Below are 53,512 nucleotides of genomic sequence, written 5' to 3'. Positions count from 1 at the left end.
CACCTGACGGACGGCATCGGAGTGCACGCGCAGCGCCTGCGTGACCTGGGGCGCGCGTCGGAGTGGGGCAAGCGCCCGAGCCTGGGCCGCGGTGGGCGGGGCGTGCATGGCCTGTCGAACCAGATGCCCCTGGTGAGGGGCGACGGTGGCGCGTCGGGCATGGGCATCCACGCCACCGGGAAGCAGGGCGGGCTCCATACGTGGATGCAGGCCCTAGCGGACCGGCTGCGCTACGTGCGCGTCTGCTGTGGAGACTGGAGCCGCATCCTCTCGCCCAACGTCACGGAGCGCATCGGCGTGACGGGCGTGCTGCTGGACCCGCCGTACTCCGACGCCGCGGGGCGCGACCCCAGCATCTACGCCGAAGAGTACCTGCAGGTGGCCCACCGCGTGCGCGAGTGGGCAGTGGCGAACGGGGACAACCCGCGCCTGCGCATCGCCCTGTGTGGTTACGAGGGCGCGCACGAGATGCCCGCGTCCTGGCGCTGCGTCGCGTGGAAGGCGCCGGGCGGGTACGCGGCCGCGCGGGGGAACCACGAGAACGCCCTGCGCGAGCGCATCTGGCTCAGCCCTGGCTGCCTGGCCCCGGCGGAGGACCCGCTCCACGGGCTTCCGCTGGCTCGCGTTTCCGGAGGTCCTCGATGAGCACCTGCACCACGCGCAAGCCACTGCTCGCCGTCACCGTGCCCCAGCCCCTCGCGCGAAGCGTGGAGCTGGGCACGGCGCCCGTGGTGAACCTGTCCGTGGCCCCTCCGCCGGAGGCCCTGGGCGGCTACGTCGCGGTATGCGCGGGCGAGTACGACGAAGGCATCGCCCACTGGATGGACGTCCACGGGGGGATTCGGCCTTTCGCTCCAGAGGACATCCACACCGGCACGGTGCTCGCGGTGGCGCGGGTGGCGGCCGTGTCCCAGTGGCCGGACGTCCCCCGCGAGTCTCGCTGGTACGTGGGGCCGGTGGGGCTGTGGCTGGCCGATGTCATCCGCCTGCCTGAGCTGGTGCCCGTTGAGCCCGGCCCAGTGGCGCAGTGCTGGGAACTCCCCGAGGACGTCCGTGCTGCGGTGCGCGCCGGCTACAAGGCCGCCCGGGATGCGGCGAAGGCGCTCTGGGACGACTTCAGCGCCCGCTCGGCGAAGGCCCTGGAACGCGAGCCCGCGCCGACGCTGAAGGACAAGCTGCTGCGCCTGTGCAGCTGCCGCCGGGCCATGACGCCGTGCCCCTCGTGCAAGGCATTCCGCTGCCTCAACCCGGACTGCGGGCCCCACGCTTGCCACCAGGAGGCCCACCCTTGAGCTGCCTCCGCCTCCGCGCCACCACCTGCCACGTGTGCGGTGCCGTCCGGCTGGGCACCAGCCTCACCGAGGCCGGCCAGCTGGCGCCGCACGGGGCCACGGCCGCAGGCGCTGCCGTCCAGGCTGCTTACCCGGGCCCGTGGCCCACCTGCCGCCACGGCCACCCCTGGCGTGCCGGGTGCCGCAGCCAGCCCGTCCCGCCCACCTGCTGCATGCGCCCGCCCTGCGTGCTGGTGCCGCCGCCCCTTCTCTCCACCGTGCCCGTCTCCACCGAGGAATCGTAGCCATGCCCGCCTGCACCCAGCGCCCGGCCGATGAAGAGCTGTCGCAGGACGCGGAGCACCTGCCGCTTGTGGAGCCTGCCTCTGCAGAGGAACTCGCCCAGGTACTGCCCCCGCCAAGAGGGGACCGCGCGCGCCATGCCCGTGGCGAGGACCCGGGCATCCCCCCGGACTTCTTCACGGAGGCGTGCCCCTGCGCCCAGCAGCAGGTCGCCGAGCTGCGCGCGCAGGTTCTGGCGGAGCGCGACGCCCGGCTTCGCGCGGAGAGCTACGCGGCCGGTGTCGACCACGGTTGGCGCCAGGCCGTGTCTCTGCTGGCGCCCAGTGTGCTGGGCCTGCGCCCTGCAACCACCCCGGAGGTGATGCCCCCTCCGCCGTCCAGCTTCGGCCATGTCACGCAGCCGAAGGCGGCTGTCACGCAGTCCCAGCGTGACAATCAGCGTGACACCGCCCCCGTCAGCGTGACGTCGGCTGTGGAGGGGGGAGGGGGGGAGGAAAACCCCAAGAGAATTCCGAAGCCTGCGACGTTGAGACAGCAGCTCAAGCGCCAGCGTGACAGGCAGAAGGCCAGCGTGACAGGTAGCGTGACACCCCCTCTCCCCCCTCCCTCTGCCTCGAAAACGAGGGGGGCGCTGGTGGCTGTCACGCAGGATGCGCGCGCTGTGCGTGACGTCCGCGAGGCTGCACGCGAGTACCGCAAGCCGGACGCCCTGCCTCCCGACATCCGCGCGCTGCGCGAGGGGTGGAATGCCATGGCGCTGGCCCATGGCTTCCCGGCCTGGGGGGAACGCACTTCCCGGCGCATGGCGGAGGATGCCCTGGGGGCCCTGCGTCGCCGCCCGCTGGAGGAGTGGCTCCGCGTCTTCGCCCTCGTCCCGCGTTCTCCGGCCTGCCGCGGCGAGCTCTCCAACCGGCTGCGCGCCAACGTCGTGTGGGTGCTGACCTGGACCCGCGCTGGCCTTGAGGTGGCCGAGCAGTTGCTCAGCGGCGCTTGGAGTCTGGACCCGGAGCGCCCCGAGGCGCCGCCGCATGAGGAGCCCGGGGCGGCGGTGTGCCTTGAGGACGTCCCCATGGGCACCGAGGCTGCACGGGCCTGGGCGCGGGTGCTGGCCGCCCTGCGCGCAGACGGCAAGCACCGCGCCTGCGAAGGGTTGGAGTGCTTCCGCGCGGTGGCCCTGGACGACGCTGGCCTTGAGGTGGCCGCGCCGGACCAGTTCTCCCTGGACTGGATGCAGGACACCTGTCGGGGGCTGGTGAACGGCTACGCCCACCGCACGGGCCTGGCCGGGCTGCGCTTCGTCGTCCAGGAGCAGGAGGAAGAGTACTCGCCCCCCGTCGCGCCGGCGGAACCTGTCGAGACGCTTCCCTTCGAGCCGCCCCCCTCCATTGCGCCCGCCGCGGAGTCCCTCCCGGACGGCGTGGAGCGCGTCTTCTTCGCGGCGCGGGGGTGTTCGTACACGTGGCAGCCGTACCGGGATGACCCCGCTGCTCGCCGCCTGCTGGCCCTGGCGGGCACCGGGGGCGTGCCGGAGGTGTTGCGCCGCTGGGGGCACGGCGTGGAGGCGCGGTACAGGCAGCGCTGCGACACCCTTGCGGACCTGGTGCGCCGGTGGGAGGCCAACGCCACCCCGGAGTACCGCCCGGACACCAGTCCGCCCGCGGAGACTCGGCGCCGGGCGGACGTTGACGTGGGGCGCGGCGAGTACCCGCCTGCGCTGGAGGTGCCGGACACGCCTGCGGGCAGGGCGTGGGAGCAACTCCTCGAGGAGCTGCGCGCGGCCGGGCAGTCATACGTCGCTGGGCATGCCGCTGGGCGTGGGCTCCCGGTGGCTCTGGAGGGCCCCTGCCTCGTGGTGGAAGCCAAGGACCAGTACGCGCTGAATGGGCTGGAGCTCTTTGCCCAGCCCGCCCTCGACAACGCGGCCCGTGCCCTGGGCCTGGAGCTACGCGTCACCCTCGCTGGCCAGCCTGCTGACGCCGGAGGTCTCCAATGACGGCCTGTGCCCGGCTGGCCCTCCTCGCGTGCGGCAGCAGCGGACTCACGGTGGCGCACCTGCCAGCGCTCCGCGCCTACGTGCGCCGCTTCGCGGGAATCCGGGGCGCGCGTCTCATCCACGGTGCGGGTGACAGGCGCAGGGACGACCCAGTGGCGGCCATGGGGGCGGACCGTCTGTGGGAGGTGGCGTGCTCGGTGGAGTGGCCCGACTTCCAGGTGGATGAGGTGGACCGCTTCCCCGCGCATTGGAAGACGCAGGGGCCCATAGCAGGCCCACTGCGCAACGAGGTGATGCGCGAGGCCGCGCGCGGGTACGCCCGGTGCGGGTGGACGGTGCGCTGGGTGGCCGCGCACACGGACACGGGCCTGGGCAAGGGCACGGCCGGGATGGTGCGCATGTGTCGCGCCGAGGGGTGGAAGGGCCGCGTCCTGATTCTCTCTCATGATGGACAGGTGGTGTCCGAGGAGGCCGTTTCATGACGTGCCGCAAGCACCCCGAACTGGAGGAGTCGCTGCGCCTTGCGCGTGAGCGCGTCGCCGAGTTGGAGGCGAGGCTGCTCAAGGTGGCCACGGCTCTGGACAGGTACGGGCGCCACGAGCGTGGCTGCCGCTTCTCGCGCACCAACGGCCGGTGCGCCTGCACATGCCTGCTGCACGAGCGCATCCGGGACGGAGGGCTGAAGCCATGACGTCAGAGGTGGCTGGTCACGATGGCGATTCGGCACACGTTGCACCTGGACTGAGGGGATGGCGGATGCCCGCCCAGCGTCATGAGTCCGAAGTCGGGAACCACCAGCTTCTCCTTCCCGCACTCCGGGCACTTGAGCAGCACCTTCGTCCAGTCAGTCCCCTCGGCGCTGTCGCTGCTGTCGGCCATGGCGGTGTTCCCCCCTGCCCGTGGGCTGGAGCGCCCACGACCGCATTCTACAGGAGCCTCCAGTGACGTGCCCTGGGCTCTACACGCCGCAGGACCTCTGGGACGCGAACGACGGCTGGAAGGCGAATTGCGGTCCGTCAGCGCTCGCCGCGGTGCTGGGCGTGCCGCTCGCTGCGGTGCGCAGGGCCTTCACTGGCTTCCCGGCGAAGCCCTGGACGACGCCCACCTCGATGGCGGCAGCGCTCGCTGCCCAGGGCGTCCAGCACCGCGTCATCCAGGGCATGCCCCAGGGGGACGTGCACGGAGTGGCCTTCATCCAACTCCGGGGCAGATGGGACTCGGCGCCGGAGCGCGCCCAGTACCGGCACACGCACTGGGTGGGCCTGTACAGAGAAAGAGGAGAGCTGCACGTGTACGACTGCAATGCGGGGAGCGCGGGCGGGTGGCTGCCGTCCGAGGTGTGGAAGGCGCAGGTGCTGACGGAAATCATCGCTGGGCACCGGGGCGCGTCGGGGAAATGGGCGGTGCGCGTGGTGCTGGAGGTGCTCCGGTGACGTGCATACGCTTCGAGGTACCCATCAAAGCGCAGTCCACCAGCAACCTGCGGGAGCACTGGGCGGCCAAGCACAAGCGCACCGACGCACAGAAGGCTGCGACGCGGCGCCGGTGCCCGGAATGGAAGGCCGGCCCGCTGCTCTTCGTCCGCTTGACTCGAGTGGCCCCGCGCGCGCTGGACGACGACAACCTCCGCGGGGCACTGAAGTCGGTGCGCGACGCGGTCGCCACCTGGTTGCGCGTGGACGACAGGTCGCCTCTCGTGGGCTGGCTGTACGCCCAGGCCAAGGGGCCCGAGCCGCTCGTCACCGTGGAGGTGGGCTGGGGTGACGGTCCGCTGGCCAAGGCCGCCCGCGACGTCCACACCTTGGAGGCATTGGAGTTGATTCCGGAGTTCCCGACGCTTCAGCGCTCCGCCCAGGATCACCTGCCGCAAGCCCGTGCAACGCTCGCTGCCGTCGACGTTGAGCCGCGGCGCCCCGCCAAGGCGAAGGTGGTGAAGGAGCTCGCTGCGCTGGCCACCTCCGCGAGTTATCGAAGCACCAACACGAGGAAACCGTGATGCGCTATTACCTGGACGCCGAGTACACCTGCTTCGGCGGCGAGCTGATGTCCCTCGCCCTCGTGCCGGCCGACCCCGCCTTGGAGTCGTTCTACGTCGCGGTCGAGTGGGCGGGGCCGACCGACCCATGGGTGGAGACGCACGTCGTCCCCCACCTCGGCAGCGACTTCGTCTCGCGCGAGCTTGCGTCGCTGAAGCTGGCGACGTTCATGCGGGAGCGGGCGGTGGGCCACATGGTCATCGTGGCCGACTGGCCGACGGACTTCGAGCACCTCTTGGCGTTGCTCATCACCGGTCCGGGGCGCATGCAGCCTGTGCCAGACTTCGACATGAAGTTTCAGCGCCTGCCGGGCTTCAACACGGCGAGCACCAGCCGGATGCCGCACAACGCGCTGGCGGACGCCGAGGCGCTCCGCGACCACTGCGAGGCCAACCATGGGTAACATCGAGGCTCAAGCTGAAGGGGGTTCTCCAGTGAAAGACACGTACCAGGAGCAGGTGAGGGAGTTTCACCGCGTGACGGGCCAGCCGTGCCCCGACAGGCCCACCATGCCGGACGCGGTGACGCGGGTTCTCAGGGTTCGGCTCATGCTCGAGGAGGTGTTGGAGTACGCGGCGGCGAGCGGCGTCGAGGTGTCGGCAATGGGATGCGACATCGCCGATGTGAGCGACCTGGATGTGCGAGCGGTACCGTGGATGGAGCCCGACCTGACGCGCATGGCCCACGAGGCGACGGACGCACTCTACCTGACGCTCGGCACGCTCGTCACCATGGGTGCCCCGGCCCGGGAGTGCTTCGACGAGGTGGCCCAAGCCAACCTCCGCAAGGCTCCGGGAGGCAAGGCGGAGATCCGGGACGACGGGAAGGTGATGAAGCCGGCTGGATGGGTGCCGCCGAATGTGGGCCGCGTGCTGGAGACGCTGCCCCGTGACGCCACCCCTGGCGGGAGGGAAGGGGACGGCTCGTGACGTGCGCAGCAAAGCCCCTCACCGACGAGCAGCGGGCGCTGTGCCTCCAGTGGGAGGGGTATGCCCTCATGCTGGCCCACCGGCACCTCGCGCGGGCCAGACACCTCCGGCGGCAGGACGAGGACGTTTTGCAGGAGGCGAGGCTCGCCGTGGTGAGGGCGGCCCAGACGTGGAATCCGGAGTTGGGGAAGTTCTGCACCTACGTCCTCTGGTGGGTGCGGAGCTTCCTCGGCAAGTACGACAGGCGCGGCTCCCGTGTCGTGCCGCTCCCGGCGGGTGAGTGGGTGCCGCCGCGAGAGTGGAGCCTCGACCAGCCGTCATCAGCGGTGGAGGACGAGGAGGCGGACTCCACGCGGTTGGACCTGTTCACCCACACACTGGGGGAAGACGGCCTGGATGCATGGGACAGCGAACGTCTCATGGCCCGGGCTGCCGAGGCGCTGATGCGTCTCCGCCTCGCGGATCTGAGCGATAGGCCGACAAGCACCCAGCGGGCACGTGTCCGGAGGGACGTCGCCCTCTTCCTTCGTTACCGCTTCGAGGGTGTGACGCTGGAGATGCTCGCGTCCGAGTCCGGGCTCACCACACGCGAAGCTGTCCGGCAAATCGTGCTGCGAACCCAGCCTGCCTTTGACGCTTGGGCCGCCGAGGTATGCGCGGAATCGGAGGGGTAGCGATGGCGCGCTGTGCCCTAGCTCAGGTTGAGCGTCCCTGGTCGTCTACGTGGCGCAGCCCCGAGGCGACGAAGCGTCATTCACTTTGGCTGAATGACGCTTCTGGAGAACGGGATGCGGTTAGTGATTGCTTGATTTTTTCGTCTCGTCGCGGATTTGCTGGATTTCAGCTGCATAGGCCTCCGCCGAATCCATTCGTTCTTTGAGTTCTTCGAAAAGAAATATGAACGTCTTTAGAATCCGTTTTGCTGTTCCGATTGCGACCTCTTCTGGCTCCTGATGAACGGCTCCGCTGAGTGCCCCATACAGCACGGCGAGTGGATTGGCATTCCCGGGTCTAAGCGATATGGGGACCTTTTGGACTGCAATCTTGAGTCGCTCGGAAGCTACTTGGCTCTCTCTTGCTGTTTTGAGATTTTCGAGAGCGGCTTGGTCGCCGTCGAGATTGGCTGCCTTCTCCATTAGATCCAGAAGTGCTTTCACTTCCTCTTCAATTACTCTTCGAAAATAAGCGGAGGCTCCTATGCCGAGTCCTTCCTGGAGGCATGCTACGCCGCGGCGAAACAGTTGCGCACTCGGGCCGAGGTTTTTCAGGAGTCGATTTGGAATCTTCGGTGCCCAGTGAGGTCGTTGGCCAAGCTTTGATATTTCGAAGCTCTTGATGACTTCGACTGGTGACATATTGACCAGTCCTGTTGTCTGCTTTTCAATCAGCTTTACGTCAAACCAGTATTGTGCCTTGCTTTCTTTGCAGCTGGCGCAAATGTATGCGTGCAGGGAGCCCGATGCGTTTACTGCCTCCCAGGTGGTTGATGCTAGGTGGCTGCAATTTCCACTTGCGCAGTAGAGATGTATTGTTTCTGGCATCAATTGATGTATGCCTTTTATGTTTGATTTTATTGGATCTTTAATTTGAATCTTTATTGGGCTGAACAGTGGTTCGTCTTCGATGAATTGTCTGATTTTTAGCTTTGCCTCTGCGCTGGAGAGTTCGACGAGATTGGGTGTGTGCTGTGGCATGATTTGGTGCTCTTGAATGCGCTTTGTGTCCTGAACTGCGGGTGTCAGTGGTTTGGCTGCACGGAGCGGACCATTGCTGTCACTGTGGGTAGTCGCGCGCGGCAGGATAGGAGGTTTGGAGGCGGGCTTCACGAGGGTCGCGACTGACTGCATCCTGGCCCAGTATGCCTCTCGTGGAGAATACCTCGGGTGGGTGATACTGGAGTCGCGATGCCCTCCTGCTCCCAGCCTGCCCAGTGCTCCGAGGCCGACTGCCGCAACGCGGCCGCGCCCCGGCACAAGCGGTGCTGGGCGCACCTCAAGCGGGTGACGCGGGGCCAGTCGATGTCCACGCCCCTGGCGCCGGCATACGAGTCCCCCTGGGAGCGCCTCACGGCTGCGGCTCTGGCCTACGCCGACGCCAGCGACGATGAGGAGGAGTTCGCGAAGGCGCGAGACAGGTTGCGCAAGGCCGCCCTGGCCTATGCAGGCGCTGAGCCCGCGCAGCCGGTTCCGCATGTTCCGAAGCCGCATCCCCTGGGACGGAAGGTGCCTGCTGCTGCGCAGCTTGACCTCTGGGGATGCGACGACGGGCGACGCGGCAACTAGGAGTTGTGTTTCCACCACTCCTCGGGGATTTCGACATCGATGCACACGTTCGATGGAATCTCCGAGTGTGTGTCTCCGCCTGGTTGACCCAGCATCAGGCGGATGCCCGTCACGAATCCCGTGACGTTCGGTTCGGCCAGCTCGATTTTTGAACCGATTGGAGGGACGACAACCCCGTCGAGCCACGCGACCTGCTTATTCACCCGCTGGTCGAACACGAGCGTCTTGCGCTTGAGGCTCAACGTCGGGGCCGTGTGCGCACCAGTCTTGTCGACGAACATCCGTGTACTCCTTCTTCAAGAGGAACGCGGGAAGATACCTCCTTCAGGCAGGTGGGTGAGTTTCTGGCCAGCGGACGGTGTCCACGCTGCCCGGGAGACTCCTCCTCGTGGCAAGCAAGCGTCGCAGGCAGTCCAGATCCAGCCCTGGCCCGAAGGCCCCCGCTGAGTCCTCGCGGGCGCTGACGGCGAAGCAGCGCCGGTTCGCCGAGTTGTACGACGGCAACGGCACGGAGGCCGCGCGCCAAGCCGGGTACTCAGGCAGTGACAACGTCCTGGCGCAGACTGCCCGGGGGCTCCTCAGAAATCCTCACATTCGCAAACTCATCGACGCGCGCGAAGGGAAGCAGGTCGGCCCCCGAATCGCCACGCGGGAGCAGCGACAGGCATTCTGGACTGAGGTGATGGGGGACGAAGACGAGGCGACGTTGGCTCGCCTCAAGGCGTCGGAACTCCTGGGCAAGAGCCAGGGGGACTTCCTTGAGCGGGTGGAGATGGCCGGCAAGGGCGGCGGTCCCGTCCAGGCGGAGGTGAAGGCCGACGTGAAGGCCGAGGTGAAGCATGTCGAGCCCGACCCCGAGCGGATTGCAGCCATCGCAGGGATTCTCGCCCGAATGGGTGCGCTCCCTGCCCCCGGAAGCACAGAGCCAGCTCGCGCGGCTGATGGAGCCGCGCATGACTAAGTACGTGCCGCACCGGCCGCACGCCACCCAGGCGGCATTCCTCCTGCTGGGCGCGGTGCGCGAGGTGCTCTTCGGTGGGGCCGCAGGCGGCGGCAAGTCCGATGCGCTCCTCATGGCGGCGCTTCAGTACGTCGATGTGCCGGGGTACGCCGCCGTCCTCTTTCGGCGCACGTACCAGGACCTGAACCAGCCTGACGCGCTGATTCCCCGCAGCAAGGCGTGGTTGATGGGGACGGATGCCCACTGGGACAAGGAGCTTCACCAGTGGAGCTTCCCCGCGGGGAGCGTGCTGAAGTTCGCGTACCTTCAGCACGCGGACGACGTCTACAACTACCAGGGCGCGGCGTACCAGTTCATCGGCTTCGACGAGGCGACGCAGTTCACCCAGCCCATGTACGACTACCTTCATGGGCGCCTGCGCAAGCCGGAGTCCATGGATGTGCCGCTGCGCATGCGAGGGAGTGCCAACCCAGGCGGCATTGGCCATGAATGGGTGAAGGCGAAGTTCATCGACGTCCCGCCCAGCAGCGAGGTTGCCTTCGTGCCCTCGAAGCTGGAGGACAACCCCAGCCTCAACAAGGCGGAGTACGAGAAAAGCCTCGCCGCCATCGCAGACCCTGTCCTGCGGATGCAACTCCGCCATGGCGACTGGAACGTCCGCCCGGCAGGCAAGCTGTTCCGCCGCGAGTGGTTCCACTTCGTGGATGAAGTGCCGGCCGGACTGCGGTGGCTGCGCTACTGGGACCTGGCCGCCACCGAGGAGCGTGTGGGGGCGAGGGGCAAGCCCAAGAACGACCCGGACTGGACGGCAGGCGCCAAGGTGGCGGTGCGGAAGCTGGAGGGCGGCGCGCACGAGTTGTGGATACGCGACGTGCGCCGCATCCGCGGCACGCCCCGCGAGGTGGAAGCCTTCATCCGCGCAACGGCTGAGGAGGATGGGCGGGCCGTCCCGATTTGGCTTGAGGAGGAGGGCGGCAGCAGCGGGAAGAACACGACCTACAACTACACCGCGCGCGTCCTTTTCGGCTTCACCGTCCGTGGGCACCGGAAGACGGGAAGCAAGGTGGAGATGTGGGGGCCGGTCAGCTCCCAGGCCCAGGCGGGCAATGTCCACCTGCTGCGCGGTGCATGGAACAACTGGTGGGTGGAAGAAGCCGTCGCCGCTCCGAACCCAGGCGTCCACGACGACGGGCTGGACGCGGTCGCCGGCGGCATGGCGGTGGCGTCCGCCCCCTCCAGCACCATGCGGGTGGGGAGCTACTACTGATGCCGGCCGCGTGCGCGAAGCCCACGGGGAGTGCAGCCGCTCTGTACGTGGCGGACGGGTACCGGGCTTGGCTGTCCCAGTCCGCCCTGGCGAAGGCGGCCCGCCTGGCGCGCGCCGCCGCGCCGATGGAGACGGGCGGCATGCTGCTGGGGCACGTGGTGGACGGCGAGGCCCACGTCGTCGCGGTGACGGGCCCGGGGCGGAATGTGCGCCTTGCCCGCTACACCTTCGAGGCGGACAGGGCCCGCGACAACCGGCTGGTGCACCGCGTGTGGCCGCGCCTGCGCTACCTGGGCGACTGGCACACGCACCCGGGCGGCCGTCCCGTGCTGTCCGCCATGGACCTCGCCTCCATTCGCGAGACGCTGACGCCGGACATGCCCGCGGTGCTGGAGCTGCTGCTGGCGGGACCGCCGGGCATGGAGTCCGTTGAGGTGGCCCTCTTCACCATGGTTCGAGGCGAGGACGCCCCGCTGCGCATGACGGGAGGTGGCCAGTGAAGGCCGCCCGTCATCGCCCAGGGACTGGCCGGCGCCTGCGCGGCCGAGGCCTGCCTCGGGTGGCCCGGCGCGATTCCGTCTGGGTGGTGGTGCGCTTCTCCGCGCACCTGGAGGACCCGCACCGTCGCCGACTGACGCGCTTGGCCTCGGACACCTGGGCCTACGTCCACCTGCGGCGCCAGGGCAACGCGGAAGAGGGGAGGGCCTGACGTGGCGAAGAGCGACGTGAACGCGCAGAGCAGCGCGTACAAGGGGATGCTGCCGGACTGGCAGCTGGTGCTCGACTTGATGGGGGGCACTCGGGCCATGCGCGAGGCAGGGGAGCGGCACCTGCCCCGCCACCCCCGTGAGACGCTGAAAGCGTACCGGGCGCGACTCAACCGCACCTTCCTCTTCAACTACTTCACCAAGGTGCTGGGGAGCCTTGCCGCCAAGCCCTTCGCGAAGCCCGTGCGGCTGGGCGACGCTGCGCCAGAAGAACTGCAGGCCCTGGTGGATGACGTGGACCGGCAGGGCCATGACCTCACGGCGTGGGCCCGCCCCGTCTTCGCGGACGGCTTGGCGAAGGCCTTCACCCACTTCCTCGTCGACTTCCCCGTGGTGGACCCGGAGAAGGTGAAGACGCTGGAAGACGAGCAGCGCGTGGGCGCCCGTCCCTACTTCGTCCACATCCCCGCCGAAGCCCTCATTGCCGCGTACTCCGAAGTGGTGGACGGGGTGGAGCGCCTCACCCACGTGCGCTTCCGGGAGACTGAGGTGCGGATGGCGGGCTACGCCGAGGTGGTGGTGGAGCGCATCCGCGTTCTGGAGCCCACGCAGTGGGAGGTCCACGAGCGCGTCGGCAACGGTGGCTGGAAGAAGGTGGAGAGCGGGGAAAACCAGTTGGGCTTCATTCCCCTCGTCACCTGGTACGCCGGCGAGCGCAAGGCGCTCATGCAGGCCCGGCCGCCGCTGCTGGACCTGGCCTTCAAGAACGTGGAGCACTGGCAGTCTGCCAGCGACCAGCGAAACGTCCTCACCGTGGCGCGCTTCCCGATGCTCGCGGCGTCTGGCGTCCGCGAGGAGGCGGGCGGCGAAGGCCAGAGCGAGGACGGCGGCAAGCTCACCGTCAGCCCGCATGCGCTGCTCACCACGGAGAATCCGCAGGGGAAATTCTACTACGTCGAGCACGGCGGGGCCGCCATCTCCGCGGGCCGGCAGGACCTGGAGGACCTGAAGGACGAGATGGCGGCGCTCGGCATCGAGTTGCTCGTCAAGCGCTCCGGCACGGCCACGGCCACCGAGAAGTCCATCAACGAGGCGAAGAGCCAGAGCGAGCTTCAGGCCATGGCGGAGAGCTTCGGGGACGCCCTCGAGTTGGGCCTCCACTTCGCGGCGCGGTGGATGCAACTCCAGGTGGATGACGCCTCGCTGAAGGTGCAGGTGCACACCGACTTCGGGCTGACGGAGCAGGACAAGCAGGACCTGGACGTCCTCTTCAAGGCGCGAGCGAAGGGCGACATTTCGCGCGAGGCCTTCCTCGCCGAGCTCAAGCGCCGGGGCGTCCTTGCGCCGGACTTTGATGCGGCCCTGGACGCTGACCGGCTGATGTCCGAGGGCCCGGCCCTGGGCACCTTCCGGCCCGCCCCCTCGGCGCTGGGCGGTGGGCGCGCGCCAGCCGCCGCTCCCGCTTCAGGAGGTGCCGCGTGACGCCCGTCCGCCTCGACAGGAGCTGGGAGGTGCACCGCAACGCAGAGGGGCGCGTCGTCCTCGTCTTGGACGAGAACTTCCGCTACGGCGAAGAGCCGGATGGCGGACGCTTCGCGCGCACCTCCATCACCCTGGCCGAGCCCCTGGGCCGGGACATCTGGGCGGCCATCCGCGAGCAGCGGGACACCGTCATCGAGAAGGCCCTCTCGGACGGGGCGCGTGTGGCCAGCGTGGACGTGACGGGCCAGGCGGAGGAGCCGAAGCCCAAGTCCTGGCGAGTCCGGGGCGCCGAGCTGGCGCTGCGCGCGGTGCACCACCTGGTGGACGAAGTGCGCCGCCGCGAGCGGGGAGGGGCATAGGTGGCCACCACCCGCCGCACGGCCAACGAGGAAATCCTCGAACAAACCATCGCGCACTCCGTGCAGGTGGAGCGCTACAAGGCGGGCACCGTCCGCCGGGTGGTGGAACTGCTCAACGCCACGGAAGAGAAGCTCGAAGAGCAACTCGCCGTCCGCGTGGAGCGCATCGTTGCGGCGGGTGGCTTCGACGCCGGGCCGGAAACCACCGAACGCCTGCAGGAGCTGCTGAAGGTGGTGGGCGGCGTGCGCGCCGAGGCATACGCCGCGGCGGCCGGCTTCCTCCGGGAGGAGCTGTCCGTCTTCGCGGCCTATGAGGCGCAGTGGCAGGCAGCCGTCCTCCAGGAGACGCTCATCGTCGAGTTGGGCGTGGTGGCTCCGTCCGCGGAGGTGCTGCGCGCGGCCGTCTTCGAGCGCCCCTTCAGCGGCGCCGTCTTCGAGCACTGGGTGGAGGCGCTTCAGCCTGCCGACCTGGAGCGCATCTCCCGGGCCGTGCAGGTGGGCATCGTCGAGGGGCAGACGACGCAGGAGATTGTCCGGAGCGTGGTGGGCACCCGCGGTGCCTCGTACACGGACGGCGTGGTGGAGATGTCCCGGCGCAGCGCGGAGACGCTGGTGCGCACCTCCCTCAACCACGCCTCCACCCAGGCCCGGGAAGAGGTGTACCGGGCCAACGAGGACATCATCGAAGAGGTGCGGCTGGTGGCAACGCTCGACGGCCGCACCACGCTGGGTTGTATGGCCCTCGATGGGAAGGTGTTCCCGGTGAGGGAGGGGAAGCGCCCACCGTTCCACCCGGGGTGTCGCACCACGACCGTGCCCGTCATCAACGGGGTGAAGCTGGTGGGCGACAGGCCGGCCGTCACCGACGCGCGCACCCGGCGCCAGCGGGAAATCGACTTCCGCGCTGAGGCGAAGGCGAAGGCGGGCGCGGCCTGGTCGGACATGTCCGAGAAGGAGCGGCGCGCCGCCATCGCCCGCATCCGCGAGAAGTGGGCGCGGGAGAACATCGGCCAGGTGCCCAAGGGGCTGTCCTACGAGGACTGGCTGCGCCGTCAGTCGGCCAGCTTCCAGGACGAGGTGCTGGGCCCCACGCGCGGGCAGCTCTTCCGCAACGGCGGGCTGAGCGTGGACCGCTTCACCGACGCGAGCGGCAGGACGTTGACGCTGGAGGCGCTCCGCGAGGCGGAGTCCGAGGCTTTCAAGAAGGCGAAGTTGTAACCGGCCCACTGGGCCGAGAAGGGAAGCGACATGGAATTCGAGTGGCAGCCGGAACTGGATGAGCTGAACATCGTCCCCGAGAAGTACCGCGGGCTGTACGCGAAGGGGGAGAGCGGGAAGTTCGCCCTCGACTCCGACGTGGCGAAGCGCATGGACACCACGGGGCTGAACACCGCCCTGGAGAAGGAGCGGAAGAACAACAAGGTGCTCGCGGAGGCGCAGAAGGCCTGGACGAAGCTGGGCAAGGCCCCCGAGGAGGTGGAGAAGTCACTCGGAGAGCTGAAGGCTGCACTCGCCAAGGCGCAGGAGGGGAAGGACGGCGCGGCCAACTTCGAGAAGCTGAAGGCCGACCTCGAGGCGGGGCACGCGAACGCGCTCAAGGAGCGTGACACCGTCGTCGAGCGCATGCGGGGCAGCCTCCACAAGCACCTGGTGGAGGCGGAGGCGACGGCTGCTATCGCCGAGCTGAAAGGGAGTGCAGTGCTCCTCTTGCCTCACGTCCAGAAGCATGTGAAAGTGATTGAGGAAGGTGGCAACTTCTTGGCTCGGGTTGTTGACGCAGAGGGGGATCCTCGCGGCAACGGCAAGGGCGGCTTCATGACGATTCGGGAGTTCGTCACGGAGCTCAAGAAGGACACCAACTTCGCTCGGGCCTTCGAGGCTTCGGGTTCCTCCGGTGGCGGGACGCCTACGGGGGGCAAAACGGGCGGGAAGCCCGGCGGTACCGAGCAGCTCAGCGCTCCGCAGCGCATCGCGGCGGCCCTGGCAGCTCGGCGTAAGCAGGACTAGCCCTCGGTGCGCGGGACGCGGCCGGAGGCAATCCGAGCGGGATGCTCGGCCGCTGTCCTCTCTCGACTCCACACTACACGTGCGCTCCAGGGCCCGAGTCGCCTCCCGCCCTTGGCGCGTCTGCAATCCCTCTCAGTCTCCCTCTCACCGAGGAGGAGCGACACCCCATGGCTTCAATCACCCTGGCTGAATCCGCGAAGCTGTCCCGCGACGAGCTTGTCTCCGGCGTCATCGAAACCATCGTCACCACGGACCGCCTCTTCGAGCGGCTGCCCTTCGATGAGTTGGAGGGCAACTCCTTCACCTTCAACCGCGAGTCGGTGATGGGCGACGTTGAGGTGCTGGGCGTCGGCGGCACCATCACCGCGAAGAACCCGGCCACCGTCGAGCAGGACACCGCGACGCTGACGCGCATCATCGGCGACGCCGAGGTGGACGGACTCATCCAGGCCACGCGCTCCAACGTCAATGACCAGGAGGGCTACCAGATTGTCTCCAAGGCCAAGTCTGCCGGGCGCAAGTTCCGGAGCATGTTCATCAACGGCACGGGGCTCAGCAACGAGTTCCCCGGACTGCTGGCGCAGGTGGCCGCCGGGCAGACGCTGGTGGCTGGGACGAATGGTGCCCTCTACGACGTCGCTTTCCTGGACGAGCTCATCTCCAAGGTGAAGGCCAAGGACGGCGAGGTGGACTTCATCACCATGGCGGAGGTGATGCTGAACCGGCACTACGCGTACCTGCGCAAGCTGGGCGGCGCGAGCATCTCCGAGGTCATCACCCTGCCGAGCGGGAAGACGGTGCCTGCGTACCGCGGCATCCCCATCTTCGTGAATGACTACATCCCCACCAACCAGACGGAGGGGACGGCGACGGACTGCACCAGCATCATCGCGGGCTGCTTCGACGATGGAAGCCGCAGCGTGGGCATCGCCGGACTGACGGCGCCGGGCGCGTCGGCGGGCATCCACATCAAGGAGGTGGGCGAGCACCAGGAGAAGGATGAGCGAATCACCCGTGTCGTCTGGTACTGCGGGACGGCCGTCTTCAACGACTACGCGCTCGCCACGGTGAAGGGCATCCGCACCGCTCCGCTGGCCCCCTGAGCCGCGCCCCTCACGTTTCGCGGAGAGGCGCCATGCCTCTCCGCTCCCTCTTTCCACAGCAGGAGCAAGCATGGACGGCATTCGTATGGTTCTGGTGGGCCCCAACGAGGGCAAGGACATCACCCTCGGGGGTTTCACCTTCAAGGGCGGCGCGCTGGTGCTGCCGGCGCGCAGCAGCGGGCCCGCGCAGCGACTCCTCTCGCGGTACTACAGCGCGTACCCGGAGGGCAGCGTCGAGGGGCGGAAGGCGAAGGACGCCTATGAGTGGGCGCGGTGGGGCGGCGCCAGTGCCGCGCTCCCCGGGGTGGGCACCACGCAGCCGGAGGCGGACGGCCAGGTCCGCGAGCTGCGGCATGCCCTCGACGAGGGCATGTCGGAGCTGGAGCGGGTGAAGGCCGAGCTGCGCACCGCGCAGGCGCAGCTGCGCGACGCGACGGTTGTGACCCCGGCCCCCACGTCGCCTCCGGCGCCTGTGCCTGCCCCCGCTGAGGAGTCGCCCGTTCCGAAGGGCAGGGCCAAGGCGAAGGCGGAGTAGCCGGCAGTCCCTGGAGACAGCCCCATGCCCTTCGACGCTACCCCCAGCGGCCCGGCCGCGAACTCGTACTGCACGGTGGTGGAGGCGGACGCCTACCACTCCGCGCGCGGCCACAACGCCGCGTGGGAGTCCGCCACGCAGGAGGCGAAGGAGCGCCACCTCATGTGGGCCACCAGCCTGCTGGACACCCACTTCGGCTACGTGGGCAGCCGGGCCGAGGCGGAACAGTCCCTGGCCTGGCCCCGGCGCGGCGTGGTGCTGGACGGGGTGACGCTGCCAGCCACCGCGGTGCCGCTGCGCGTGCGCGGGGCGACGGCGGAGTTCGCCTTCCGCCTCATGGGGGAGGACTGGACGGCCGGCCTCGGACCCGTGGTGGACGAGGGGGTGAAGGTGGGGCCGCTGGAGACGTCTCCGGAGCGGCACGTGCCGATTCCGGAGCAGGTGGCCACGCTGGTGCGGCCCTTCCTGCGTGGCGCCCGCGTGGGCGGCATCGGCACCGTGGGGCTTCTCCGAGGATGAGCGCCCAGGCGGACAGACTGGCCCGAAAGGCTCTCGAGCTGCTGAAGCGCTTCGGGCAGGGCGCCACCCTCACGCGGCGGACGACGGGGGCGTACGACCCGGCCCTCTCCACGGCGCCGGCAACCGTCACCACGCACGCGGTGCAGGTGCTGGTGCAGGCCGACAACGGGTACCAGGAGTTGGTGCCCGCCGGCACGGTGAAGGTGGGCAGGCGCAAGCTGCTGGTGGCCGCGGCCGGGCTGCCGGTGACGCCGGGCCCTGGTGACGAAGTGGGTCCGCTGGAAGGGTGCACCTGGCGGGTGCTTCGGACGGACCCGCCGGTGCAGTTGCAGGGCACTCCCGTCCTCTACGTACTTCGGGTGGCCGCATGACGCTGAAGAAGACGGACGCGCGCGTACGGCGTGGTGCCAGCTTCACGCGGCAGGTGCAGTCCTTCGTGAAGGTGACGGAGGAGCGCGCCAACGAGGTGGTGCGGAAGACGGCGCTGGGCATCCTGGCCAACGTCGTCACCGCCTCGCCCGTGGACACCGGGCACTTCCGGGGCAACTGGCGCGCGGGCGTGGGCGCTCGGCCCGACGGCACTCTGGAAGCCACGGACAAGGACGGGGGCGCCACCATTACCGCGGCGAAGGAGGCGCTGGACGCCGCGAAGCTGGGCGACACGGTGTACGTCGCCAACAACCTGCCGTACGCGCGCCGGCTGGAATTCGGCCACAGCCAGCAGGCGCCCAGCGGAATGGTGCGCGTCACCCTGGCCAACCTGCCTGAGATTCTCGGGGAGGCCGTGGGCGAGGCGAAGCAAGAGGCAGGGAAGGGGGACGGCACGCTGTGAGTCCGCCCCTCCTCGACATCCCCCAGGCGCTGGAGCTGCGCGCGCGCGAGGTGCTGGCGCCGCTGCTGGGCGAGGCCAACCTCGCCTACTCCAACGTCGTCTTCACCCCCACGCCGGGCGTGCCCTGGGCCCGGCTGGACTGCCTCCCCGCGCGGACGTCACCCGCCGGCGTCGGGGTGGACTCGCACACGCGGCGCCCGGGAGTCTTCCAGGTGCTGCTCTTTCACCCCATTGGCGAGGGCACGGCGGCGAGCCTCACCGTGGCCCAGGCGCTGTGTGACGCCTTCAAGCGGGGGACGCGGTTGGGGCGCAACGACACGGTGGTGAGCATCCACTCCGCCTCTGTGGGCCCCGCGCTGCGTGACGAGCCGTGGTGGGCCACGCCCGTCAGCATTTCCTGGTTGGTGCACTCGTTGGACTGAGCTGCCCGTGTGTGGGCGGCAGGAGAAGAGACATGGCTTCAGCTTCTGGGCAGCGGACCGCGCTGCGCTTCGCACCGGAGACTGAGTACGGCGTGCCCAGCACGGCTTACTCGGTGCTCCGCTTCACCGACACCAGCCTCAACCTCGCGAAGGAGACGTACCAGTCCAACGAGGTTCGGGACGACAGGCAGACGGCGGACTTGCGCCACGGCATGCGCAGCGTGGGCGGCGACTTCTCCTTCGAGCTCTCCCGCGGCACCTTCGACGTCCTCCTGGCCGCCGCCCTCAGCGGCACATGGCGCGCGGTGACGACGGGCGCGGCCTCGCTGGAGGCGGAAGCGGACGCCTTCGTCCGTGACTCGGGCAGCTTCCTCGAGGATGGCTTCCTCCCGGGGGACATGGTGATGGCCTCCGGCTTCGCCGAGGCGGGGAACAACGGCCGGGCGAAGGTGGTGGCCGTGTCCGCGCTGCGCCTGGAGGTGGACAGGGCCCTCACCGTGGATGTGGCCGCGGCGGGGCGCACCGTGGCCCTGGTGGGCCAGCGCCTGGCCAACGGCACCGAGCTTGTCAGCTTCGGGCTGGAGCGGGCCTTCACCGACATCAGCCAGTTCATGCTGTACCGGGGCTGTGCGGTGGACAGCCTGTCTCTCTCCGTGACGCCCGGCGAAATCGTCACGTGCAGCATGTCCTTCCTCGGCAAGGACATGGTGCAGGCCACGGCCACCCACGCGGTGACGCTGACTCCGGCTGGCACCGGCAGCCCCTTCGACGCCTTCACCGGGGCGCTGTACGAGGGCGGGCAACGGGTGGCCAACGTGACGGCCGTGGAGCTGGAAATCGCCAACGGGCGCAGCGTCCAGGGCGTCGTCGGCCACAAGAGCCCCCAGGAGGTTCACGAGGGCGCCTTCGTCGTCACCGGCAGCATCTCCGCCTACTTCAAGGATGCCGTCCTCCTGAACCGCTTCATCAACGAGGAGGAGTCCAGCCTGGAGCTGCTCCTGGAGGACGTCAACGGGACGGACTTCCACCGCATTTACCTGCCACGCATCAAGTACACGGGCGGCGACGTCGACAACCCGAACTCGGGCCCCGTCACCGTCAGCATGCCCTTCACCGCGCTGCTGGATGCGACGTCCGGCGCCACCATCCTCTACCAGCGCAGCAACCCGTAACCGGCGCTCCCGCGCCTCCACCCGCTTCCCAGAAGGAGCAGCACCGCCATGAGCACGATGTCCCTTACTTCCCTCGCACTCGACCTCGGCAGCCTCCAGCGCAGCGACACCACCACCGTGGAGATTCTCCACCCCGTCTCCGGCGACGCGACGGGCATGAAGGTGGTGGTGCACGGCGTGGACTCGCCCACCTACCGCGAGGCGGACCGGGCGCTGCGCAACCGCCGCCTCCACAAGCTGCAGCACTCCGGCCGCAATACGAAAATCACCGCGGAGGGCACCGACGCGGACGGGCTGGAGCTGCTGGTGCGCTGCACGGCCTCGTGGGAGGGCTTCATGGAGAACGGCCAGCCGCTGCCCTTCACCAAGGACAACGCGCGCAGGGTGTACGAGGAGCACCGCTGGCTGCGCCGTCAGGTGGACGAGGCTGTCACGGACGCCGCCAGTTTTTTCGGGAAGTCGCCGAGCAGCTCCTCGGCTTCGCCCAGCACCAGTTCCGACTGAGCCAACAAGACGCGTCCGGGGTGTCGCTCCGGGCGCACCTGGAGCAGGTGGCCAAGTCCACCGGCGAGGTGCCGGCCGAGCTGGTGGGGGAGCACGAGCTACCTGAAGCACTCGCCCACGTCTGGGAGTGGTTCTGCGAGTTGAGTAACTCGCGGGCGCCCGGGGCCTTCTCTCTGGCGCCCATCAGCTACCAGGACATTGAGGCGTGGGCGCGCCTCACCGGGGCACAGCCCACGTCTGTCGAGGTGGGCCTTCTCCGGCAACTCGATGATGCGTTCCGCCTGGAGATGACCCCGAAGCCGAAGAAGTGAGGGAGGCCGAACGGGTGGTACGTCGAAGGCTACATGCAGGACCAGCTTTGCTGGCGCCAATCCTGTCTCGGCTTGTCCTGGCACAGCGTGTACGCACAGCTCTCTCCAAGGTAGGAGCAGCAAGTGATCCCTATTGCCGTGGAACATCCATTTAGAAACGCCTTCTTGTACTTGATAGGAGGCTCATCAGTGCTCTCCGGTTGGTTCTGGGCTGTCGCTGGCTTGGCTTTCACTTTACTGTCACTCACAGCCCTTCCTTCGCGTGAGGTGCGTTTCGGGTCGAATGTATCAGCCAATTTCCGAGCTTCGTGGAGGTCGGTGATAAATTTATGGACCCATAGACTGGTTGTTTCCCACGTTGCTTCGCCAGACCTCGCCGTTGGCACGCGAAACAACAGATGCTGCCGCCACGCCTCCATGCGAACTGTGGCGCCTGCGCTCTTGAGTGGGATGAGCCGGGTCAGCGAGAGATTAAGCGACACCACGGTGTCGTCGAGGGTGGGTTCAGCATTAACGACAACGTTGAGAACAGGTGGATCGTCAACTCCCTCACGGGGGTGCACGAGCGGGACGTCACGCGATTCGAGAAGCTTCTCGGTGCGCTCCTTCCACATCAACGACGCTTCACCCTTCTCGGCGAAGGCACTTGGAAGGCTGACGTAGACCGCAACTCCCTCTACTCCTGCAAGCGCCGCCAGGGGGCGGTAGTCAGCGCCGAGGGAGGTCGTACTTGCGACGGTGGCCATCATGGCGAGCAGCATACGCATGGCCCCGCAGGCCAGCACATCTAGGCCATGACCTGCCACTACTCGTTAGTTCAGGCTGTTACAGCGCCGTACTACGCCACCACGTGGTGGTGAAGAGGAACCCCTATGTCTGGTGGGACGGACCTCGCAACGCTTTCAGTCCGTATCGACACGTCCGACGCGAAGGCGGGATCCGTCGAGCTGACGAAATTTAGCGCGGCGGCCGAGAAGACGGAGACGGCCACCAAGAAAACCGAGACCGCGACCGAGCAGTACTCGAAGAGCTTGGCGCGGATGGTCAAGGAGGCGAACGAAACGAACCAGGCGCTGGCCCGAATGAGGACCTCCATCAAGGACATGGAGGCGATGGGGGCCGCAGCGACCGCGTTCCAGGGCGCGTTGAAGGACGCCTCTGGTCTGGACGGCTTCAAGACGCGGATCGGGGCACTGGATGCCGCCGCGGTCAAACTCCACGCGTCCTTCGCGGACACCTCTGCTGTAAGCCGCTTTATGGGGGAGTTGGGGAAGGCCAGCACCAATCTCTCACGGATGCAGGTCGAGTCCACCCAAGCCGCGACGTCTGTGCAGGACGTCAAACGCTCAGTTGAAGGAGTCGAGAAACCGGTCAATCGGCTCTCGCAGGAGCTCGGCGGCCTAGTGAAGTCGTTCCTCGGGCTTGCCGCTGTCATCGCCACGGTAATCGCCTCGCTCACGAGTGCCGCATCAGAGGCGCTTGCCTTCGATACGGCCATGGCCCAGGTGAGCACCCTGCTGGAGGGCGACCAGGTCAACATGATGGGGGCCCTCGCCGACCGCGCCCGCGAATTGGGGGTGGAGTTTGGACGAGCCCCTACGGAGCAGGTGAAGGCGCTCTACGAAGTCATGAGCGCCGGTGCGAGCGATGCTTCTCAGGCAACGGAGTTGCTTCGCGTCTCAAACAAGCTGGCCATTGGTGGCGTCACGGAGGTGGGGGTTGCTGCTGACGGACTCACATCCATCATGGCCAGCTACGGCTCTCAACTCCGGGACGCCACGGAGGCCTCCGATGCGATGTTCGTCTCCGCTGCGGATGGCAAGACGTCCATTGAGCAGATTGCGAGGCACATCGGCAAGCTGGCGCCCATCGCCTCGCAGACGGGCGTGTCGCTCCAGGAGTTGCTTGCCGCGACCGCTGCACTCACGAAGGCCGGCATCAAGACGGAGACGGCGATGGAAGGGATGCGAGCCATCCTTGCCCAGGTTGCCAAGCCGTCGAACGAGGCCCGGGACCTGGCGCGTGCCCTCGGCATCGAATTCAACACGGCAGGGCTGAAGGCGCGGGGGCTCGCAGGGTTCCTGGACCACCTCAAGGTCCAAACGGGTGGTAGCACGGAGTTGCTGGCCAAGCTTGTAGGTGGTGTGGAGGCGCTGCTTCCCGCAATGACGCTGACCGGGTCCAGCGCTGGCGACTTCGCCACGTCGTTGAAGAACATGGAGTCGGCAGCAGGACGCACCGAGGTCGCCTTCAGCAAGATGGCCCAGACGCCTCAGTTCGCCCTGGACCAACTGAAAGCGAAGTTCGACGACCTCGAAATCGCGGTGGGGCAGGGGCTCCTGGCGCAGTTGATGCCCGGCATCGAGATGCTCTCCAGCAACTTCACCACGCTGTCGAGTTCAGCTGGCGCGACGGCCCAGGCCGTGGGGATTCTCCTGGCAGCCAGAGGCGGCGCATGGGCGGCTGAATGGGTGAAGAGCGCCGCCGCGAAGGCATCGGCACTGGTCCAGAGCCGGCAGGCGACAACGAATGCGGCGCTCGCAGAAGCGGGCTACGTCAAGGCAGTCAACGAGAGCTCCCGGGCTGCATTGCGGAACGCGGCCGTCCAGCTTGAGGCTCGCCAGTCGTCCCTCCAGCAGACGGCGCCCTTCATGCGGGCCGCGCATGCCCAGGCCGCGATTGCCGCGAATGACAACGCGCTGGCGCAGGTGCGCGCCGCGCAAGCGATGTACGGAGCTGCGGGGGCCGGTCGCGTGCTCCAGGGGGCTATGGCCGCGCTCGGTGGGCCCATCGGCGTCGCCATCACCGCGATTGGCCTCCTGACGGCGGGAATCTCCGCCTACATCTCCAGGGCAGAGGATGCCGCTGTGAAGGCCCGAGAACTTGGAACAGCTGCTGCTACCAGCGTCGGGAAGAGCGCCTCGATTGTGTCCGACCTGCTCCAACAGACCCGCGCGACGACAGATGCAGCGAAGGCTGCTCAGGTGCTGTCCATCGCACGGAAGGAACTGGCGGCGCTTGGTGGCGACTACCAGACCATGATGACCGATGAGGTCAAGACGGCGGAGCAGGCGCTGGCCGTCTTCGAGAAGGTGGCCAAGCATGAAACGGAGCTCAACCAGGCTCGTGTGAAGAGCATCAAGGAGCGGCTCCAAGCCGAGGAGGCGGAATTCCGGACCCGCGTGCTGAATCGCGTCCTGGTTGATGACGAGGACCCTCGCGCCGACAAGATCGTGAAGGACTTCGAACCGCGATACCTGCCCAAAAGCGTCAAGGAACTTCGCAAGGACTTGCAGTCGGCTACTCAGGACTCGGCGGAGTTGGAGAAGGCACTCGCGCGCGTTAGGGAGGCTGTGGCCTATGACCCCGGCGCCCACCAGCGTGAGGCTGACGCGGCTGCCGCCACGGCGCGTGCCCGTGAACAGGAGGCGGAGCGCCTCCAGAACGAGGAAAAGGCCAGGGCGGAACTGGCGAAGTCCGCCGCGAGGTATCTGGCAAAGCTCGAGGAAGAGGCGGCTACGCTGGGGCTCGCGCGAGAGGGGGCCGAGAAGCTCACGGCTGAGTACAAATCTCTGAACTACGCGCAGCGGCTAGTAGCAGACGCTGCACTTGAGAAAATTGCAGCGTTTGAGGCGAAGAAGAAGGCCGACGAGGAAGCCAAGAAAAAGGCGGAGGAGCACGCGCGCGCCCTTGAGCAACTGAATCAGCAACTCGGGGACGCTGACGCGGACCGAATGGCCAAGGCCGTGGAGGCACTGAACGCCGGCTTGGCTGCGGGCACCATTAAGGCGGAGGAGTATGGAGCAAAGCTCGCGAAGGCCCGCTCCCTCTGGACGAAGGAGGGGAAGGAGGAGGCTCAACTGGTGAAGGACCTGGAGCTGCTCCAGAAGCAGCTCAACCCACTGGAGGAGGTGCGGAAGCGCGTCGAGATGCTGAACAAGCTGTTGCAGGACGAGCGCATCAGCATGGAGACGTACCAGAAGGAACTGGTGCGCCTGCACCGGCAGATGAGCGACGGTTTCTCCATTGCCCAGGACGCAGTGGGCTTCGCTGCCCAGCACATGGAAGACGCCATCACCACCTTCGCCACCTCCACGCAGTTCACCTGGCGCGGCATGATTGACGGAATGCTCAAGGACCTGTCGCGGCTCCTGGCCCACAAGGCATTCGTGGCCCTGGTGGACATCGGCACCACGGCCCTCCTGGGCGGCATAACGGGGGCGAGCTTCAGCGCGGGAGGAGCCACTGCAGGAGCAGGCGTCGCGGCGGGCAAGTCCGCGTTCGACATGTCCGCGCCCGCCGTGATGAAGAGCGGCGCGCCCTATGCGGACGGCGCGGCGAAGCTGGTGGTGCCGAGCGCGCCGGCGAGCACCGACACGTTCCCGGCCGGCGCCGTGCCGCCCATCAACGTGAACGTGCACGTGCATCAGGACGGCTCGGTGAGTGCGGACGTCCAAGCGCCTGGCACGACGGAGGAGTCGCGGCGCCTGGGCCAGCACCTGGGTGGGGCTGTCCGCCGGGTAATGCTGGAGGAAATGCGGCCCGGAGGCTTCGTCTACGACTTCGTCAACCGGCGGAGGTGAAGAGTGAGAGCCGCTCTAGCTTCTCATTAGCGGATGGGAGCATGCGCGGCGCTTAGAATGTCAAGCTGAAGATGCTCGGCAATTGGCGGTCATTTCGCAACGATTGCTCCGACATCGCATTGCCTTTGGTATCCCCAGGTAAGCTGTCTATGCTGGACGCCTCAACCCGATCACCAAGGAGAGACTCCATGAAGAGGCCAGTGGTTCTGATTTTGAGTGCAAGTGCGATGCTTGTTGCTGCTGGTTGCGGGCCGGACATGCCTGAGGAGATGGGTGAAGGCCATGTGGCGCAGGAGCAGTCGGTCGTTCCGGGGTGCTCAACGAGCGTTACCCCTCCGTATGTTATTTCCGGCCCCTCTGGTCCCATTAGCGTGGGGGCAACAGCTACCGTTGTGTGTGATTCGGTTCAGCCTGTTATTAATTTGCAAGCCAGGTTGGCTTTCCCAGCAGGCCCGCTGTGGTCGTCGAATGGCAAAACATGTTACGGTGTGTCGTCATGCACGGTCGAAGACCGCTCTGGTTATATCCCGGGCGTATGGGAATCGCGCGGCACGTCCCCTGATGGGGGAGATACGCTGCCTATTTCGGTTTCTTTGTGAGTGGTTTTGAGAGGCGCGAGACCGATTCAAGTTCTTGAGTCGGAGGCTGTTCTCGTGCGGCGGCCCGCCCGAGGTTCTGGGGCGGGCCGATTCCCTATGCGGCTGGCTTGGGGTGCGACTTCGTCAACCGGCCGAGGTGAGTGGGCTCAATGCGTCGCGGGGGCAAAGTGCATCAAGGCCGTCTGGCGGCGTTGGCGCTGCTGGTCGCGCTTGAGCTGTTCCTCTTTCGCCCATGCGGCATAGTCAGCCCTGGCTGAGTTGGTCCAGATGTTGTGGTCTCCCCTGATGCCGCTGAGCGGAACAGGGCATGGAGGGAGGTTCAGGCCGCTGAGCCGGGCGCCGAGCTCGTCTGCGAGCCACGGAGCGAGGGCGGGAAACTCCTCGACTGTGGCTGTGAGTTGAAGGCGTCGCTGTAGAGGGTCTCTAGAGACATAGGAGACCCGCGAGTCGAACCCCAGGCGCCGGAGCATCTGCCTTGATGGCGAGAAGCACGTCCCGTTTGCGTCGACCCGGTCGATTTCTTTTGGCCCACCGTAGTCGGTGAACTGCATGGTGCTGATGTACGAGTCACGGCGCCACACGAGGACCCCGCCTCGCACCACGAGTGAGTAGGGCAGTGCCAGCGCCTCGCGAACGCGCCAAAGGAAGTCCATTCTGTGCCGCTGCCTGGAATTGCTAGCCACGGTGGCTCCTTGTCGGGGGACTGGAGCCACCATGCCAGAATTTCTCAGGATGGAAAGACCGCGGGGGCGGGCGATTGGGGCTGCGGCAGCAGCAGTTCGTTCATGAGAGGAAGAAGGAGGCTGTTCCCCCAACGCGGGTGGATGCGGTCCATCTGAATCATGAAGTCATCCCATGTGGACGAACTACGCATGATGCAGATGACGGAGTACAGGTGCCGTTCCAAGCCCGGATGGCCGACGTCATCGCTCAGGTGTTGGTGGTGCTTCGAGGGACGCTTCTTGGTGTGGGCATCCACCGGATTGCGCTCGCGGAGCATCCGCAGAAGGTCTGGCGCCAGCCTCTCGTAGATGAGGTCGTTGGTGTAGTAGGCAATGACACCCGGGCGTGGAGTGCCTGGCCCCTGCCACGGCCAGCCTCGCAGTCGGAAAATCTCCTCGTAGAATGCGTCCGGGAAGCGCTTCATCCAGGGCGCCAGGCCGACGCGGAGGAAACGCTCCGCTACGGCTTGGCGGACCGTCGCCATGGAAGGGTTGTAGGCCCCCGTCTTCCGGATGGACGGGATGACCTCCTTCGTCACCCACTTCCGGAAGCGCTTCGCCTCGGGCTTTCGGCTCCGCATCGTGAGCGCCCAGACACCGGACTCGCTGATGATGTTGAACGTCTGTGCCCCGCGTCCAGGCTGACCGTCGGCATTACCGACGGTCGCCTTTTCATCGTCGTCAAGGCGGCCCACTGCGTCGCGCGGGTTGGAAAGACCAAGGATCGCGCAGACGTCGGTGGCCATCAGCCACGGCTCTCCGTCCGGCCCGATGACGGTCCGGACCGGGGTGTTGTCGAACATGAATGGCTGAAGTGCGTTGGGCCTGCAGTGCGGCATGCGTGTCCCCTCCAAGGAAAGGCTCCACTCCTGGCGAGTCCTGCGGCGACCGCCTGGGTTGTGGCGCCATCGGCCCTTCTGACATGCGGGCCTGACATTCCGGGTGTGCCTGAATGCACGTGCAGTAGGTGTAGTCGTGGCGAGCAGGGCGGACATGGACCGCACCCCGCGTCCGATGCCGCGGCCGGGCGCTGTAGGGACAGCGTCTGCCACTGGTCCCTACCCACCACGGCAGCCGTGGAGTCGGTGACTTATGCGTCTGCTTTGTCTGCGCTATCACGTTTTGCGTGAAGCCATGGCGCTGCCAGCACTTCGTGAGAGTGTCCCTGCTGCTCGCCCTTGGCGGCTGCGGCTCGGCCACCGTCAGCGCCGTGGGCGCGAAGCCCTCGGCGAAGTGGGTGGGCCCGAGCATCCCGAGCCCGGCAGGTGGGACGGTGCAGACGACCATCTACTACGGACCCTGGCTGTGCAGTGCCGCGCTCATGGCGCGCTGTGAGCGGCGGTGCGTGGCCGAGGGGCACGTCCCGCTGCTCGGCTGCATCTGGCTCGCGGACATCAAGGGCGACTGGCAGGGGCGCTTCATGGCGCTTCCGGCCGCTGCGGGCGGGCGCTTGGCCGTCACCCACTGCTGCTGCGACTACCCCAAGGTGTCGGACCTCAAGCATCGACGCGAGACGTGGGAGGACGCGCGGAAGACGTTCCGCAGGCAGTGGAGCTCGGAGTTCGGGGACTGGCCGAAGACGGAGACGGCGCATTGGCCTGGCCACCACATCTTCGACTTGGCGCATGGGGGCGCTCCCTTGGCTCCCGACAATGTGATTCCTGTGCCGCCCGGCGTGCATCACGTCATCAACAGCGCCTACCCGGCTTGTTACGACGCTGCTGGCAAGTGGCGAGCCGTGGGGCCGGAGCGGCCCTACGTGGACTGAGGCGGCCATGCCCATCGACTCCCTGCTCGCCGAAGTCTCGCGACACCACTTCCCCAACGCTCCCGCGACGCCTGCCCAAATCGCGGCATTCGAGGCTCGCGTGGGCTGGAAGCTTGATGCTGACTTGCGAGCCTTCTACCTCCACTGCGATGGAGCGGCGCTCTTCGAGCCTGTCCCTGACGCGGACTATCGGATTCTCCCGCTGGCGGAGATTCGACGTGCGCGCGTCGCAATCTTCGGCCGCGACGAAGACGCCTACGGCTCACCGTCGCTGTATGCCCTGGTCGACATGCAGGACACCAACTACGTCGTCGTCGACGTGGAGCCGAAGTCCCCAAGGTACCCTCTGTTCGACGCCTTCCATGAGACATTCCCGAAGGTGGACCCGATTGCACCGTCATTCGAGGAGTTCCTCGCTCGAGCGCTGAAGAGCGGCGGTCGCTCTTTCTGGTTGGGGGAGTAGGGGACGCTGGCTCCGTGCCGCCCCTCAACGTGCACCAGGACGGCTCGGTGAGCGCGGACGTCCAGACGCTTGGCACGACGGAGGAGTCGCGGCGCCTGGGCAGCACCTGGGTGGAGCTGTCCGCCGGGTCATGCTGGAGGAGATGCGGCCCGGAGGATTCGTCAACCGGAAGCGGTGAGGGGGATCACCTGAAGCATCCCCTCATTCTCGATTTCCCCTCTGAGCTTGCTCGCTCGGCTGCCCATGCGTTCTCCAAGGGGAATCTTCAAATGAGGGGATGGCTCAGGGGGCTCACCGCAGCGAGTACGGAGGGGCGTTTCAGTTATCACCTTGCATCGGTTCCTTCCGCGAAGGAGGAAGGATAGTGAGAGGTGTAGCAGAACTACTCTGCTCCTTAGGAGCAAGTGTCGAAATGTCGCGAGGGCTGAGGATCGTGAAGAAGACGTCAATAACGCGGTAGCAAGCGAGTCCTGCTGTAACGACCAAGAAAATCCATATGAGCACGACAAGTTGCCATTTTAGCGTCGAATGATCGAAAGCCTTCTCAAGGAAAATAGCTACGAGGCTATACGCCGCCAGAGTGAAGGTTGCTTGAATAGCTCTCAGAATGAATCTGAGTAGTCCTTCATACAGGCCGGTTCCTCGCATCTTCGTAACGGCAGGGCTCCCTTGGATCGAGAGCAAGACAGCCTTGGCGGTCGCCAAGAATCCGATAGCGATGGCTCCAAGGTCCAGGGTGGACGAGAAAAGTTGCCCCAGGTCGCTGGGAAGCTTCCACTCGGGAAACTTCCAGCGAGCGCCCGCAGCCGCAGCAGTCACAATCACTCCAACAGTGCTGGGGTACACCCGTTCCCAGATGATGGCGACCTTCTTCTTCCTGGATAGTGTTGAAGTTGAAGGACTCTGAGTCGTCATAAATTTGCCCTGGGGCCATATGCGGTTCGGAGTTCGTTCTCCCTAGCCTCGTACGCCCACTTAACTAGGGGGCGCCGCATAGTATAAGGGACGTATCTGTCATCCCATTCATACCGTTGGTAGTGGACCAGCCGATGGGAAAGCAGGTCGATAATCGGCACCTCAAGGTCTTCTCCAGTAGGGCCGCCTACCTTGAGCTTCTTGATGGCGTTCTTCCCATGTTCTTCCTCGGCAAAGACCCGCAGGAGATTACTGAGAAGGCCGTCCACAAAATTGCGTTCGATGGCGCCTCCACGCGTTCTCCCCATCCCCAGTGACAGGGTAACGCGGGTAGCGCCTGACTCAGCCTGCGTTCTCGCGAGGGCCTTCATCGTGTCCATCCCGTGAAACACGTCCGTTGGCACAGCTGCGACTTCTACCTCGAACGTTTTCACTTCGCGCAACTGTGTCATCTGGCGAACCGGGTCCGCACTCAGCACGACCTCCAGTCCAAATGCGTCTGCTGCGGTCGGGATGAACCGGCGGAAGTAGCCAGCAAAGGCACCGGCCGCAACGCCGCCATGAACCTTTTGAAGTCCCAAAATGTTCAGGCTGGTGTCATAGATGAAAGCCGTTTCTTCACCAATGAGCTCATCTTCCGCCAATCCAAGGTCGGTCGCCCCTTGTGCATCCATGCGGTACTTGCCGGGGTGGTAGTCTTCGCGCAGTCGAACCATTTCTCCTTCGCAGTATCTGCTGTCCATCGTGAGGGACTCCAAACGATAGGGGACCCCACCGACTTCGATAGATCTCTCGGCGGCTGAGAATCCGAACACGGTGTTAAGGAGGGTCTGGAACTCGTGCCCTTGGGGCATGTTCACGCGATAGAAATGAACCGTCATCCGACGAGACTTCGCCATCCTTGGCTTCCTCTGATGTGGGCCTGAAATTGCGGCGGAGAGTGCGATCTACTGGAGCGCAAAAGCAAGCAGCTAGAGGTGAGTCACTAACTACCCCGGACTCCATCGAGTGTGCTTCCTGGGATGAGGAGGCGCGATGCCGCCGTCATCGGGAGTAGAAGCCTAGCGGCATGCGGCAGAGAAGAATGTACCTCTGCAGGGGGATGACGCACTTTGGTAGACACGTTTAGACTGCTGGACTGCCGCGACGACATACGCCTCGGGTTTGGCGCGGGACGCGGTCCACCCATGCCGCGAACATGGCGCCATGGAACGCTTCCCCTTCACGCCGAGTTGGGGCGCCCAGCTTGAGAGCCAGCCGCGCGTGCGCAAGGCCCAGTTCGGCGACGGCTACTCCCAGCGCTCGGAGGACGGTGCCCGGGGCCTCCTCCAGCGCTGGTCCCTCCAGTTCACTGCCCGCCGAAAGGAAGAGGCAGACGCGGTGGACGCCTTCCTCCGCGCGCACCGCGGAGTGGCCGCCTTCGAGTTCGTGGCACCGGACAGCGCCTGGGGCGTCACTGGCCAGGCGTTCGGCATCGGGGACGGGGCCAGGACGCAGTTCCTCTTGCAGCGCCCCTTGGCTCCGGACGCGACGGTGGACGAGCTGGTGCCCGCCGTGGGCTGGGAGGCTGCGCCGCTCGTGTACCGCGCCGGGGTGCTGCTGGCGGAGGGGTCCGACTACTCCCTCGCCCCTTCCGGGCTCGTCACCTTCTCGGCAGCGCCGCCCGCAGGCGCCCAGCTCACCTTCACCGCGGCCGGCGCCCAAGTGCTGCGCGTCGTCTGCGAGCGGTGGACGAGCACGCTGAAGGGCTTCAACGCCTACGACGTCTCCGCCGAGTTCCAGGAGGAAGCAGGGTGAGCATCGCCGAGGACATTCAGAAGCTGGAGCCGGGCGCCCTCGTGGAGCTCTTCGTCCTGGACGCCACGTCACTGGCTGGCGGAGGCATCAGCTACTTCCACGCGGGCACCAACGGGCTGGGTGGGCCGGTGGTGTGGCAGGGCGCGGAGTACCAGCCTTGGCCCGTGGAGGCGCGGGGCTTCGAGAAGTCGGGCACGGGGCGACTACCGCGGCCCACGCTCACCATGGCCAACGTGGCGGGCACCATTGGCGCGCTGGCCCGGGACTTCAACGACTTGCTGGGCGCGCGCGTCCTCCGCAAGCGCACCTTCGTGCGCTACCTCGACGCGGTGAACTTCCCTGGCGGCGTCAACCCCACCGCCAGCCCGGTGGAGGCATTCCCCGATGACGAGTTCGTGGTGGACCAGAAGACGTCCGAGTCGAAGCACTTCATCGAGTTCGCGCTCGCGGCGCGGTGCGACCTGGACGGCATCCGCATCCCGCTGCGCGTCATCACGCAGATGTGCGGGTGGGAGTACCGGAAGGAGGGCTGCGGCTACGTGGGCCCGCCCGTGGCGAAGGTGGACGACAGCCCGACGACGTCACCAGAGGAGGACCGGTGCGGGAAGCGCCTGGGGAGCTGCAAGCTGCGCTACGGGGAAACCTCCGTGCTTCCCTTCGGAGGCTTTCCCGGCGTCGGCCTTCTCCGATGAGATAGTGTCGGCTCGGCTGGCTAGTTGACTCGACAAGGGGGTTGTCTAATGGGGTGGTCAAACTTCTCGTTCCAAGCGGTGCGACAGACAGACCAAGGGCTGTTGTCGGCGATTCTTGGAGTATTTTCGGAAGCTGATGTGGTGAAGTCTGGATTCAGAATCATCAGTGTCGACGCGACGCTGGATATAGGGCCCGCTTTGTCAGCGCGTGATGAGTCTGTGAAGACATGTCGTCTGATTCTGGATTCGCTCCCGAGCGAGTCGATGGCAATTACGAGTCTTGCTGTCGGCATGGCGTACGGGAACCGCCAGTTTTCGGTGCAAATCCAACGAGCAGCCGGCACTGCATTGGATAACGTGACCGTTAGTCTGAGCGAGTTTAATCACATTGGGGAGTCCCCGGCTGTGGTTGCCGCAGTGGTTTCGTTTGTTGCTGCATTTAAGAGGGCAGTGCGCGCCCTTGATGCCCGAGATGGCATTGTTGGCCAACTTGGGCGCTTGGGGGAGACTAAGCAATTCTTGGAGCGCCGTGAAGTTGAGTTGCTTAAGGTGGAAGAGCTTGGGCGCTCGATGGCGGCGAAGCTTGCAGATGGAATTGCTGCGACGCGCGCACGGCTTGAAGAAGAGTATGTTGCTCGTCGGCATGAACTTGATGTTGCAAATGTGGTTGAACGAAATCGAATTGCGTCGATGCTTCAGGAGCGCGAGGCCAGCCTGGAAGCGCGAGAAAAGGAAATCACGCGAAGGATGGCAGAGATTGATGACCGCGACACTCGCCACGTTCGCCGTGAGATTCGGAAGGACCAGAAAAGGGAGCTGCAGGCCAGTGCTGAGAAATTCAGTCTGACCGAGGGGACGAAAGAGCTTAGGAATCCAGTCAAGAATGCGAGCTTGTGGCTTGCGGGTAGTCTCCTGGTTTTGACCGTCGTGTCATCGGTTGTGAATGTGTACTTGATTGTTACTGGTGTTCCAATATCTGTTGCTGCATGGGTGTTTTGGGGTGTGAAGCAGGCTGCGCTGACGGCGGGGTTTGTGAGCGCTCTTGTGTTTTATATTAAGTGGAATAATCGCTGGCTTGAGCAGCATGCCTCTGAGGAGTTCCGTCTGAAGCGGCTCGGCTTGGATCTCGACCGCGCGAGTTGGCTAGTGGAAACAGCGCTGGAGTGGAAGACCGAGAAGGGGACAGAACCGCCGACGATTCTGATTGATCGGCTCAGTTCAGGGCTCTTTGGCTCAGATACGGCATCAGAGGAGCCGCTTGATGCTTCGGAGCGCTTGGCCTCCGCCATTCTTGGGGCGTCTGCAGAAGTGTCGCTCCCTCTGCCGACTGGTGGGTCTATTCGTTTTGACCGGAAAGGAATCGAGTCGTTGCAGAAAACAAGGAGTAGCTGAGTGGTTTCTGCGCTCCGACGCGGAAGGCGTCCTCCGCCGGAAAACAGCATGGGAGGATGAGCGCTCTAGCCGTGCTTTCCCTCTCAGGCGCTGTCGTCGAAGCAGCGCTGCGCCATGCGCGAACCGAGTTCCCCCGCGAGTCCTGCGGCCTCGTGGTGTCCGTCGCCGGGGAGCAGCGGTACGTGCCCTGCCGTAACCAGGCCGAGGGGCAAGCCCACTTCATCCTCCACCCGGAGGACTACGCACGAGCGGAGGAGGAAGGGGAGGTGGTGGCGGTGGTGCACTCTCACCCCAACGCCGCCCCGGAGCCGAGCGAGGCGGACCGCGTCAGCATGGAGCGCTGGGGCCTGCCCTGGCTCATCGTCAACGTGCCCGTGGGCCACTGGCGGGTGTGGCACCCCACCGGGTACCGGCCGCCGCTGGTGGGCCGCCCCTTCAGCCACGGCGTCCTGGACTGTTTCTCCCTCATCCGCGACTACTTCCAGGAGCGGCTGGGCCTTGAGCTGCCCGACTTCCACCGGCCGAACGGCTGGTGGGACAAGGGCGGCAACCTCTACCTGGAGGGGTACGCCCAGGCGGGCTTCGTGGACGTCACCGGCCAGGCGCTGCGCGAGCATGACGTCCTCCTCATGCAATTGCGCGCCCCGGTGCCCAACCACGCGGGCGTCTACTTGGGGGCGGACGTCGTCCTCCACCACCTCCAGAATCGCCTCTCTGGAAGGGAGACGTACTCGGGCTTCTGGGAGCGAATCACCCGGAAAGTAGTCCGACACCGCGCCCTATGCTGACGACGGTGGTACTCGGAGGTCCGCTGGGCCGGCGCTTCGGCCGCGTCTGGCGGTTGGACTTGAGCGTGCCCTCGCCCGCGGAGGCCGTGCGCGCTCTCTCTGCGGTGTGCGAGGGCTTCGCGCGCTACCTGGTGACGCACAGCGAGCCGGGCTTCCACGTCTTTGTCGGCAAGCGCGACGTGGGCCAGGACGAGCTGACGCGCCCCGCCGACGCGCCCGTCATTACCGTCATGCCGGCGCTGGCCGGGGCGAAGCAGGGCGTCTTCCAGGTGGTGCTGGGCGCCGTCCTCATCGCGGGCGGCGCGGCCCTCTCGGCCTACGGCTTCGGCGCCGGCACGCCCCTCATCACCATGGGCGCCTCCCTGGTGGTGGGCGGCGTCTCGCAGATGCTCTTCGCCCCGCCTGTGCCCGCGGCGCCAGACGAGGAGCCGAAGAACAAGCCCAACTACGCCTTCAACGGGCCCGTCAACACGCTGGCCCAGGGCCACCCGGTGCCCATCTGCTACGGCGAGCTGGAGGTGGGCTCCTGCGTCATCTCCGCAGGCATCGTCACCGAGTGGAGCGAGGGCGGCGGCTTCGGCGGGAAGTACGGCAGCGGGCAGACGGGGCCGGGCGGGCAGGGGCCCTCGGGCGGCGGGTGCCCGGCGCCGTGGGTGCCCATTCTCCTGGCCGACGGGCGGGAGGTGCCCGCCGGCGAGGTGGAGGTGGGCATGCGCGTCCTCACCCAGCAGGAGACGACGCTGCGGTGGGGCGCGTACCCCGTCACGGACGTGGCCCTCTTGGAGGCGGAGTGCTGGCGGTTGGAGCTGGAGGACGGGCGCGCCTTCGTGGGCACGTACAACCACCGCGTGCGCACCGAGGCGGACTGGGTGGAGTTGCGGCACCTGGTGCCCGGCGCGCTGCTGCTGGGTGCCCAGCCCGGCGTGGTGCGGGAGGTGGCGGCGTGCGGACGCGGGCCCGTGGTGCGCATCACCGTGGACGGCGCGCACACGTACCAGACGCTGAGCTTCCTCTCGCACAACGCCAAGCGCGCAGACCCGGAGGCACCGCATGAAGTCGAAATCTGAGCTGGCCCCCCTCATCGGCTACGGCGGGGCGAATGGGGGCAAGGGCGGTGGCGGCGCGCAGCGCACGCCCGTGGAGCTCCCGGACACGCTGAAGTCCACCAACTACGCCCGCGTGCTGGACTTGCTTTGCGAGGGGGAAATCGTCGGGCTCGTGGACAAGCTGAAGTCCGTCTACCTGGACGGCGTCGTCGTCCAGAATCCCAACGACACCTACAACTTCCGTGACGTCACCCTCTACGACGTGCAGGGGACGCAGGGGCAGGAGTACATCCCCGGCTTTCCGTCGGCGGAGGCGGAGTTCTCCGTCAACACCGAGGTGAAGCGCAACGCGCCCGTCGTCCGCACCGTCAGCGACGCCAACGTGGACGCGGTGCGCATCACCGTGCAGGTGCCGCAGCTCACCTTCCAGAGTGCGCTCACCGGCGACCTGATGCCGTCCTTGGTGCACATCGCCATCGACGTGCAGAGCAACGGCGGCGGCTACGTTGAGCAGGACCTCGAGGGGGCGGGAGTCATCGCCGGCAAGTGCACCAGCCCCTACGAGCGGACGTACCGCGTGGAGCTCACCGGCAGCGCGCCGTGGGACATCCGCGTGCGGCGCCTCACCGCGGACAGCACGCAGGCCAACCTGCAGGACAAGACGCTGTGGAAGTCCTACGCCACCCTCATCGACGAGAAGCTCAGCTACCCCAACAGCGCGCTGGTCGCCCTCCAGGTGTCCGCGCACCAGTTTCAGACGGTGCCCACGCGCTCGTACCGGATTCGGGGGCTGAAGGTGCGGGTGCCCAGCAACTACAACCCGCTGACGCGGGAGTACTCGGGCACCTGGGACGGCACCTTCAAGGTGGAGTGGACGGACAACCCTGCGTGGTGCTTCTACGACTTGCTGACGACGAAGCGCTACGGCTTGGGGCGCTTCCTCAACGAGTCCCACGTCGACAAGTGGGGGCTGTACACCATCGGCCGCTACTGCGACGAGTTGGTGCCGGACGGGAAGGGCGGCCAGGAGCCGCGCTTCCGCTGCAACCTCTACCTCCAGTCGCAGGCGGACGCGTACCAGGTGGTGAACAACCTCGCCTCCGTCTTCCGCAGCCTGACGTACTGGGCCAGCGGGGCGGTGTACGTGGCCCAGGACGCACCCCGGGACGCCGAGTACCTCTTCACCCCGGCCAACGTGGTGGACGGACTCTTCACGTACTCCAGCAGCGGCCGGCGCGCGCGGCACACCGTCGCGTTGGTGACGTGGAACGACCCGGCCAACCACTACAAGTCGGCGAAGGAGTACGTGACGGACGAGGAAGGCCTGCTCGAGTACGGCTACAACCCCACCGAGGTGGTGGCGCTGGGGTGCACCTCGCGCGGCCAGGCGCAGCGGGTGGGCCGGTGGCTCCTCTTCACCGAAAGGCTGGAGACGGAGACGGTGGTGTTCCGGACGGGACTCGAGGGCGCCCTGCGCAACCCCGGCGCGGTGGTGAAGCTTCAGGACCCGTACCGGGCCGGGCGCCGCTGGGGCGGCCGCGTGGTGGCCGCCACTGCCACCCAGGTAGAGCTGGACGCGGACGTCACCCTGGAGGCGGGGAAGACGTACTCCCTCTCTGTGGTGATGCCGGACGGGACGGCGGTGGAGCGCGAGCTGGCGCCCGCGGCGCCGGCGCCGTACCGGGCCCTCACCGTCGCCACGCCGTTCCCCGTGGCGCCCGCCCGGAATGCCGTCTGGGTGCTCGCGGCGTCCGACTTGGCGCCCACGACGTGGCGGATTCTCAGCGTGGCCGAAGTCGAGCCGCACCTCTACGAAGTCACGGCGCTGCGCCACCACCCGGGGAAGTACGACGAGGTGGAGCTCGGCGTGAAGTTGCAGCCGGTGCCCACCTCCGTGCTGCCTTCCTCGGCGCCACCCGCGGACCTCGTGCTGGGGGAGAGCCTCTACAAGACGACGAATGGCGGGGTGAAGGTGTCCCTCAACGCCCGCTGGGCGCAGCGCCCCAGCGCCACCGAGTACGTGGTGCGCTGGCGCGTGGACGGGGGTAATTGGACGACGGTGACGGGGGTGCAGACGCACTTCTGGGAGCTACGCGACATCAACCCGGGCGCGTACTCCGTACAGGTGGCGGCTGTCCTCAACGGCTTCGTTACCGCCTACGCCGAGGCCTCGCTCAACGTGCAAGGCAAGCTGGCGCCGCCCTCGGACGTGCAGGGACTCGGCTACACCCTCAACGGCAACACGGCCACGCTGCGGTGGAGCGAGATTCCGGACCTGGACCGCGACACCTACGAGTTGCGCTACGGCGGGGCGGATTGGGCCTCGGCCACCTTCATCTCCAAGGTACGCGCCACCGCGCACGAGTGGCCCGTGCCTGGGCCTGCAGACCACGTGGTGCGGGTAAAGGCCATCGACACCACGGGCAACTACTCCACCAACGACACCACCGTCACCGTGCGCGCGGCGCCCACCACCCCCGCGTCCGTCACCATGACGGTTTCCTCCACCCCTCCACCGTAGAGACAAAGCATGCGCTCACGCGAAAAAGAGTTGCAGGGCGGCATCGACGTGGACGTCACGCCGGGCGAGCCGAACCCGCGCGTGCTTCGGCCGCGGCACTTTGACATTCGCTGGGAGCACGTGGAGACGCTGCCCGCGCACCTCCTGCTGGGCTTCAGCGTGGCCGTCTACGAGGGGGACGACCCCAACAATACGGACACCTACCTCCTGGAGCCGGTGCGCGTGGGCCCCTCTGAGCGCCGCGCGGTGGTGTCGCTGCGCCTGGCCTCCACGGTGGAGGTGAAGTGCGCCGTCCAGGCCCTGTACTCCAACGGCACGCAGAGCGACTGGCGCGTCCTCGGGGGCGCGGTGGTGGCGGACCCCGACATGGTGAAGTTGGCCACCGCGAACTTGAAGAATGTCCCCGCTGCGGCCGCACAGGAGGCCTCCCGGAATGCCGTGGGCGCATTCACCGAGTCCTTCGAGCGCTCGCCCTTCGACTTGGGCAACTGGGAGCGCAACCCCCTCCTGCCGCCGCCGGCAGCGTCCCTCGTTTCCGGCCAGGGCTATTCCGGTGGCAACGCCCTGCGGTGCACCAACGCGGTGTGGATTTACTCCACGGTGAAGCTGCCGTACGACCCGTCGAAGCTGTACCGCCTGCGCTGCCGCGTGCGGCAGTTTCAGGAGCCCACGTCCGGCGGGAAGGCGGTGTACTGCGGCCTCGTCGGGTGGGCGGCGGACGGCGTCACCATGGTGAACGCGGCCGGCCTCAATGACTTGGGCAGCCAGCACTACTACTGCATCTCCGGGGCGGTGCTGCCGGCGTCCACCGGGTACAGCGAATTCGCGGGCTGGGTGAAGGGGCTGTCCGCCAACGTCACGGAGAACTGGCCCTCGCAGGACCCGCGCAACCCCCGGCCCATGCACCAGGCCACGCGGTACGTGTCCCTGGTGCTCATCGCCAACCTGGACGCGGGCAACGGCGTGACGGATTTCGACTCCGCAGTGGTGGACGTCTTCGATGAGTCCGCAACCCCGCGCGTGTACACGGCTCTCAACCCGGACGGGAGCATCAGCTACAACGTGGGCATCTCCGATGGGAGTGGGGCGCCGCGTACCATCGCCAAGGGGCGCCAAGCGCAGCTCGCCGCGCACGGGGCCTATGTGGCCTTCAACCCCCCGTTTCAAAACACGCCCATGGTGTTGTTGCGCGGCGGCCTGACGCACGAGCCGCGGGCGAAGTGGGGGGCGACGGGCAGCGGCAGCGAGACGGGGACCTACAACGCGGCGCTGCCGACGTACGATGACACCCAGGCAATCATGAATGGGGGCAGTGGCTTCACGCTGCGCGCTCGGCTGCGCCAGCGCGGCGGCATCGTCACGGCCCGGACGAACAACCCCGCCAGCTCGGCCAACCTCGCCACCGGCATCGGCTCCACGGTGGAGGTGGTGCTCAGCAACGCCCCGGCGACGAACGACCAGTACGCGCTCCGTTTCACTGCCACCATCTACCTGCTGACGCCCCCGCGCACAGGCGAGATGGGGGCGGGCGGGAGCTGGGAGCCGGGCTCCGCCCAGGGAAGCATCGTCGTGGCGCTGGACAGCCTGGACGTGGGGCAGTCCTGGGTGGAACGCGCGACAACCACCCTGTGGGCCAACTCCAACAACAACACCGTCAACTGGGTGCAGTCCGTGAACACGCACATCGGCGAGGTACTGACGGCGGCGGCTCCGGGCCTGGGCGCAGCGGACCGGCTGCGCCTGCGCATCAAGTCCGTGTCCGTGCCGCCGGGAAGTAACCATCCCACCGCGCACGTCTGGCACTCCAGCGTGGATGCTGGGGCGGGCGTCACCTACAGCACCTCGACGGACCAATACGCCTCGAAGACGCCGGACGTGGGCGACATGCTCTATTGGGAGGCCCTGGACGCATGACACTGTGGAAGCTGAAGACGCTGAAGGACCACCTCGACGCTCGGCGTACCCGCTCGGCGCCCGCGTCTATCCGCGCCATGACGGGCGAGCCAGCGCGCGGGCCAGCCGGTGAGATTCTGCGGCCCACGGAGGTGGAGGAGCCGGAGAACCCATTGCGGCCATGCCCATGCGGGCGGCGGCAGCAGGCGGACATGATGGCGGACGTGTCCATGGTGCCGCCGGCGACACGCGCGGCGTGGGGGCTCGCCACGGACGCTGACTTCATCTGCGACGGGTGCCTCAACGGCATCCACCTGCGCGGCTTCGCCACTCGGGAGGAAATCCTCGAGGTGCTGGGGGCGCCGACTCCTCTCTTGCAGTTCCTCCGCGCGGTGAGGCAGCGCGAGAGCATCGGCGCCGGTACGTGAGCTGCGGTGTCCTGTAGGAAAGTGCGCGTTCGCCTGCGCTCGCGTGCCATTCAATAGTCGGCGCGCTGGGTGTGTGCTTCCGGGCATGCCCGCCATCTCTCGTTGCGTACCTCTTCGGCCGTTCGGTTCCGAGCCCAAGGAATGGCCGCAGCATTTGGACTTGCCACCTTGCGAGTACTGCGGGGGGCCGTGGCACACGCTCGCAAGGCGATGGGGCGACCACCTGGGGAACCCCACCGAGTTACGTGGGAACATCCTCGCGGGCCGCAAATCGAAGGAGCACCCCTGGTATACAGGGCGCTGGTCCATCGCGGCTCACCACCTCATCTGCTCGGAGGCCATGGCGGATGACGAACAGTGGGCACGCTTCTGCCGTGACTTCGGCTACGACATCAACCGGCGCGAGAATGGCGTCATGCTGCCCATGGTCATGACTGTGGCGTGCGAGCTCCATGTCCCCATCCACATCGGTCCCCACTCGGGTGGGTGGGCCTTCGACATGGACTTGGCCTATCCGGAAGCGGTCAAGCGGTTGCTTGCGCACGTTGCGCAGGTGGCTGCTGGTGGCGCCTTCTGCCCCAACCCCGCCGGGCTGACGGCTGAGTTGGACGATGTGAGCCAATTGATTCTTCGGAAGGTGGCTGCTGGCCAATGGACGCTCACGACCGATGGGCTGGACTACCAACCTGGGGGGAGCGGCTGTGCTGGAGTTGAGAGCATCCAGGACAAGCCGCGACGCGCGTGTCCGCGCGGCCGAAAGCATGGAACACGTCATGGTGACACCGGTGCCGCGCTGGCGCGGCGTCCTCTCCAGGTGGGGGAGTAGGCCATGCAAGACGACTACTGCGTCCTCATGCGCGCTCGGTCCCAGCAGCACCCGCTGCTGACGTGGGACCAGGAGTACCTCCCCTTTCTCAAGCCCGCGCCCGTTGTGGTCCACGAGCCGGTGAGGCTCAAGCTAGGGGAGCCCATTCCGCCCAGGCCGGTCATGGTGGACCACCACAGTCTGCCAGCGCCAGTCGTCTCCACCAGGGTGAAGGAGGCGTTGGAGGCTGTCGACCTCCACGGCGTCCAGCTCGTCCCCGCAGACGTTCAGGTCGGGGACTTTGTGCTGCGCTACTGGCTGGTTCACATGTGGCGGTCGATTCGCTGCATGGACCGGAATCGCTCCATTTTTGAGACCTCCCGGAGCGGATTGACTCTGCTGAGCCTCGACAAGCTCTTCCTGGATGAAGCGGTGCTTGGCGAGACTCCTCTCGAAGAGCGCCTGGTCTTTCGCCTCGCCGAGTCCGTGGTCCACGTATTTCACCGGACGGTGGTCGAGCGGGTACTCGCCCTGTCGCCGCTGCCGGAAGGGCTGCGCTTCGTCCCTGTGACGGAGTGGGGAGACTCGTCGGCGTTCCGCTGACGAATGCCACCGCAGCGCAGTTCGCGACGCCGAGACCGGATAGAGCGGCGTTCCGCCGATTCTCCGGGCTCACCGGACGGCGTCCTCGCATCCCGTGACGATGCGGCTTCATGGAGCTTACCCCCGAGGCCGCATTCGCCATGTTCGCGGCCAGCAACATCGCTGCGCCGTTGCTCAATGCGCTGCTTTCCCGCCGGCATGCCAAGCACGAGGCGGCCGTCGAGCAGGTGCCCGTACATGAGCAGCGGCTCAAGGCGTTGGAGCAGGAGCGGCTGGACGCCGGTCAGGTGCCCATCCTCGTCCAGCAAATGGGGGCCGTTGCCGCAGACGTGAAGGACATCAAGGCGGATCTGCGCCGGGTGGGCGAGCACGAGTCCGCACTGCGGCTGGTGGACCTGCGCCTCAAGGCACTGGAGACGTGGCAGGCCGAGGCCCGTCCGCAACTCGCCCGCGCAGCCCACGATTCGCACACGCTGATGGGCGAGCGCAACAACGCGCTCCGTATCCAGCACGCGGCCAACCTCGTGGATCCGCAGAAGGCGGCGAGGTCCAAGCCGTGAGCCTTCGACCTCCGCGCGCGCTCGCCGCGACGTTCGCGGTGGTGGCGCACCGCGCTTCCCTTTCACTCGCAGCCCCCCAGGAGCACCGCATGTCCCAGCCCGCAGACGAGCATGATGTTGACGACTACGTGCCCGACACGACGCCGGTGACCGTTGAGCAGTTCCGGGCCGAGGCGGAAGAGATGCTCGAGAAGAACGGAGGCAACCCCGAGTCGCTCGGGATTCTCCTCCGCCACTCCATCCATCCGTTCGGTTACGAGCGCGCCTTCGATTACATGCGCACGTGCGCCGACCTCACCGGCGAGCCGCTGACGGCGGATGGCGTCTGGGAGCGCGGTGCGCAGGGAGAGCTGTGGCTCGCGAAGGCTCGCGCCGTCCGCGCGGCGCAGCAATCGTCGTCCGCGCAGGACTCTGCATCCTGACCCACTGAGCCCCTGACGTCCTCTTCCCCCTGGAGTCCCCATGCCCCAGCTTCCCTCTCGCCTCTCGCGTTGGCTCCCCACCGTGGAGCCCATCGCCGCGCTGTACGACCTGGACCCGCTGCTGGTGTTCGCCGTCATGGACAGGGAGTCCCTGGGCGGCGACGCGCTCACGCCCAAGGGGCCCAGCGGCACTGGGGACCACGGCCACGGGCGCGGGCTGATGCAGATTGACGACCGCGCCCACAAGAGCTTCGCCGGCGCCGTGGACGACCTGGGCCGGCCGCTGTGGCAGGACCCGGCCGTCAACGTGATGTACGGCTGCCGCCTCCTGCGCCGCCTCATCGACTCCATGGATGGATGGGAGGCTGGTGCTCTTGCCGCCTACAACGCGGGCCTGGGCCGGGTGCGCTCCGCGCTGGCGCGTCTGCCTCCGGACGCCACGGACGCGCAGCGCCTGGCCGCCGTGGACGGCGTCACCACCGGCCGGGACTACGCCAGCAACGTCCTCTCGCGGCGCGAGCGCTTCGCTGGCTCCGCGCCCACACCCGCTGCGTCTGGCGCCTGAGCGTCAGCGCACTCGTTCCGCCCGGCGTCTCGGTGCCGGGCATCCCCGCAGTCCCAGGAGTACTCGCATGAAAACGAAGCTGAAGCTGCTCGCCGTCGCCTCGGTGGCGATGGTGCTTTCCGGGCCCGCCGTTGCCCTGGCCACCACCGCGGAGCCGGGCACGTCCGTCTCCATCCTCGACTCGCTGCTCACCCCCACCGCCATCGGCACCGCGCTGGGCGTCCTCGTCGGAGCGGTCGGACTCTTCGGCGCCGGCACCTGGCTGACGGCCACGCGCAAGCGCCGCATCGCCCTGGCCTTCCACCATGCGTACAACATCGTTGAGGACGTCGCGGCGGAGGACCCGAAGGAGAACTTCGCGGACAAGGCGGCGAAGGGACTGAAGCTGGCCGATGACTGGCTGAAGGCCAACGGTTGGCGCCCGCTGAAACCGCACGAGCAGGCGCTCGCGAAGTTGGAGTTCTCCGCCATGCACGGCGCGCAGAAGGCGGAGGAGAAGACGCGGGCGAACGCCGCCGCCGCGGCGCTCATTGCTTCGAGCAAGCTGAACGTGGAGGTCGTGGCGCCGGGCCCCTAGATGCCCCGCGGCGAGCCGTGGCCGCGGGGCTGGACGGGGTGTTGTCTCACGTCCCCGTCCGTACCGGCTACCTGGAGGCCCAGGCCGGCGTGTCCCGCCTCTCCGGCGCCTACGCGCGCGGCGAGCTGGGCGCGAGGCTTACGCCGAACCTGGGCCTGTTCGGGTTTGCTGAGGCCAACGCCCGCGAGCGGATGGCTGGCATCGGCGCCCGCTACACGTTCGGCTGGTGAGGAAAGACGGCCCGCTCCAATGCACCGGGGCGGGCCGTCTGGCACTCTCTAGAGTCGCTTTTGGTCAAGTACGCCGACCGCCTGCTCATACCTCCCTCGGCTCTTTTCAAGCCGACTCTTCGCGAGGTCCCGAGCAGAGCCTGCGAGGCCTGCGCGATTGGAGTTTGAGAGCGCGTCAAGGGCCGTGAACACCTGCAGGTCAGCCGCCAGCTCCGCACGGGCCTCTCGGTACTCTTTGAGCAACCGCTCCTTCTCGTCTTGCTCCTCAGACATGGACATCCCCCTGGGTTAGTGAGGCCATGGAGGATAGCGAAGCGTCAGACCGACTGACGAGCGGCACCGCACGTGCATTGCGCTTGAAGTTGCAGTCCTACCCTCAGCGCAACGAGCACGACAACGTGAAGCCCTACTACGAGAACGACACCGTCAAGCTGTACCACGCCGATTGCCGGGAGCAGCTCCTGGACCTCCCGTCTCAGTCCGCGGACCTGCTCCTCACCGACCCGCCCTACGGAATGGCATGGCAGCCCAAGACAAAGGGTGCAGCGAACATCCGCGCTGACGGCGCACGCCAGGGGATGCGGGTGTTCCGCCAGGCTCTCACCGCGGCGACGCCCATGCTGGCCGACGATGCGCATGCATTCGTCTTCTGCCACTGGGCCTCATGGCCGGATTTCCACGACGCGATGGCGCCGCACCTGAAATCAAAGGGCGCGCTCATCTGGTGGAAAAACCGTGGCGGTACCGGTGACTGCACGGGAAGCTTCGCGCCCGACTACGAGGTGGTGCTTCACGCCTGCGGGGCGAAGCGCCGCCCGCTGATGGGGAAGCGACACGGCGCAGTCTTGCCGGCCTTCGCGCCCGTCACCCCGAATAGGCGGACGCACCCCACCGAGAAGCCCGTCGAATTGATGGCCTTCCTGGTGTCCCGCGCGTGCCCCGAGGGCGGCCTGGTGCTGGACCCGTTCGCCGGCACCGGTGCCACCCTCGTCGCTGCGCAGCAACTCGGACGCCGCGCCGTGGGCGTCGATCTCGAGGAACGCTACTGCGAGGTAGCGGCACGCCGACTGGAGCAGGCCTCGCGAGAGGGCGAACGCGATGCAGCCTGAGTCCGTTGAGTGACTGCACGGGCCCGGCGCAACCATCGAGGCGCCGGGCCTTGTAGTTCCTGGAGGGTCAGCGCGGCGGCTGCTTGGTGTTCCGCGCGTGCGTGGGCGTATCGCGTCCTTGCCTTCGGACTCCCGTCCAGCCCGGCCATTGCTGCCTGCAGCTCCCGCTCCGCCGCTCCCAGGCGCTGCGCGAGCGCCTCCCGCTGTTTCCTGGTCATGCCCGCCGTGCAGAGCAGGAGGCGTACCAGCGGGGGCGTCACGCCAGTCCGTGGGGGGCCGCAAGGTGATGCCACCGCAGTCCCACAGCGCCTCAGTGCCGCGGCTCCACCTCGGCCAGCCACGCCTGGGCCAGCCACGCGCGCCTGTCGGACTCAGCCTCGCGGCGGGTGGAGCGGAGTGGCCCGAAATGCTGCCAGTCGGTGCCGGCGTCGCAGGAGACGCGGAGGCGCCACCCCTCGCGGAGGGGCTGCGGCTCGACGCGGAGGACGCGCGGGCCGTCGGGCGTCTCCACGCGCCACCCGGCCTGGGGCAGCAGCGCCGTCACCTCCTCCAGCGTAGGCTCCCGGTGGAGGCCTGGGCCCTCCACCAGCACCAGCCAGAGGAAGGAGTCCACCGCACGCCAAGTATCCTCTCCGGGGAGGAGGACGAGCAATTCGGCGTTGCCCTCGAGGCGCGCGTGGGCCTCCACGCAACTGCCACCCTCGTAGAGGACGGCGTCGCCCCGGGAGACGCGCCACCTCACAACGTGCCTCCTGGTAGCACCCAGCGCCACGCGGAGTAGCCGGAGACGTAAATCCACTTCGACAGCGCAAGCCCAGGCCCGTGTCGCTGGCGTTTGAGGTGGCCGCGCACGGGTCGCAGCTCGGCGTCGAGGCCCTGCTCTGCTGCCGACGCGGACGGCGAGGTGGTGCCAGGGGAGGCGCCGAGCGCGCCGTCCAGGTAGACGTTGCGCACCGGGAGTCCGCCCACGGCGTCCCTCTTGCGCGCCTCGTCCACGCGCAACGGCGAGCCCTCGGACTCGCAGAGGAGGGCGTAGACGACGGCAAACCGGGCTGCGTCGCGAGCCCACTGCTGGTGCTCGCCCACGTCCTCGATGAGCGGTGAGCGGTCCTGGCGAGTGCCCTCGGCCAGGTCGCCGCCCGTCCACTGCGGGCGCCACGGGGCGACGTTGGCCGCGCCCGCCGCCGTCAGGCCAAGCAGGTACGTGGTGCCCTCAAGCTGGTACCCGCCAAGGGCGAAAGTGGAGCCGAAAAGGCGCTCGCCTGCCGAGGGCCGCCGCACCTCCAGCAGCCACGGCCGGCGGAGGAACTCGGGCGGGGAGTCGGGCAGGGAGTGCAGGTCCGTCGCGGCCACATGCTGTGCCGCGGCCGGCCGCACCTGATGGGCGACGAGGCCTGCGCCTCCCGCCAGCGCCAGTCCGGCCACGTTGACGAGGGGAGGCGCCCTCATCGGAGCCCCCTCGTCCCACGTCGCCTGGGCGGTGAGGAGGGCGCGCTGGCGAAAGGGCACTAGGTCCAACTCGGCGGGCGCAACGCGCAGCGCGGACAGGGCTTCGGCTACAAGCTCGGCAAGGCCAATCACTGGTCGTAGTCCTTGGGCGGCGTCCAGCGCATCAGCTCAAATCGTACGCGTAGGCGGAGCCAAGCTCGGTGAGTGCCGGCTGGCCGACGAGCTTCAGCGGCTCCTCGTGACTGGAGAGCCACCAGTTCTCCCCGGCGCCCCGAACGACCTTGGCGACCGGCGACCGGTACGGGTCCTCGGGTTCTTGCATCGCGTCCCAGTCGTGGAGCGGCCATACCTCGATGGTGGTCCGGTTGGCTGCTTCGCCCAGCCATCCCTCGGCGTGGGAGAGCGCGGCCAACAGGCCCGCCGCCTGGAATTCGTGCTTCACGTTGTCCGCCACGGCCATCCACTGCATCGTCGTCATCTTGCCTCCACTCGGGCCCGCGATTGGCGAGCCCAGTCACGTGTCGTTTTCGGTCGGCGGTGTCCACCCCAGTGCTTTAGCCACCACCTCGACCCCCAGGTTCAGCGCTCCCGACGCCGAGGCGGCGTACTCCTCCCCGTCGAGCAACGCTTCCAGGGCGGGGTGCCTGGGTTCCTCGCCCAGCTTCGCGGCGAGGAACTGGACGGCGCTGTCAGCTCGCGCTGTGAGTCGGGCGGGCAGTTGCCGGACAATGGTGCCTCTCGTGGTGCGGCTGCGCTTGGTAGGTGTGTCGCTCACGCGCGCCATCCTAGAGCCCGAGCGGCTCGATGGTGCAACGCAGGTGTTCCGGCGGCGCGGCGGCAGGATTGAACACCTGCCGGACCTGGTCGCGCAGCGCGGCCCCCAGGGCGTCTCCTCGCTGCGGACGGCGGTCAATCCACCACTGGGCGGCCTGCGTCTCCGGCAGCGCCAGCACCGCCTGAAGCGCCCCTGCGAGCCCCAGCACGTCAGCCTCCGGCAGCGCACGGCCACGGGCCCTTTCGGCGAGGCTGTTGAGGACTCCGCGCACCTCGTTCGCCCGCACCTCCCGTCCCCACTGCACCTGGGCCGCGGAGCCGGTGAGGCAATCCGCACGAAGGCCCAGCACCGTCACACGGTGGCCACCACCGGCTGCGACGACACGACCGTCCCTCTCCAACTCGTCCGCGCGGACCTCGTTGTCGGCGCGCTGGTGCGGGTTGTACCCCCCGCCGGCGTGGCCCTCGTTGTAGAGGGCGTCGTGCCGGGCCGCACGGGCCGTGCTGTCCTGGGCCGAGGAGGCTGGCGCGGGACACTCGGCGTGGTCCCACTTGCCCGAGGGGCCCTTCTTCACCTGCGTGCCGGCGGGGTACTTCGTCCGGCACGCCGAGCAGAACCCCGGGTAGTTGGCCTCTACGATTCGTTCCGCCATGGCGCCCCCCGCTTTCGACGCGGCGTCACGCCGCCGTCGTGGGAAGAAATATAGCGATATCGTTACTGGCGTCAATAGCAGTATCGCTAACTCCGCGCGGGTGACATACCTCCCCAGGGTGAGGGCATCCGCACCTACTCGGGCTCACCCGTCAGCCGGGCGACGGCGGCGCGCCAAGCGGGCGCAGCTGCCTGGGACGCCGGGACGAGGCGCCCGTGGCGGCCAGCGTGGTAGGCGCGGGTGCTGCGGTCCTGCGGGTGCGCTCCGTCGTTGACGCAGAGGAGGAGGGTGCCACGGCGCTCGAGTTGGGCGCCGCAGCCTGGGCAGCGGTAGGTGGTAGTGCTCACGCCAGTAGGACGCGAGGCGCGGCGGTTGTTACCTCGCCGACCGTTATGAAGACCGAGCGGCTCGCATGGCGTTCTGCCCGTGCATGGAATGGCAGGCTTCGCTCTTCCGTGCACGCTCATTGAGTGGCAACTCAGTCGAAGGAGGGCTGTATGGAGTTGTCAAACGTAAGGTCGGCACGGGTTCTGTTTGTCGGACATGGGCCTGCGGCTCGCCCGGACGTTTCAATCTTGAATCTGCCCGACACCCGCTTTGCCGTGTTCACGCTGAGCTCCAACGTCCCAGTCACTTCCTGCCGTACGGGGTTGTCGAAATAGTGTTCACCGTCGCAGCTGGATTTGACCCAGGCACGCCTCACACTCGCCGAATGACTCCCACGGGGGACGAAGGTGGGCGGCGGCTGGTTGTCGTTTCCTGCAACAGAGACCTCGATGTGTCCGTCGATGGACAAGGTTGTTGGGCCGGTGCCCAAAACAGTCTTTTCGAGGTGCACGGTGTAGCAAAGCGAATCAGAGGTCCCCGGTATATTTTCGGGGGTTCCTACAGCGTGGCCGCAGAATCGGAGAAGATGTACGTCCGGTGGAACGTATTGCCCTTCGAGATTGACGGAGGAAGAAGGGGGAAAGTGTTCTCTCCACTCGTCGTTGTAATCCCCATAAATTGTGCCCCGGGTCGAACCGGGCCTGTCATCAGCGGGGTCTGAGGAACCGCAGGCGGCTGGCGCCAGGAATGTCAGCGCGCAGAGTCCCGTAGGCAGGATGCGGACGGGGAGCTTTAGCAGTGAGGGAATAGTCATGGCAGCGGTGAGGCATACCATGTGCGCTATTCCGCGCGTCAATGCGCACCTGTCCAGTCCTCGGGCACCGGTCCGCGCACGTCCGCCGGGGCCGTTGGCGCATCGAGCTCGGCCAGGGCCTCATCCACCAGGAGGGCAACGCGCTGGATGCGGGCAGGTGGCACTCCGTCAGCCTGGACGGCCTCCGCGAAGAGGGACACGGCCGCGGCGGTGAGGTGCTGGCGGACGACGGGCAGGCGGGAGCAGGGCATGGGGCCTCCTGCCGAGAAGGTGGACATGGCCGTCTGCTCGCGCCACCTGCCGGGCCGTGGCACTCTCCGCCCGTGACACGCGAGGAGCTGAAACGGCACCTGGAGCAGTTGGGCCGCGAGGCCGCAGCCCGAGGACCGGCGCTCAAGGGCGTCACCGACCTGTTCCGGCTGTACTGGCTGGCGCTCCAGCACAACTTGGTGGTGGAGGGCCCGGAGCACACGCTGGACCTCAAGGTGAGCGCGGCTTGGGTGGAGGAGTGGCTCAAGATGCTGCGCCTCCCTCCGCACGAGCACACGCTTCCGGTGCGCGCCATGGCGGAGGGCTGCGGGAAGTGCTCGCCCTATGAGGCGCGCATCACCACAGTGGTGGCCGTGCCAGGACTCACCAGGCGCGAGTGCTCCACCTGCCGCGGCGATTGGCTGGTGGTGGACGGGTAGCCGCTGCGGGCGCACTCAGGAGGGGGCCATCGGCAAGCGGTGTGCCGAAGAGGGACTTCCGGGCTCGGCGGGGATGGCGTAGCGCTTCGCGGCCCACGCGATGCCCGCGGGAGTGAAGCGTACCTGAGCGTAGACGTAGCCCCTGGTTTCGCCCGTCTTCACTTCGAAGTAGCCACGGTGCTGGTACTCCGCCGAGGGCAGCAGGCGCCCGGACTGGCGGAACATCACGCCGTCGTCGACGAGACGGGCCACGAAGTCCTTCTCCTTGAGCCCGAGCACCTTCGCCACCTCGCGCAACCCCTTGGTGGACTTCGCCTCCACGAAGCGGTCCAGGAACTCCACCGCAGGCTTCTGGGCGACGAGTTGCCGGTCCTTCGCCTCCACCTTGTCGGCAAGGTCGGCGGCGAGCCGGAGCGCTTCGGCGAGGGACTTTGGGACAGGGAAGGAGGGGGTTGTGGGCACGAGCCGCCCGTCCACGTAATCCTCGAAGACCTTGTAGACCTTCAACTCAAAGGCTGCGGACACCCACGCCGCGTACCGGAAGACGAGGGTTCGGCAGACGTACGTCCCCTGATTCGGACCGCCGCGGATGCTCTCAACAGGTGCGATACCCAGAATCTGGGTATCGCCCAGCGTGGCGGTCAATTCATGGACGAGGGCCACAATCTGGGGGCTTGAAAGGAACTTCCCCGGTTCTTTCGTCCGGGCGTTGATGCCGCTGGCTACCGCAGCCCGGTGCAGGTCGTTGAGGCAATAGCGCCCGTTGGAGTCCTGATTCACGACCACGTCGTTGATGGTGAGACTGCTCGGCTTGCACGACGACATGCGCAACTCTCCTGGGGCGAGAATGTGGGTCGCGACCGGATACCGGACGCGGGGTGGACTTGAGACGGCGACACGCTGTCGGATGGCTGGGATTGCCACAATCACTTGCGTCGATTGCGGGTAGGTCTGTTATCAACCAGCCACAAACTATGGGGGCAGATACAGTGTGTCAACGCGAGATCCGGTGCTCGCCATGGCATAGGGCGTGCAGTCTGCGGTAATTTATGAAAGGGATTGTGGCAAGGATTCGGCCGCCCCATGTTCGATTAGGGTTGCGTCACTCAGGGTGTTCGCGAGGTGCACAAAACGTAGCGCTCAACGGAGCCCCGGACCGTTCAGCCCCGGGAACAGCGGCCCCACGCCCACCTCGGGCGTGCGCTCCAGCCGCTCCAGGGCCATCGTCAGCAGGCCCACCGCCTCCAGGCGCGTCAGTCCGCCCACGTCCTCCCAGCCCCTGAGCCCGAGTCCTCCAGCGGAGCGTGGGCCCTCGCAGTGGGAGACGGCCTTCTTCGCCTCCACCCAGTTCACGAGCGCGCGCGTGGGCACCTGGCCCTCGCGGCCGGCGAAGGGGGACGCGAGTTGCTCGCACGGCACCTCAAAGCGAGTGGCGTCGAGCAGTTTGTCCAACTCGACGCGGGCCCTGTCCGACAGCTGCACGTAGCGGAGCGCCGCCGTCAGGCTGGGCGAGCCCGCCGCCACCCGGTGGCGTAGAGACTCAAGCGCGTGCGTCAGGGTGTGGCGGAGCACGAGACGTCCTCCGCGAGCGTGAACCACGCATAGCCGTCGCCCTTGCAGGTGCCGGTGGTGCGCACCCTCCAGGGGAGCAGCGGGCCGTGCACGGCGAGCGCCTCTGTCACCCGATAGGCGAGGCTGCCTCGTGCCGGGTCGATGGTGGCCACCGCCCACAGCTCGCGCCACTCGTGCGGCTTGCCGTCCGCGAGCAGCGCCCTGACGCGCCTGGCACCCTCCATCAGCACCGCGGGCGGCGTGCGGCAGGGCGGCTGGAGTTGGTGCAGGGTGTCCAACACGTCCACGTGCACGGCTGCCTCGGGCAGGGATTCTGCCGGTGGGGCTTCCTGCATGAGGGGCGTGCTGGTGGTGGACTCCTCGCGCTGGGGCGCCTCGCCGAACAGGCCGAGCTGCTCCGGTACGGCGAGCATGGGCGGTACCGGCCTGTCGTCGATGATGGCTCGCGGCGGCGGTGCCGGGAGGGTGGGAAGGGATGCCGGCACTGCGTACACCTCCGGGCGCCACAGCTTGTCCCGAGCCAAGCGCATCCGCTCGCGCAACTCCGGCACCAGCCCCGGGTCCACCGGCGCCAGGCGCTTCGCGGGCGCGGACGGCAGCGGCTCCACGTACTGAATCTCCTCCAGCCACCAAGCGATGGTGCCCCGACAGAACGGGGCGTTGCGCGGCGCCCACCACGGGTCGCGGCCGAATGCCCGGTAGTCATTGCCCACCGTGGACACCTCGGCGAGCCGGGCCACGGCCACGTAGCTGTCGGCCGGCAGCACGTCACCGGCGGGCACCTCCAAGCCATGGGCTTCGCGCAGCCAGCGGACCGCTTCGGCGTCGTACTCCTGCGTCGCGTAGATGGCCAGCCAGCAACCCATGAGCTCGGCGGGCGGGTGCAGCGGGTGGCGCCGGGCAGGGACTCCTTGGCGTGCGGGCTCGACGTCCGCCACGAACACCGACCACATGCCGTGATGGGTGAGCGCCCATGTCCACGGCCGCGCGAGGGGAAAGTGGAACACGCCGCGCCCCTCACGCGTGTACCGGTACGAGCCTCCGAGGGGGGCGCTCATCAGCGGGCCCTCCCGTTGTTCTTGGGCGGGCGCTCTCCCTCTTGCAGGCGCAACGCCCAGCCCTCGCCGTGTCGCTCACACGGGCGCGTGGCACCAGACACGGTGAGTCGCGGCGTCTGGCGCGTGGCCCGCCAGAGGGCGTTGGTGGGCGTACCCGTCCACGTGCCGAGGGGCTCGCCCGCGGGGGATAGCACCGTCACCTCAATGGGGCGCGCGCTCACCTGGCACCTCCGTTGCGTCGCACTCCGTTGGCACGGCACATCGCCTGGATGGATGTGTACAGCCGGAGCCCCGCGTTGCTGATTCGCGAATACATGTCCTGCGCCACCTTGTTCCGAACGAGCGCGAGCCGGAGTTGAATCGAAGGCGTGCCCCGGCGGCGCTGGTCCAGCAGCCAGCCGACGCAGGGGCGCACCTCCTCCCGGGGGCGTTTGCCGTCGTTGTGGCAACCGTAGAGCGGGCCGCCGACCTCGTTCTCATCGTCGCGCAGCAGCTTCCGGAAGTGGTCCCGGTGCCACAGGCGAAGGGGCGCGTCCTTGCGGTACGGACACTTCGCGCAGGGGCTTCGGTGCGACTCATCAGTCCAGTCCACTGCGCACCTCCTCCCGGTTGATATGCGGCCGGTGCCACGGCAGCGCACGGAGATAGTCGGGCCGCACGCTGGGCAGCACCGTGGCCGCGCGCTCCAGCAACATGGCCCATG

The 53,512-nt window shown here is 67.4% G+C and carries 70 protein-coding genes (2 of these 70 cut by a window edge); 48 read left to right on the top strand and 22 right to left on the bottom strand.

Annotation, left to right across the window (positions count from 1 at the left end; genetic code table 11):
• Positions 1 to 645 carry the 3' portion of a DNA adenine methylase gene (locus BLU09_RS39055; RefSeq protein WP_090491689.1) on the top strand. 573 nt of this gene lie to the left of the window's left edge, so 645 of the gene's 1,218 nt are visible here — the last part of the coding sequence; its start codon lies off the left edge, out of view; it ends in the stop codon at positions 643 to 645.
• A complete protein-coding gene (locus tag BLU09_RS23180; RefSeq protein WP_090491688.1) occupies positions 642 to 1,292 on the top strand; it encodes a hypothetical protein in 651 nt (216 codons plus the stop codon). The genes BLU09_RS39055 and BLU09_RS23180 overlap by 4 nt, the downstream gene beginning before the upstream one ends.
• A 127-nt stretch (positions 1,293 to 1,419) precedes the next feature.
• Here the strand turns inward: BLU09_RS23180 and BLU09_RS38870 are convergent, their stop codons facing one another.
• The gene (locus BLU09_RS38870) at positions 1,420 to 1,863 is read right to left on the bottom strand and encodes a hypothetical protein (RefSeq protein ID WP_167371140.1); all 444 of its coding nucleotides are present in this window, start codon (positions 1,861 to 1,863) and stop codon (positions 1,420 to 1,422) included.
• Between the two features lie 372 nt (positions 1,864 to 2,235).
• Between BLU09_RS38870 and BLU09_RS23170 the strand changes: the two genes are divergently transcribed.
• From BLU09_RS23170 to BLU09_RS23160, 3 genes are read left to right on the top strand one after another with little or no spacing between them, the layout of a single operon-like run.
• A complete protein-coding gene (locus BLU09_RS23170; protein WP_167371139.1) occupies positions 2,236 to 3,567 on the top strand; it encodes a hypothetical protein in 1,332 nt (443 codons plus the stop codon).
• A complete protein-coding gene (locus tag BLU09_RS23165; RefSeq protein WP_090491685.1) occupies positions 3,564 to 4,049 on the top strand; it encodes a hypothetical protein in 486 nt (161 codons plus the stop codon). The genes BLU09_RS23170 and BLU09_RS23165 overlap by 4 nt, the downstream gene beginning before the upstream one ends.
• Entirely contained in the window at positions 4,046 to 4,258 is a 213-nt protein-coding gene (locus BLU09_RS23160) for a hypothetical protein (RefSeq protein ID WP_090491684.1), read from the top strand. Before BLU09_RS23165 ends, BLU09_RS23160 begins: the two co-directional genes overlap by 4 nt.
• Positions 4,259 to 4,260: 2 nt before the next feature.
• On the opposite strand, the gene BLU09_RS23155 is transcribed toward BLU09_RS23160, so the two are convergent.
• A complete protein-coding gene (locus BLU09_RS23155; protein ID WP_090491683.1) occupies positions 4,261 to 4,446 on the bottom strand; it encodes a hypothetical protein in 186 nt (61 codons plus the stop codon).
• 62 nt (positions 4,447 to 4,508) lie between these two features.
• On the opposite strand from BLU09_RS23155, the gene BLU09_RS23150 reads away from it, so the two are divergent.
• From BLU09_RS23150 to BLU09_RS23130, 5 genes are read left to right on the top strand one after another with little or no spacing between them, the layout of a single operon-like run.
• Entirely contained in the window at positions 4,509 to 5,000 is a 492-nt protein-coding gene (locus BLU09_RS23150) for a hypothetical protein (RefSeq protein ID WP_090491682.1), read from the top strand.
• Positions 4,997 to 5,563, top strand: coding sequence for a hypothetical protein (locus BLU09_RS23145; protein WP_090491681.1), 567 nt, complete (start codon positions 4,997 to 4,999; stop codon positions 5,561 to 5,563). The genes BLU09_RS23150 and BLU09_RS23145 overlap by 4 nt, the downstream gene beginning before the upstream one ends.
• Positions 5,563 to 6,006 carry an HAD family hydrolase gene (locus tag BLU09_RS23140; protein ID WP_090491680.1) on the top strand — a complete coding sequence of 148 codons (444 nt, stop codon included), beginning with the start codon at positions 5,563 to 5,565 and terminating at the stop codon, positions 6,004 to 6,006. Before BLU09_RS23145 ends, BLU09_RS23140 begins: the two co-directional genes overlap by 1 nt.
• A gap of 31 nt (positions 6,007 to 6,037) precedes the next feature.
• A complete protein-coding gene (locus tag BLU09_RS23135; protein WP_167371138.1) occupies positions 6,038 to 6,532 on the top strand; it encodes a pyrophosphohydrolase domain-containing protein in 495 nt (164 codons plus the stop codon).
• A complete protein-coding gene (locus tag BLU09_RS23130; RefSeq protein ID WP_090491678.1) occupies positions 6,529 to 7,206 on the top strand; it encodes a sigma factor in 678 nt (225 codons plus the stop codon). The genes BLU09_RS23135 and BLU09_RS23130 overlap by 4 nt, the downstream gene beginning before the upstream one ends.
• A 120-nt stretch (positions 7,207 to 7,326) precedes the next feature.
• Here BLU09_RS23130 and BLU09_RS38320 read toward each other — a convergent pair whose 3' ends face one another.
• On the bottom strand, positions 7,327 to 8,358 hold the full coding sequence (locus tag BLU09_RS38320; RefSeq protein ID WP_143043181.1) for a hypothetical protein: 1,032 nt from the start codon (positions 8,356 to 8,358) through the stop codon (positions 7,327 to 7,329).
• 78 nt (positions 8,359 to 8,436) lie between these two features.
• Here BLU09_RS38320 and BLU09_RS23125 point away from each other — a divergent pair, with 78 nt between their 5' ends.
• Positions 8,437 to 8,814: a hypothetical protein gene (locus BLU09_RS23125; protein ID WP_090491677.1), complete on the top strand. Its 378-nt coding sequence runs from the start codon at positions 8,437 to 8,439 to the stop codon at positions 8,812 to 8,814.
• Here the strand turns inward: BLU09_RS23125 and BLU09_RS23120 are convergent.
• Positions 8,811 to 9,095, bottom strand: coding sequence for a hypothetical protein (locus BLU09_RS23120; RefSeq protein ID WP_090491676.1), 285 nt, complete (start codon positions 9,093 to 9,095; stop codon positions 8,811 to 8,813). The genes BLU09_RS23125 and BLU09_RS23120 overlap by 4 nt on opposite strands.
• Before the next feature lie 107 nt (positions 9,096 to 9,202).
• Here BLU09_RS23120 and BLU09_RS23115 point away from each other — a divergent pair, with 107 nt between their 5' ends.
• The 17 genes from BLU09_RS23115 to BLU09_RS23040 all read left to right on the top strand — a co-directional run bounded on the left by BLU09_RS23115 (position 9,203) and on the right by BLU09_RS23040 (position 20,995).
• A complete protein-coding gene (locus BLU09_RS23115; protein ID WP_167371137.1) occupies positions 9,203 to 9,775 on the top strand; it encodes a terminase small subunit in 573 nt (190 codons plus the stop codon).
• Entirely contained in the window at positions 9,768 to 11,042 is a 1,275-nt protein-coding gene (locus BLU09_RS23110; RefSeq protein ID WP_167371136.1) for a terminase large subunit domain-containing protein, read from the top strand. The genes BLU09_RS23115 and BLU09_RS23110 overlap by 8 nt, the downstream gene beginning before the upstream one ends.
• A complete protein-coding gene (locus BLU09_RS23105) occupies positions 11,042 to 11,542 on the top strand; it encodes a Mov34/MPN/PAD-1 family protein (protein WP_167371135.1) in 501 nt (166 codons plus the stop codon). The genes BLU09_RS23110 and BLU09_RS23105 overlap by 1 nt, the downstream gene beginning before the upstream one ends.
• A 59-nt stretch (positions 11,543 to 11,601) precedes the next feature.
• Positions 11,602 to 11,751 carry a hypothetical protein gene (locus BLU09_RS38865; RefSeq protein WP_167371134.1) on the top strand — a complete coding sequence of 50 codons (150 nt, stop codon included), beginning with the start codon at positions 11,602 to 11,604 and terminating at the stop codon, positions 11,749 to 11,751.
• A gap of 1 nt (position 11,752) precedes the next feature.
• On the top strand, positions 11,753 to 13,231 hold the full coding sequence (locus BLU09_RS23100; protein ID WP_090491672.1) for a DUF4055 domain-containing protein: 1,479 nt from the start codon (positions 11,753 to 11,755) through the stop codon (positions 13,229 to 13,231).
• The gene (locus tag BLU09_RS23095) at positions 13,228 to 13,590 is read left to right on the top strand and encodes a hypothetical protein (protein ID WP_090491671.1); all 363 of its coding nucleotides are present in this window, start codon (positions 13,228 to 13,230) and stop codon (positions 13,588 to 13,590) included. Before BLU09_RS23100 ends, BLU09_RS23095 begins: the two co-directional genes overlap by 4 nt.
• Positions 13,591 to 14,808, top strand: a complete 1,218-nt coding sequence (locus BLU09_RS23090) for a minor capsid protein (protein ID WP_090491670.1) — start codon at positions 13,591 to 13,593, stop codon at positions 14,806 to 14,808.
• Positions 14,809 to 14,838: 30 nt separating this feature from the next.
• Positions 14,839 to 15,597, top strand: a complete 759-nt coding sequence (locus BLU09_RS23085; RefSeq protein WP_090491669.1) for a hypothetical protein — start codon at positions 14,839 to 14,841, stop codon at positions 15,595 to 15,597.
• Between the two features lie 167 nt (positions 15,598 to 15,764).
• On the top strand, positions 15,765 to 16,700 hold the full coding sequence (locus BLU09_RS23080) for a major capsid protein (protein WP_090491668.1): 936 nt from the start codon (positions 15,765 to 15,767) through the stop codon (positions 16,698 to 16,700).
• Between the two features lie 70 nt (positions 16,701 to 16,770).
• Positions 16,771 to 17,235, top strand: a complete 465-nt coding sequence (locus BLU09_RS23075) for a hypothetical protein (protein ID WP_090491667.1) — start codon at positions 16,771 to 16,773, stop codon at positions 17,233 to 17,235.
• Between the two features lie 24 nt (positions 17,236 to 17,259).
• Positions 17,260 to 17,754: a DnaT-like ssDNA-binding protein gene (locus tag BLU09_RS23070; protein ID WP_090491666.1), complete on the top strand. Its 495-nt coding sequence runs from the start codon at positions 17,260 to 17,262 to the stop codon at positions 17,752 to 17,754.
• The gene (locus BLU09_RS23065; protein ID WP_090491665.1) at positions 17,751 to 18,125 is read left to right on the top strand and encodes a hypothetical protein; all 375 of its coding nucleotides are present in this window, start codon (positions 17,751 to 17,753) and stop codon (positions 18,123 to 18,125) included. The genes BLU09_RS23070 and BLU09_RS23065 overlap by 4 nt, the downstream gene beginning before the upstream one ends.
• Positions 18,122 to 18,586: an HK97 gp10 family phage protein gene (locus BLU09_RS23060; protein ID WP_090491664.1), complete on the top strand. Its 465-nt coding sequence runs from the start codon at positions 18,122 to 18,124 to the stop codon at positions 18,584 to 18,586. The genes BLU09_RS23065 and BLU09_RS23060 overlap by 4 nt, the downstream gene beginning before the upstream one ends.
• A complete protein-coding gene (locus BLU09_RS23055; protein WP_090491663.1) occupies positions 18,583 to 19,008 on the top strand; it encodes a phage tail terminator-like protein in 426 nt (141 codons plus the stop codon). The genes BLU09_RS23060 and BLU09_RS23055 overlap by 4 nt, the downstream gene beginning before the upstream one ends.
• A gap of 32 nt (positions 19,009 to 19,040) precedes the next feature.
• On the top strand, positions 19,041 to 20,180 hold the full coding sequence (locus BLU09_RS23050; RefSeq protein ID WP_090491662.1) for a phage tail tube protein: 1,140 nt from the start codon (positions 19,041 to 19,043) through the stop codon (positions 20,178 to 20,180).
• 57 nt (positions 20,181 to 20,237) lie between these two features.
• On the top strand, positions 20,238 to 20,684 hold the full coding sequence (locus BLU09_RS23045; RefSeq protein WP_143043180.1) for a hypothetical protein: 447 nt from the start codon (positions 20,238 to 20,240) through the stop codon (positions 20,682 to 20,684).
• Between the two features lie 20 nt (positions 20,685 to 20,704).
• On the top strand, positions 20,705 to 20,995 hold the full coding sequence (locus tag BLU09_RS23040) for a phage tail assembly chaperone (RefSeq protein WP_090491660.1): 291 nt from the start codon (positions 20,705 to 20,707) through the stop codon (positions 20,993 to 20,995).
• Between the two features lie 29 nt (positions 20,996 to 21,024).
• On the opposite strand, the gene BLU09_RS38315 is transcribed toward BLU09_RS23040, so the two are convergent.
• Positions 21,025 to 21,762, bottom strand: coding sequence for a hypothetical protein (locus BLU09_RS38315; protein WP_143043179.1), 738 nt, complete (start codon positions 21,760 to 21,762; stop codon positions 21,025 to 21,027).
• A gap of 105 nt (positions 21,763 to 21,867) precedes the next feature.
• On the opposite strand from BLU09_RS38315, the gene BLU09_RS23035 reads away from it, so the two are divergent.
• Positions 21,868 to 25,578, top strand: a complete 3,711-nt coding sequence (locus BLU09_RS23035; protein ID WP_090491659.1) for a phage tail tape measure protein — start codon at positions 21,868 to 21,870, stop codon at positions 25,576 to 25,578.
• Between the two features lie 745 nt (positions 25,579 to 26,323).
• On the opposite strand, the gene BLU09_RS23030 is transcribed toward BLU09_RS23035, so the two are convergent.
• The gene (locus tag BLU09_RS23030; protein ID WP_143043178.1) at positions 26,324 to 26,860 is read right to left on the bottom strand and encodes a hypothetical protein; all 537 of its coding nucleotides are present in this window, start codon (positions 26,858 to 26,860) and stop codon (positions 26,324 to 26,326) included.
• A gap of 44 nt (positions 26,861 to 26,904) precedes the next feature.
• Complete coding sequence (locus tag BLU09_RS38860; RefSeq protein ID WP_167371133.1) at positions 26,905 to 27,738, bottom strand: P63C domain-containing protein; 834 nt, start codon at positions 27,736 to 27,738, stop codon at positions 26,905 to 26,907.
• A gap of 320 nt (positions 27,739 to 28,058) precedes the next feature.
• Here BLU09_RS38860 and BLU09_RS23020 point away from each other — a divergent pair, with 320 nt between their 5' ends.
• Positions 28,059 to 28,667: a hypothetical protein gene (locus BLU09_RS23020; RefSeq protein WP_244171954.1), complete on the top strand. Its 609-nt coding sequence runs from the start codon at positions 28,059 to 28,061 to the stop codon at positions 28,665 to 28,667.
• 7 nt (positions 28,668 to 28,674) lie between these two features.
• A complete protein-coding gene (locus BLU09_RS23015; RefSeq protein WP_090491657.1) occupies positions 28,675 to 29,130 on the top strand; it encodes an SMI1/KNR4 family protein in 456 nt (151 codons plus the stop codon).
• 318 nt (positions 29,131 to 29,448) lie between these two features.
• On the opposite strand, the gene BLU09_RS38310 is transcribed toward BLU09_RS23015, so the two are convergent.
• Together BLU09_RS38310 and BLU09_RS23010 are read right to left on the bottom strand one after the other, a co-directional pair.
• Positions 29,449 to 30,045: a hypothetical protein gene (locus BLU09_RS38310; RefSeq protein ID WP_143043177.1), complete on the bottom strand. Its 597-nt coding sequence runs from the start codon at positions 30,043 to 30,045 to the stop codon at positions 29,449 to 29,451.
• Positions 30,042 to 30,944, bottom strand: a complete 903-nt coding sequence (locus BLU09_RS23010; protein ID WP_143043176.1) for a DUF6731 family protein — start codon at positions 30,942 to 30,944, stop codon at positions 30,042 to 30,044. The genes BLU09_RS38310 and BLU09_RS23010 overlap by 4 nt, the downstream gene beginning before the upstream one ends.
• 307 nt (positions 30,945 to 31,251) lie before the next feature.
• Between BLU09_RS23010 and BLU09_RS23005 the strand changes: the two genes are divergently transcribed.
• From BLU09_RS23005 to BLU09_RS22940, 15 genes are all read left to right on the top strand, one after another.
• Complete coding sequence (locus BLU09_RS23005; protein WP_090491655.1) at positions 31,252 to 31,842, top strand: phage tail protein; 591 nt, start codon at positions 31,252 to 31,254, stop codon at positions 31,840 to 31,842.
• Entirely contained in the window at positions 31,839 to 32,534 is a 696-nt protein-coding gene (locus BLU09_RS23000; protein ID WP_090491654.1) for a phage minor tail protein L, read from the top strand. The genes BLU09_RS23005 and BLU09_RS23000 overlap by 4 nt, the downstream gene beginning before the upstream one ends.
• Positions 32,535 to 32,636: 102 nt before the next feature.
• Positions 32,637 to 33,926 carry a hypothetical protein gene (locus tag BLU09_RS38305; protein WP_143043175.1) on the top strand — a complete coding sequence of 430 codons (1,290 nt, stop codon included), beginning with the start codon at positions 32,637 to 32,639 and terminating at the stop codon, positions 33,924 to 33,926.
• A gap of 71 nt (positions 33,927 to 33,997) precedes the next feature.
• Positions 33,998 to 34,714 carry a C40 family peptidase gene (locus BLU09_RS22995; protein WP_208610770.1) on the top strand — a complete coding sequence of 239 codons (717 nt, stop codon included), beginning with the start codon at positions 33,998 to 34,000 and terminating at the stop codon, positions 34,712 to 34,714.
• Complete coding sequence (locus BLU09_RS39050) at positions 34,708 to 35,781, top strand: tail assembly protein (protein WP_208610769.1); 1,074 nt, start codon at positions 34,708 to 34,710, stop codon at positions 35,779 to 35,781. The genes BLU09_RS22995 and BLU09_RS39050 overlap by 7 nt, the downstream gene beginning before the upstream one ends.
• Entirely contained in the window at positions 35,765 to 38,281 is a 2,517-nt protein-coding gene (locus BLU09_RS22985) for a TipJ family phage tail tip protein (RefSeq protein WP_090491652.1), read from the top strand. Before BLU09_RS39050 ends, BLU09_RS22985 begins: the two co-directional genes overlap by 17 nt.
• 9 nt (positions 38,282 to 38,290) lie before the next feature.
• Entirely contained in the window at positions 38,291 to 40,195 is a 1,905-nt protein-coding gene (locus tag BLU09_RS22980; RefSeq protein WP_090491651.1) for a carbohydrate-binding protein, read from the top strand.
• Positions 40,192 to 40,602, top strand: a complete 411-nt coding sequence (locus BLU09_RS22975; RefSeq protein WP_090491650.1) for a hypothetical protein — start codon at positions 40,192 to 40,194, stop codon at positions 40,600 to 40,602. The genes BLU09_RS22980 and BLU09_RS22975 overlap by 4 nt, the downstream gene beginning before the upstream one ends.
• An 85-nt stretch (positions 40,603 to 40,687) precedes the next feature.
• On the top strand, positions 40,688 to 41,428 hold the full coding sequence (locus tag BLU09_RS22970; protein ID WP_186817993.1) for an AHH domain-containing protein: 741 nt from the start codon (positions 40,688 to 40,690) through the stop codon (positions 41,426 to 41,428).
• A gap of 3 nt (positions 41,429 to 41,431) precedes the next feature.
• Positions 41,432 to 42,010, top strand: a complete 579-nt coding sequence (locus tag BLU09_RS22965; RefSeq protein ID WP_090491648.1) for an imm11 family protein — start codon at positions 41,432 to 41,434, stop codon at positions 42,008 to 42,010.
• Between the two features lie 110 nt (positions 42,011 to 42,120).
• Positions 42,121 to 42,570 (top strand): hypothetical protein, encoded by a 450-nt coding sequence (locus BLU09_RS22960; RefSeq protein ID WP_090491647.1) that lies wholly within the window; start codon positions 42,121 to 42,123, stop codon positions 42,568 to 42,570.
• Between the two features lie 89 nt (positions 42,571 to 42,659).
• A complete protein-coding gene (locus BLU09_RS22955; RefSeq protein WP_090491646.1) occupies positions 42,660 to 42,992 on the top strand; it encodes a hypothetical protein in 333 nt (110 codons plus the stop codon).
• Between the two features lie 40 nt (positions 42,993 to 43,032).
• On the top strand, positions 43,033 to 43,557 hold the full coding sequence (locus BLU09_RS22950; RefSeq protein WP_090491645.1) for a transglycosylase SLT domain-containing protein: 525 nt from the start codon (positions 43,033 to 43,035) through the stop codon (positions 43,555 to 43,557).
• A 67-nt stretch (positions 43,558 to 43,624) separates the two neighbouring features.
• Complete coding sequence (locus BLU09_RS22945) at positions 43,625 to 44,134, top strand: hypothetical protein (protein ID WP_090491644.1); 510 nt, start codon at positions 43,625 to 43,627, stop codon at positions 44,132 to 44,134.
• A 17-nt stretch (positions 44,135 to 44,151) separates the two neighbouring features.
• Positions 44,152 to 44,364: a hypothetical protein gene (locus tag BLU09_RS22940; protein WP_244171953.1), complete on the top strand. Its 213-nt coding sequence runs from the start codon at positions 44,152 to 44,154 to the stop codon at positions 44,362 to 44,364.
• A gap of 48 nt (positions 44,365 to 44,412) precedes the next feature.
• Here the strand turns inward: BLU09_RS22940 and BLU09_RS22935 are convergent, their stop codons facing one another.
• Positions 44,413 to 44,637 (bottom strand): hypothetical protein, encoded by a 225-nt coding sequence (locus tag BLU09_RS22935; protein ID WP_090491643.1) that lies wholly within the window; start codon positions 44,635 to 44,637, stop codon positions 44,413 to 44,415.
• 125 nt (positions 44,638 to 44,762) lie between these two features.
• On the opposite strand from BLU09_RS22935, the gene BLU09_RS22930 reads away from it, so the two are divergent.
• Positions 44,763 to 45,473, top strand: coding sequence for a DNA-methyltransferase (locus BLU09_RS22930; RefSeq protein WP_090491815.1), 711 nt, complete (start codon positions 44,763 to 44,765; stop codon positions 45,471 to 45,473).
• Positions 45,474 to 45,783: 310 nt separating this feature from the next.
• Here BLU09_RS22930 and BLU09_RS22925 read toward each other — a convergent pair whose 3' ends face one another.
• The 6 genes from BLU09_RS22925 to BLU09_RS22900 form a co-directional block, all read right to left on the bottom strand.
• Positions 45,784 to 46,215, bottom strand: a complete 432-nt coding sequence (locus tag BLU09_RS22925) for a hypothetical protein (protein WP_090491642.1) — start codon at positions 46,213 to 46,215, stop codon at positions 45,784 to 45,786.
• Complete coding sequence (locus BLU09_RS22920) at positions 46,212 to 47,054, bottom strand: hypothetical protein (protein ID WP_090491641.1); 843 nt, start codon at positions 47,052 to 47,054, stop codon at positions 46,212 to 46,214. Before BLU09_RS22920 ends, BLU09_RS22925 begins: the two co-directional genes overlap by 4 nt.
• 31 nt (positions 47,055 to 47,085) lie before the next feature.
• Positions 47,086 to 47,400 (bottom strand): hypothetical protein, encoded by a 315-nt coding sequence (locus BLU09_RS22915; protein ID WP_090491640.1) that lies wholly within the window; start codon positions 47,398 to 47,400, stop codon positions 47,086 to 47,088.
• Between the two features lie 36 nt (positions 47,401 to 47,436).
• The gene (locus tag BLU09_RS22910; RefSeq protein ID WP_143043173.1) at positions 47,437 to 47,697 is read right to left on the bottom strand and encodes a hypothetical protein; all 261 of its coding nucleotides are present in this window, start codon (positions 47,695 to 47,697) and stop codon (positions 47,437 to 47,439) included.
• 10 nt (positions 47,698 to 47,707) lie between these two features.
• A complete protein-coding gene (locus BLU09_RS22905; RefSeq protein ID WP_090491638.1) occupies positions 47,708 to 48,349 on the bottom strand; it encodes a cupin domain-containing protein in 642 nt (213 codons plus the stop codon).
• Between the two features lie 1,179 nt (positions 48,350 to 49,528).
• Positions 49,529 to 49,741 carry a hypothetical protein gene (locus tag BLU09_RS22900; RefSeq protein WP_090491637.1) on the bottom strand — a complete coding sequence of 71 codons (213 nt, stop codon included), beginning with the start codon at positions 49,739 to 49,741 and terminating at the stop codon, positions 49,529 to 49,531.
• A gap of 72 nt (positions 49,742 to 49,813) precedes the next feature.
• Here BLU09_RS22900 and BLU09_RS22895 point away from each other — a divergent pair, with 72 nt between their 5' ends.
• On the top strand, positions 49,814 to 50,179 hold the full coding sequence (locus tag BLU09_RS22895; RefSeq protein WP_090491636.1) for a hypothetical protein: 366 nt from the start codon (positions 49,814 to 49,816) through the stop codon (positions 50,177 to 50,179).
• A gap of 15 nt (positions 50,180 to 50,194) precedes the next feature.
• Here the strand turns inward: BLU09_RS22895 and BLU09_RS38855 are convergent, their stop codons facing one another.
• From BLU09_RS38855 to BLU09_RS22865, 6 genes are all read right to left on the bottom strand, one after another.
• Complete coding sequence (locus BLU09_RS38855) at positions 50,195 to 51,004, bottom strand: phage antirepressor KilAC domain-containing protein (protein WP_147093060.1); 810 nt, start codon at positions 51,002 to 51,004, stop codon at positions 50,195 to 50,197.
• A 315-nt stretch (positions 51,005 to 51,319) separates the two neighbouring features.
• Positions 51,320 to 51,751 (bottom strand): hypothetical protein, encoded by a 432-nt coding sequence (locus BLU09_RS22885; protein ID WP_090491635.1) that lies wholly within the window; start codon positions 51,749 to 51,751, stop codon positions 51,320 to 51,322.
• Positions 51,733 to 52,809 (bottom strand): hypothetical protein, encoded by a 1,077-nt coding sequence (locus BLU09_RS39475; RefSeq protein ID WP_244171952.1) that lies wholly within the window; start codon positions 52,807 to 52,809, stop codon positions 51,733 to 51,735. The genes BLU09_RS22885 and BLU09_RS39475 overlap by 19 nt, the downstream gene beginning before the upstream one ends.
• Positions 52,809 to 53,030: a hypothetical protein gene (locus tag BLU09_RS22875; protein ID WP_090491634.1), complete on the bottom strand. Its 222-nt coding sequence runs from the start codon at positions 53,028 to 53,030 to the stop codon at positions 52,809 to 52,811. The genes BLU09_RS39475 and BLU09_RS22875 overlap by 1 nt, the downstream gene beginning before the upstream one ends.
• Entirely contained in the window at positions 53,027 to 53,401 is a 375-nt protein-coding gene (locus BLU09_RS22870) for a DUF6283 family protein (RefSeq protein WP_090491633.1), read from the bottom strand. Before BLU09_RS22870 ends, BLU09_RS22875 begins: the two co-directional genes overlap by 4 nt.
• Positions 53,388 to 53,512, bottom strand: partial view of a hypothetical protein gene (locus tag BLU09_RS22865; protein ID WP_090491632.1) — the 3' end only. The gene runs 697 nt beyond the window's last position; 125 of the gene's 822 nt are visible here — the last part of the coding sequence; its start codon lies off the right edge, out of view; the stop codon is at positions 53,388 to 53,390. The genes BLU09_RS22870 and BLU09_RS22865 overlap by 14 nt, the downstream gene beginning before the upstream one ends.

Origin of the sequence: Myxococcus virescens (assembly GCF_900101905.1) — a bacterium.
GTDB classification, from domain to species: domain Bacteria; phylum Myxococcota; class Myxococcia; order Myxococcales; family Myxococcaceae; genus Myxococcus; species Myxococcus virescens.
The sequence above is the reverse complement of the archived record's forward strand: the minus strand, read 5'-3'. Positions and strand labels throughout refer to the sequence as shown.

Coding starts and splice junctions, on each gene's coding strand:
- BLU09_RS23080 (WP_090491668.1), top strand. CDS start 15,765: ATGGCTTCAATCACCCTGGCTGAATCCGCGAAGCTGTCCCGCGACGAG.
- BLU09_RS38310 (WP_143043177.1), bottom strand. CDS start 30,045: ATGACGACTCAGAGTCCTTCAACTTCAACACTATCCAGGAAGAAGAAG.
- BLU09_RS22900 (WP_090491637.1), bottom strand. CDS start 49,741: ATGCCCTGCTCCCGCCTGCCCGTCGTCCGCCAGCACCTCACCGCCGCG.
- BLU09_RS23060 (WP_090491664.1), top strand. CDS start 18,122: ATGACGCTGAAGAAGACGGACGCGCGCGTACGGCGTGGTGCCAGCTTC.
- BLU09_RS38860 (WP_167371133.1), bottom strand. CDS start 27,738: ATGCCGCACTGCAGGCCCAACGCACTTCAGCCATTCATGTTCGACAAC.
- BLU09_RS23140 (WP_090491680.1), top strand. CDS start 5,563: ATGCGCTATTACCTGGACGCCGAGTACACCTGCTTCGGCGGCGAGCTG.
- BLU09_RS22935 (WP_090491643.1), bottom strand. CDS start 44,637: ATGTCTGAGGAGCAAGACGAGAAGGAGCGGTTGCTCAAAGAGTACCGA.
- BLU09_RS23010 (WP_143043176.1), bottom strand. CDS start 30,944: ATGGCGAAGTCTCGTCGGATGACGGTTCATTTCTATCGCGTGAACATG.
- BLU09_RS23180 (WP_090491688.1), top strand. CDS start 642: ATGAGCACCTGCACCACGCGCAAGCCACTGCTCGCCGTCACCGTGCCC.
- BLU09_RS23065 (WP_090491665.1), top strand. CDS start 17,751: ATGAGCGCCCAGGCGGACAGACTGGCCCGAAAGGCTCTCGAGCTGCTG.
- BLU09_RS23160 (WP_090491684.1), top strand. CDS start 4,046: ATGACGTGCCGCAAGCACCCCGAACTGGAGGAGTCGCTGCGCCTTGCG.
- BLU09_RS39050 (WP_208610769.1), top strand. CDS start 34,708: ATGCTGACGACGGTGGTACTCGGAGGTCCGCTGGGCCGGCGCTTCGGC.
- BLU09_RS38315 (WP_143043179.1), bottom strand. CDS start 21,762: ATGCGTATGCTGCTCGCCATGATGGCCACCGTCGCAAGTACGACCTCC.
- BLU09_RS23110 (WP_167371136.1), top strand. CDS start 9,768: ATGACTAAGTACGTGCCGCACCGGCCGCACGCCACCCAGGCGGCATTC.
- BLU09_RS22950 (WP_090491645.1), top strand. CDS start 43,033: ATGCCCCAGCTTCCCTCTCGCCTCTCGCGTTGGCTCCCCACCGTGGAG.
- BLU09_RS23165 (WP_090491685.1), top strand. CDS start 3,564: ATGACGGCCTGTGCCCGGCTGGCCCTCCTCGCGTGCGGCAGCAGCGGA.
- BLU09_RS22970 (WP_186817993.1), top strand. CDS start 40,688: ATGCCCGCCATCTCTCGTTGCGTACCTCTTCGGCCGTTCGGTTCCGAG.
- BLU09_RS23075 (WP_090491667.1), top strand. CDS start 16,771: ATGGACGGCATTCGTATGGTTCTGGTGGGCCCCAACGAGGGCAAGGAC.
- BLU09_RS22975 (WP_090491650.1), top strand. CDS start 40,192: ATGACACTGTGGAAGCTGAAGACGCTGAAGGACCACCTCGACGCTCGG.
- BLU09_RS22960 (WP_090491647.1), top strand. CDS start 42,121: ATGGAGCTTACCCCCGAGGCCGCATTCGCCATGTTCGCGGCCAGCAAC.
- BLU09_RS23015 (WP_090491657.1), top strand. CDS start 28,675: ATGCCCATCGACTCCCTGCTCGCCGAAGTCTCGCGACACCACTTCCCC.
- BLU09_RS22955 (WP_090491646.1), top strand. CDS start 42,660: ATGTCCCAGCCCGCAGACGAGCATGATGTTGACGACTACGTGCCCGAC.
- BLU09_RS23070 (WP_090491666.1), top strand. CDS start 17,260: ATGCCCTTCGACGCTACCCCCAGCGGCCCGGCCGCGAACTCGTACTGC.
- BLU09_RS22985 (WP_090491652.1), top strand. CDS start 35,765: ATGAAGTCGAAATCTGAGCTGGCCCCCCTCATCGGCTACGGCGGGGCG.
- BLU09_RS23085 (WP_090491669.1), top strand. CDS start 14,839: ATGGAATTCGAGTGGCAGCCGGAACTGGATGAGCTGAACATCGTCCCC.
- BLU09_RS23035 (WP_090491659.1), top strand. CDS start 21,868: ATGTCTGGTGGGACGGACCTCGCAACGCTTTCAGTCCGTATCGACACG.
- BLU09_RS39475 (WP_244171952.1), bottom strand. CDS start 52,809: ATGAGCGCCCCCCTCGGAGGCTCGTACCGGTACACGCGTGAGGGGCGC.
- BLU09_RS22965 (WP_090491648.1), top strand. CDS start 41,432: ATGCAAGACGACTACTGCGTCCTCATGCGCGCTCGGTCCCAGCAGCAC.
- BLU09_RS22980 (WP_090491651.1), top strand. CDS start 38,291: ATGCGCTCACGCGAAAAAGAGTTGCAGGGCGGCATCGACGTGGACGTC.
- BLU09_RS23005 (WP_090491655.1), top strand. CDS start 31,252: ATGGAACGCTTCCCCTTCACGCCGAGTTGGGGCGCCCAGCTTGAGAGC.
- BLU09_RS23050 (WP_090491662.1), top strand. CDS start 19,041: ATGGCTTCAGCTTCTGGGCAGCGGACCGCGCTGCGCTTCGCACCGGAG.
- BLU09_RS23125 (WP_090491677.1), top strand. CDS start 8,437: ATGCCCTCCTGCTCCCAGCCTGCCCAGTGCTCCGAGGCCGACTGCCGC.
- BLU09_RS23120 (WP_090491676.1), bottom strand. CDS start 9,095: ATGTTCGTCGACAAGACTGGTGCGCACACGGCCCCGACGTTGAGCCTC.
- BLU09_RS23155 (WP_090491683.1), bottom strand. CDS start 4,446: ATGGCCGACAGCAGCGACAGCGCCGAGGGGACTGACTGGACGAAGGTG.
- BLU09_RS23105 (WP_167371135.1), top strand. CDS start 11,042: ATGCCGGCCGCGTGCGCGAAGCCCACGGGGAGTGCAGCCGCTCTGTAC.
- BLU09_RS22905 (WP_090491638.1), bottom strand. CDS start 48,349: ATGGCGGAACGAATCGTAGAGGCCAACTACCCGGGGTTCTGCTCGGCG.
- BLU09_RS22915 (WP_090491640.1), bottom strand. CDS start 47,400: ATGACGACGATGCAGTGGATGGCCGTGGCGGACAACGTGAAGCACGAA.
- BLU09_RS38855 (WP_147093060.1), bottom strand. CDS start 51,004: ATGTCGTCGTGCAAGCCGAGCAGTCTCACCATCAACGACGTGGTCGTG.
- BLU09_RS23045 (WP_143043180.1), top strand. CDS start 20,238: ATGTCCCTTACTTCCCTCGCACTCGACCTCGGCAGCCTCCAGCGCAGC.
- BLU09_RS22945 (WP_090491644.1), top strand. CDS start 43,625: ATGAAAACGAAGCTGAAGCTGCTCGCCGTCGCCTCGGTGGCGATGGTG.